At 40.9% G+C, this 57671-nt stretch carries 57 protein-coding genes (1 of these 57 cut by a window edge); 39 read left to right on the top strand and 18 right to left on the bottom strand.

Features of this window, described 5'->3' with window-relative positions; all coding sequences use genetic code 11:
• Positions 1–73: 73 nt before the first annotated feature.
• Entirely contained in the window at positions 74–1984 is a 1911-nt protein-coding gene (locus tag ACQV1I_RS18390; protein WP_116333459.1) for a hypothetical protein, read from the top strand.
• 75 nt (positions 1985–2059) lie between these two features.
• Here ACQV1I_RS18390 and ACQV1I_RS18385 read toward each other — a convergent pair whose 3' ends face one another.
• Both ACQV1I_RS18385 and ACQV1I_RS18380 read right to left on the bottom strand, forming a co-directional pair.
• Entirely contained in the window at positions 2060–2575 is a 516-nt protein-coding gene (locus ACQV1I_RS18385) for a hypothetical protein (protein WP_018673368.1), read from the bottom strand.
• A 159-nt stretch (positions 2576–2734) separates the two neighbouring features.
• On the bottom strand, positions 2735–4207 hold the full coding sequence (locus ACQV1I_RS18380) for an aminotransferase class I/II-fold pyridoxal phosphate-dependent enzyme (RefSeq protein WP_094699569.1): 1473 nt from the start codon (positions 4205–4207) through the stop codon (positions 2735–2737).
• 167 nt (positions 4208–4374) lie between these two features.
• Between ACQV1I_RS18380 and ACQV1I_RS18375 the strand changes: the two genes are divergently transcribed.
• Positions 4375–5358: an NAD(P)H-dependent flavin oxidoreductase gene (locus tag ACQV1I_RS18375; protein WP_116333458.1), complete on the top strand. Its 984-nt coding sequence runs from the start codon at positions 4375–4377 to the stop codon at positions 5356–5358.
• 104 nt (positions 5359–5462) lie between these two features.
• Here the strand turns inward: ACQV1I_RS18375 and ACQV1I_RS18370 are convergent, their stop codons facing one another.
• The gene (locus ACQV1I_RS18370; RefSeq protein ID WP_018673365.1) at positions 5463–6095 is read right to left on the bottom strand and encodes a YktB family protein; all 633 of its coding nucleotides are present in this window, start codon (positions 6093–6095) and stop codon (positions 5463–5465) included.
• A gap of 406 nt (positions 6096–6501) precedes the next feature.
• Here ACQV1I_RS18370 and ACQV1I_RS18365 point away from each other — a divergent pair, with 406 nt between their 5' ends.
• The 4 genes from ACQV1I_RS18365 to speD all read left to right on the top strand — a co-directional run bounded on the left by ACQV1I_RS18365 (position 6502) and on the right by speD (position 9495).
• The gene (locus ACQV1I_RS18365) at positions 6502–7104 is read left to right on the top strand and encodes a hypothetical protein (RefSeq protein WP_094699566.1); all 603 of its coding nucleotides are present in this window, start codon (positions 6502–6504) and stop codon (positions 7102–7104) included.
• 218 nt (positions 7105–7322) lie between these two features.
• Positions 7323–7829 carry a DUF4446 family protein gene (locus ACQV1I_RS18360; protein ID WP_116333457.1) on the top strand — a complete coding sequence of 169 codons (507 nt, stop codon included), beginning with the start codon at positions 7323–7325 and terminating at the stop codon, positions 7827–7829.
• A gap of 340 nt (positions 7830–8169) precedes the next feature.
• Entirely contained in the window at positions 8170–8766 is a 597-nt protein-coding gene (locus tag ACQV1I_RS18355; protein WP_018673362.1) for a hypothetical protein, read from the top strand.
• Between the two features lie 324 nt (positions 8767–9090).
• Positions 9091–9495 carry an adenosylmethionine decarboxylase gene (gene speD, locus ACQV1I_RS18350; protein WP_003336632.1) on the top strand — a complete coding sequence of 135 codons (405 nt, stop codon included), beginning with the start codon at positions 9091–9093 and terminating at the stop codon, positions 9493–9495.
• Between the two features lie 112 nt (positions 9496–9607).
• Here the strand turns inward: speD and ACQV1I_RS18345 are convergent, their stop codons facing one another.
• The 3 genes from ACQV1I_RS18345 to ACQV1I_RS18335 all read right to left on the bottom strand — a co-directional run bounded on the left by ACQV1I_RS18345 (position 9608) and on the right by ACQV1I_RS18335 (position 13042).
• Entirely contained in the window at positions 9608–10384 is a 777-nt protein-coding gene (locus tag ACQV1I_RS18345) for a YhcN/YlaJ family sporulation lipoprotein (protein ID WP_094699564.1), read from the bottom strand.
• 51 nt (positions 10385–10435) lie between these two features.
• On the bottom strand, positions 10436–11626 hold the full coding sequence (locus tag ACQV1I_RS18340; RefSeq protein ID WP_116333456.1) for a hypothetical protein: 1191 nt from the start codon (positions 11624–11626) through the stop codon (positions 10436–10438).
• 102 nt (positions 11627–11728) lie between these two features.
• Positions 11729–13042 (bottom strand): hypothetical protein, encoded by a 1314-nt coding sequence (locus ACQV1I_RS18335; RefSeq protein ID WP_116333455.1) that lies wholly within the window; start codon positions 13040–13042, stop codon positions 11729–11731.
• A gap of 194 nt (positions 13043–13236) precedes the next feature.
• Here ACQV1I_RS18335 and typA point away from each other — a divergent pair, with 194 nt between their 5' ends.
• The 5 genes from typA (at position 13237) to ACQV1I_RS18310 (ending at position 18356) form a co-directional block, all read left to right on the top strand.
• Complete coding sequence (gene typA / locus ACQV1I_RS18330) at positions 13237–15063, top strand: translational GTPase TypA (RefSeq protein ID WP_018673358.1); 1827 nt, start codon at positions 13237–13239, stop codon at positions 15061–15063.
• 159 nt (positions 15064–15222) lie between these two features.
• Positions 15223–16053 carry a deoxyribonuclease IV gene (locus tag ACQV1I_RS18325; protein WP_018673357.1) on the top strand — a complete coding sequence of 277 codons (831 nt, stop codon included), beginning with the start codon at positions 15223–15225 and terminating at the stop codon, positions 16051–16053.
• A 20-nt stretch (positions 16054–16073) separates the two neighbouring features.
• Entirely contained in the window at positions 16074–16412 is a 339-nt protein-coding gene (locus ACQV1I_RS18320) for a YlaH-like family protein (protein ID WP_116333454.1), read from the top strand.
• Positions 16409–16681 carry a hypothetical protein gene (locus ACQV1I_RS18315; RefSeq protein WP_018673355.1) on the top strand — a complete coding sequence of 91 codons (273 nt, stop codon included), beginning with the start codon at positions 16409–16411 and terminating at the stop codon, positions 16679–16681. The genes ACQV1I_RS18320 and ACQV1I_RS18315 overlap by 4 nt, the downstream gene beginning before the upstream one ends.
• A gap of 220 nt (positions 16682–16901) precedes the next feature.
• Complete coding sequence (locus tag ACQV1I_RS18310; RefSeq protein ID WP_116333453.1) at positions 16902–18356, top strand: hypothetical protein; 1455 nt, start codon at positions 16902–16904, stop codon at positions 18354–18356.
• Between the two features lie 102 nt (positions 18357–18458).
• Here ACQV1I_RS18310 and ACQV1I_RS18305 read toward each other — a convergent pair whose 3' ends face one another.
• Positions 18459–18797, bottom strand: coding sequence for a DUF5665 domain-containing protein (locus ACQV1I_RS18305; RefSeq protein WP_094699559.1), 339 nt, complete (start codon positions 18795–18797; stop codon positions 18459–18461).
• Between the two features lie 119 nt (positions 18798–18916).
• Here ACQV1I_RS18305 and ACQV1I_RS18300 point away from each other — a divergent pair, with 119 nt between their 5' ends.
• Positions 18917–19369, top strand: coding sequence for a pyridoxamine 5'-phosphate oxidase family protein (locus ACQV1I_RS18300; RefSeq protein WP_094699558.1), 453 nt, complete (start codon positions 18917–18919; stop codon positions 19367–19369).
• 212 nt (positions 19370–19581) lie between these two features.
• Here ACQV1I_RS18300 and ACQV1I_RS18295 read toward each other — a convergent pair whose 3' ends face one another.
• The 4 genes from ACQV1I_RS18295 to ACQV1I_RS18280 form a co-directional block, all read right to left on the bottom strand.
• The gene (locus tag ACQV1I_RS18295; protein ID WP_094699557.1) at positions 19582–20850 is read right to left on the bottom strand and encodes a helix-turn-helix domain-containing protein; all 1269 of its coding nucleotides are present in this window, start codon (positions 20848–20850) and stop codon (positions 19582–19584) included.
• Positions 20851–21105: 255 nt separating this feature from the next.
• Positions 21106–22362, bottom strand: a complete 1257-nt coding sequence (locus ACQV1I_RS18290; RefSeq protein ID WP_094699556.1) for a tetratricopeptide repeat protein — start codon at positions 22360–22362, stop codon at positions 21106–21108.
• A 299-nt stretch (positions 22363–22661) separates the two neighbouring features.
• Positions 22662–23705: an aldo/keto reductase gene (locus ACQV1I_RS18285; protein ID WP_018673348.1), complete on the bottom strand. Its 1044-nt coding sequence runs from the start codon at positions 23703–23705 to the stop codon at positions 22662–22664.
• Positions 23706–23912: 207 nt separating this feature from the next.
• Positions 23913–24584, bottom strand: a complete 672-nt coding sequence (locus ACQV1I_RS18280) for a YhcN/YlaJ family sporulation lipoprotein (RefSeq protein WP_018673347.1) — start codon at positions 24582–24584, stop codon at positions 23913–23915.
• Positions 24585–24846: 262 nt separating this feature from the next.
• Between ACQV1I_RS18280 and ACQV1I_RS18275 the strand changes: the two genes are divergently transcribed.
• The 3 genes from ACQV1I_RS18275 (at position 24847) to ACQV1I_RS18265 (ending at position 27741) form a co-directional block, all read left to right on the top strand.
• Complete coding sequence (locus ACQV1I_RS18275) at positions 24847–26181, top strand: PhoH family protein (protein ID WP_018673346.1); 1335 nt, start codon at positions 24847–24849, stop codon at positions 26179–26181.
• Between the two features lie 419 nt (positions 26182–26600).
• Positions 26601–27038 (top strand): hypothetical protein, encoded by a 438-nt coding sequence (locus tag ACQV1I_RS18270; RefSeq protein WP_018673345.1) that lies wholly within the window; start codon positions 26601–26603, stop codon positions 27036–27038.
• Positions 27039–27156: 118 nt separating this feature from the next.
• The gene (locus tag ACQV1I_RS18265; protein WP_116333452.1) at positions 27157–27741 is read left to right on the top strand and encodes a hypothetical protein; all 585 of its coding nucleotides are present in this window, start codon (positions 27157–27159) and stop codon (positions 27739–27741) included.
• Between the two features lie 92 nt (positions 27742–27833).
• Here ACQV1I_RS18265 and ACQV1I_RS18260 read toward each other — a convergent pair whose 3' ends face one another.
• On the bottom strand, positions 27834–28337 hold the full coding sequence (locus ACQV1I_RS18260) for a hypothetical protein (protein ID WP_094699553.1): 504 nt from the start codon (positions 28335–28337) through the stop codon (positions 27834–27836).
• Positions 28338–28431: 94 nt separating this feature from the next.
• Here ACQV1I_RS18260 and ACQV1I_RS18255 point away from each other — a divergent pair, with 94 nt between their 5' ends.
• Positions 28432–29067 carry an MBL fold metallo-hydrolase gene (locus ACQV1I_RS18255; RefSeq protein ID WP_018673342.1) on the top strand — a complete coding sequence of 212 codons (636 nt, stop codon included), beginning with the start codon at positions 28432–28434 and terminating at the stop codon, positions 29065–29067.
• 82 nt (positions 29068–29149) lie between these two features.
• Here the strand turns inward: ACQV1I_RS18255 and ACQV1I_RS18250 are convergent, their stop codons facing one another.
• Positions 29150–30127: a hypothetical protein gene (locus ACQV1I_RS18250; RefSeq protein WP_236645712.1), complete on the bottom strand. Its 978-nt coding sequence runs from the start codon at positions 30125–30127 to the stop codon at positions 29150–29152.
• A gap of 97 nt (positions 30128–30224) precedes the next feature.
• Positions 30225–31328, bottom strand: coding sequence for a hypothetical protein (locus ACQV1I_RS18245; RefSeq protein ID WP_116333451.1), 1104 nt, complete (start codon positions 31326–31328; stop codon positions 30225–30227).
• Between the two features lie 126 nt (positions 31329–31454).
• Between ACQV1I_RS18245 and ACQV1I_RS18240 the strand changes: the two genes are divergently transcribed.
• Positions 31455–32642, top strand: coding sequence for a class I SAM-dependent methyltransferase (locus tag ACQV1I_RS18240; RefSeq protein ID WP_116333450.1), 1188 nt, complete (start codon positions 31455–31457; stop codon positions 32640–32642).
• A gap of 90 nt (positions 32643–32732) precedes the next feature.
• On the opposite strand, the gene ACQV1I_RS18235 is transcribed toward ACQV1I_RS18240, so the two are convergent.
• Together ACQV1I_RS18235 and ACQV1I_RS18230 are read right to left on the bottom strand one after the other, a co-directional pair.
• Positions 32733–33005, bottom strand: a complete 273-nt coding sequence (locus ACQV1I_RS18235; RefSeq protein ID WP_018673338.1) for a DUF2626 family protein — start codon at positions 33003–33005, stop codon at positions 32733–32735.
• A 94-nt stretch (positions 33006–33099) separates the two neighbouring features.
• Positions 33100–33807 (bottom strand): helix-turn-helix transcriptional regulator, encoded by a 708-nt coding sequence (locus ACQV1I_RS18230; RefSeq protein WP_104031811.1) that lies wholly within the window; start codon positions 33805–33807, stop codon positions 33100–33102.
• Between the two features lie 231 nt (positions 33808–34038).
• Between ACQV1I_RS18230 and ACQV1I_RS18225 the strand changes: the two genes are divergently transcribed.
• The 3 genes from ACQV1I_RS18225 (at position 34039) to ACQV1I_RS18215 (ending at position 36402) form a co-directional block, all read left to right on the top strand.
• Positions 34039–34419, top strand: coding sequence for a Spx/MgsR family RNA polymerase-binding regulatory protein (locus ACQV1I_RS18225; RefSeq protein WP_003336663.1), 381 nt, complete (start codon positions 34039–34041; stop codon positions 34417–34419).
• 318 nt (positions 34420–34737) lie between these two features.
• Positions 34738–35499 carry an enoyl-CoA hydratase/isomerase family protein gene (locus tag ACQV1I_RS18220; protein ID WP_236645711.1) on the top strand — a complete coding sequence of 254 codons (762 nt, stop codon included), beginning with the start codon at positions 34738–34740 and terminating at the stop codon, positions 35497–35499.
• Positions 35500–35640: 141 nt separating this feature from the next.
• On the top strand, positions 35641–36402 hold the full coding sequence (locus ACQV1I_RS18215) for an RsfA family transcriptional regulator (RefSeq protein WP_094699547.1): 762 nt from the start codon (positions 35641–35643) through the stop codon (positions 36400–36402).
• A 118-nt stretch (positions 36403–36520) separates the two neighbouring features.
• On the opposite strand, the gene ACQV1I_RS18210 is transcribed toward ACQV1I_RS18215, so the two are convergent.
• Entirely contained in the window at positions 36521–36988 is a 468-nt protein-coding gene (locus ACQV1I_RS18210; RefSeq protein WP_094699546.1) for an N-acetyltransferase, read from the bottom strand.
• Between the two features lie 203 nt (positions 36989–37191).
• On the opposite strand from ACQV1I_RS18210, the gene ACQV1I_RS18205 reads away from it, so the two are divergent.
• From ACQV1I_RS18205 to ACQV1I_RS18185, 5 genes are read left to right on the top strand one after another with little or no spacing between them, the layout of a single operon-like run.
• On the top strand, positions 37192–38538 hold the full coding sequence (locus ACQV1I_RS18205; protein ID WP_116333447.1) for an acetyl-CoA carboxylase biotin carboxylase subunit: 1347 nt from the start codon (positions 37192–37194) through the stop codon (positions 38536–38538).
• Between the two features lie 5 nt (positions 38539–38543).
• On the top strand, positions 38544–38756 hold the full coding sequence (locus ACQV1I_RS18200) for an acetyl-CoA carboxylase biotin carboxyl carrier protein subunit (protein WP_018673333.1): 213 nt from the start codon (positions 38544–38546) through the stop codon (positions 38754–38756).
• A 50-nt stretch (positions 38757–38806) separates the two neighbouring features.
• Complete coding sequence (locus ACQV1I_RS18195) at positions 38807–39691, top strand: hydroxymethylglutaryl-CoA lyase (RefSeq protein WP_116333446.1); 885 nt, start codon at positions 38807–38809, stop codon at positions 39689–39691.
• A 13-nt stretch (positions 39692–39704) separates the two neighbouring features.
• Entirely contained in the window at positions 39705–40478 is a 774-nt protein-coding gene (locus ACQV1I_RS18190; protein WP_094699543.1) for an enoyl-CoA hydratase-related protein, read from the top strand.
• Positions 40479–40494: 16 nt separating this feature from the next.
• Entirely contained in the window at positions 40495–42036 is a 1542-nt protein-coding gene (locus ACQV1I_RS18185) for an acyl-CoA carboxylase subunit beta (protein WP_094699542.1), read from the top strand.
• Positions 42037–42126: 90 nt separating this feature from the next.
• On the opposite strand, the gene ACQV1I_RS18180 is transcribed toward ACQV1I_RS18185, so the two are convergent.
• Positions 42127–42816, bottom strand: coding sequence for a TIGR00266 family protein (locus ACQV1I_RS18180; protein WP_094699541.1), 690 nt, complete (start codon positions 42814–42816; stop codon positions 42127–42129).
• Between the two features lie 149 nt (positions 42817–42965).
• Here ACQV1I_RS18180 and ACQV1I_RS18175 point away from each other — a divergent pair, with 149 nt between their 5' ends.
• The 14 genes from ACQV1I_RS18175 to mraY form a co-directional block, all read left to right on the top strand.
• Entirely contained in the window at positions 42966–43907 is a 942-nt protein-coding gene (locus tag ACQV1I_RS18175) for a ketopantoate reductase family protein (protein ID WP_094699540.1), read from the top strand.
• 5 nt (positions 43908–43912) lie between these two features.
• Positions 43913–44323, top strand: a complete 411-nt coding sequence (locus tag ACQV1I_RS18170; RefSeq protein ID WP_018673327.1) for a DUF3397 family protein — start codon at positions 43913–43915, stop codon at positions 44321–44323.
• Between the two features lie 18 nt (positions 44324–44341).
• A complete protein-coding gene (locus ACQV1I_RS18165) occupies positions 44342–44899 on the top strand; it encodes a helix-turn-helix domain-containing protein (RefSeq protein ID WP_094699539.1) in 558 nt (185 codons plus the stop codon).
• Between the two features lie 119 nt (positions 44900–45018).
• Positions 45019–46644: a bacillithiol biosynthesis cysteine-adding enzyme BshC gene (gene bshC, locus ACQV1I_RS18160; protein WP_116333445.1), complete on the top strand. Its 1626-nt coding sequence runs from the start codon at positions 45019–45021 to the stop codon at positions 46642–46644.
• 148 nt (positions 46645–46792) lie between these two features.
• On the top strand, positions 46793–47044 hold the full coding sequence (locus ACQV1I_RS18155) for a hypothetical protein (RefSeq protein ID WP_094699537.1): 252 nt from the start codon (positions 46793–46795) through the stop codon (positions 47042–47044).
• Positions 47045–47132: 88 nt separating this feature from the next.
• Positions 47133–48236: a YheC/YheD family endospore coat-associated protein gene (locus ACQV1I_RS18150; RefSeq protein WP_094699536.1), complete on the top strand. Its 1104-nt coding sequence runs from the start codon at positions 47133–47135 to the stop codon at positions 48234–48236.
• Between the two features lie 115 nt (positions 48237–48351).
• Positions 48352–49611, top strand: coding sequence for an adenosylhomocysteinase (locus tag ACQV1I_RS18145; RefSeq protein WP_018673322.1), 1260 nt, complete (start codon positions 48352–48354; stop codon positions 49609–49611).
• Positions 49612–49760: 149 nt separating this feature from the next.
• Positions 49761–50192 (top strand): division/cell wall cluster transcriptional repressor MraZ, encoded by a 432-nt coding sequence (gene mraZ, locus ACQV1I_RS18140; protein ID WP_116333444.1) that lies wholly within the window; start codon positions 49761–49763, stop codon positions 50190–50192.
• 19 nt (positions 50193–50211) lie between these two features.
• Positions 50212–51144, top strand: a complete 933-nt coding sequence (gene rsmH / locus ACQV1I_RS18135) for a 16S rRNA (cytosine(1402)-N(4))-methyltransferase RsmH (RefSeq protein ID WP_018671868.1) — start codon at positions 50212–50214, stop codon at positions 51142–51144.
• 62 nt (positions 51145–51206) lie between these two features.
• Positions 51207–51635 (top strand): cell division protein FtsL, encoded by a 429-nt coding sequence (gene ftsL / locus ACQV1I_RS18130; RefSeq protein WP_116333443.1) that lies wholly within the window; start codon positions 51207–51209, stop codon positions 51633–51635.
• A 63-nt stretch (positions 51636–51698) separates the two neighbouring features.
• On the top strand, positions 51699–53945 hold the full coding sequence (locus tag ACQV1I_RS18125) for a PASTA domain-containing penicillin-binding protein (RefSeq protein WP_116333442.1): 2247 nt from the start codon (positions 51699–51701) through the stop codon (positions 53943–53945).
• A gap of 71 nt (positions 53946–54016) precedes the next feature.
• Complete coding sequence (locus tag ACQV1I_RS18120) at positions 54017–55939, top strand: stage V sporulation protein D (RefSeq protein WP_094699531.1); 1923 nt, start codon at positions 54017–54019, stop codon at positions 55937–55939.
• Between the two features lie 117 nt (positions 55940–56056).
• On the top strand, positions 56057–57535 hold the full coding sequence (locus ACQV1I_RS18115; RefSeq protein WP_116333441.1) for a UDP-N-acetylmuramoyl-L-alanyl-D-glutamate--2,6-diaminopimelate ligase: 1479 nt from the start codon (positions 56057–56059) through the stop codon (positions 57533–57535).
• 47 nt (positions 57536–57582) lie between these two features.
• On the top strand, positions 57583–57671 hold the start of the coding sequence (gene mraY, locus ACQV1I_RS18110) for a phospho-N-acetylmuramoyl-pentapeptide-transferase (RefSeq protein WP_018671863.1). It continues 877 nt past the right edge of the window; the window shows 89 of its 966 coding nt (coding positions 1–89); its start codon is at positions 57583–57585; its stop codon lies beyond the right edge, outside the window.

Below are 57671 nucleotides of genomic sequence, written 5' to 3'. Positions count from 1 at the left end.
ACTTCTACATTTAAATGATAAATAATAAGAAGGATAAAGATATTGGAAATATTTTGTCGAGAGGAGTTACAAAATGAGGAAGAAAAGCTTTCAGCGATGGATAGCTGTTTTTGCCATGGCAACGACATTGGTTAGCAGTGTGAATCCAGCTTTCGCTTCTAATTATGATGAGGAAAAGCTTTCAGTGAATGGCGATACTGCAGCTGCTCCCTATGGTATGGATTTTGATGGAGATTATGCTGTATGGGTAGAAGAATCTGGGAAGAATTATTCCATCGTGGTTTATGATGTGGATGATGAAAGTATCAAAAAGAAAATTTCTAGCAATAGTTCTAAGAAGGTAGCTCCGCGTATTGATAGAAATACAATAGTGTGGGCTCAACAGGAAAAAAATGGATATGAACTATATGCGTACGATCTAAAAAAAGATAAAGAACGTGTTCTTACAAACCAAGATGCAAGAGTAACTGATCCAGAAGAAATAGTTTTTAAGGACAATGTTGTAGTTTGGAAAGACAAGCGTGATGGTGGAACAAATATTTATGCGATTGAAGTAGGAAGTGACAAAGAATATCGCATATCTACAGGTGGAAAAGCAAGCCATCCTTCCGTTTATGATGACCAAGTGGTTTGGCAAGATGAACGTAATGGAAGATCCGAACTGTATCAAAATCAATTGGGTTCTTCCAAAGAGAACCTAACGTACTGGGGAAAATCTAAACCAACAAATCCCGTCATTTCTGATGATGACATTGCTTTCTTAAACAAATCAACCGGAAATATTGAAAAAACGCAAGTAGAGAGCAGTAAAAGCAAAGTGTTAACTCATGAAAAAGGAACTGAAGAGCTGTTTGATTTTAACGGACGTTACCTGTTATATGGATCGGGCAGCACATTGTATTACCTAGATACAAACAAAGATGATTTGATTAAAGTCAATAATGATTTCAATCATAAAATGCCTCCTGTGATGAGCGGGCGTTATGTGCTATATGCTTCTGGTAAAACCAATAATTTGACATTGAAATTATTTGATACGAAAAAAGAGAAGAGCAAAACGCTGGGCAAGGGCGAAAATTTAAAAAATGTATCCTCTCCAGCAGCTAGCAAAAACTATGTGGCTTTTGTGAAGGAAGGCAAAAAAGAGTCTCGCGTAATGCTGTATGATGCAAAAAATCGCAAAACGATTACAATCTCCCCAGAAAAGCATGAAGCTGAGCATCCAGTGGTAAGTGATTCTTATGTGGTTTACTACGATAATGACGATAAGGTATTAGTGGCCTACGATATCGAAACAGGTGAATCAACGAAGATTACTACAAAGAAAACGGACATAGTAGAGGGCTTGTATGCAATTTATAAAGACCATTTTGTTTGGGTAAGTGGTGGAAAACGTTCGAATACTGTTAACCTGACAAACTTGAAAAAGAATAAAACTTCTGAACTGCATGACTCCAAAGGTGGCATTCGCAGTGTAGCTATCAATAATCAGGCTGTAGCTTTGATTGATGGAGACGACGATAAGTACCAAGATATTGTCATTTACGATTATGAAGATGGCGGCCGTATTATGAAGGAAGAAGTGGAAAATGCAAAAGGTATCGGTCTTGGTGACAGATTTGCAGCTTGGTCTGCTTACAATAGTGATACAAAAGACAAGGACATTTTCGTGTATTCCTTCAAGATGAATCGTACTGATCTTCTGTATGAAGAAGAAGGCGATCAAGAGAATCCAATCGTATCAAATAATATCATTTTCTATGAGACTGAAGTAGAAAAAGGTGGAGACGAAGTAGATAAATATGTCATGTATGACATGGATAGACAACGTTTCAGATCTCCATTTGTTAGTGAGGCTGATCCTTCTGAGATCGCAATTGGTGGCAATCGTTTAGTATGGGTGGATGACCGTGATGATGAAGGTCTATATACATCTGTACTTGGTTCAGATGACGACGATGACGATGATGACGATGAGGACTAATACTAAACAAAAAGGCTGGTAGGATGTAATATCCTATCAGCCTTTTTATCTAATCAGTGAACCGTTATTTATTAATTAAAACATTTTACCGAAAAAGTATAGAAAGAAAATGCCGAACCCATCTAACAGAGTTAGCCACAATAGAAGGGATAGTGGCGGAGAAAAATGCTGCGTTTTCATTTCGCCAATATAATGATTGGCCATTAAAATGTTGGAGAAGAGGACGAGTAAGATATTGGGAGTCACCATCAGTAAGCTTGGGAATTGTAATCCTCTTGCAATTAGGTTAACTAAAGAGGCAGCAAGTAGTACAGTAACACCGTATACGACAGTTTCCAAACTAATTTGGATCAGCCAACGTAGACTGATTTTCTTATAACCGATTAGATAAGTGGTTCCGAATAAAAGAATCCAGCTACAACTAGCGGATATAATGACCCAGTACGCACCGAGATCAAATGACCAATGATCAAAATGTAAGCTGAGACTAGCTCCATATAAGGCAGAGCCGCCAATAGCAAGGATAAGATACCCAATCCATAGAAGGTAGGAATAGGGATTCGTGGTGGTGGATGTGGTAGTAGTGTTCATGTCATTCTCCTTTTCTCAGGCGACGTAGGGCATATCTTATGTATGTTCTATCTATTTACTATACGTCATAGAGTCTAGAAAAGTTTCGAAGTTTATTAGAAGAGGGCCAAAAAAATCCCCTCCTTGTCCATAATGGCAAGGAGAGGACCTTTTTATGTGTTATTCATGTATTGCCGCTTGGCGTTTGACAACCTTGATGGTTTGAATGGTTTCATCTTCAGGACCCTGTACAGGCAGACCTACACGGAGGTTTTCTTTGATGTAATGAATGTTATCAGCTGTGATAACCTCGCCTGGGAATAAAATTGGAATCCCAGGAGGATACACCATGATAAATTCCGTAATAATCCGACCTTCTGCATGCTCCAGAGGGACAATTTCTGTTTCAGAATAAAAAGCATCACGTGGAGAAAGAGAGATCACTGGAATTTCAGGAAGTGAAATTTCAACTAAATCACTTGGTTGGGCATGAGCAAATTCAACAGCTAAATGCTGTAAGGCAGCTACTAGTGTACCAATGGTTTCTTCTGTATCTCCAGCTGTCACAAAGCAAAGAATGTTGTAGAGATCGCTCATCTCAACTTCAATATTATATTTTTCGCGTAACCAATTCTCGACTTCCCAGCCAGTAATACCGAGATTACGTACATGAATGAGCAATTTAGTTGGGTCCATTGCGTACTCAGCCGGCATTCCTAATATTTCTTTCCCTACACAACGTAGTCGAGGAATTTTGTTAATGGCATCTCTAGCGGCGCTAGCCATACGAATAGAACTTTCTATCATTTGTTTTCCGTGTATGGCTAAGTGTTGTCTAGCCATATCTAAAGAAGCCAGCAAAATGTAAGAAGTGGAGGTTGTTGTTAGCATGCTCAGAATGGTTTTCACTCTGTCGACGTCTACAAGCCCTTCTCTTACGTTTAAAATAGAGCTTTGGGTAAGAGAGCCTCCTAGCTTGTGAACGCTGGTAGCAGCCATGTCTGCGCCTGCCTGCATAGCGGATAATGGCATATCTTCATGAAAATGTATATGAACACCGTGAGCCTCATCTACTAGAACAGGGATATTATACTCATGGGCTATTTCTACGATTTGTTGTAAATCCCCTGCAATTCCAAAGTAAGTAGGATTTATTACCAATAAGGCAGCTGCATCAGGATGTGCAGTTAATGCTTTTCGGACTGCTTTTGGCGTAATGCCATGAGCAATCCCTAGCTGTTCATCCATGATTGGATGTATAAATACTGGAATGGCACCGGCAAAAATAATGGCAGCTGTCACAGACTTATGCACATTTCGAGGCAAAATAATCTTGTCTCCAGGGTTGCAAGTCGCCATGATCATTGCCATGATAGCTCCGCTTGTCCCTTGAACAGAGAAAAAGGTATGATCGGCACCAAAGGCTTCTGCTGCCAAATCCTGTGCCTCTTTAATCATTGCTTTTGGATGGTGTAAGTCATCTAGTGGGGCGATATTGATTAAATCAATCGATAACGCGTTCTCTCCAATGAATTCTCGGAACGTAGGATTCATTCCCGTTCCTTTTTTGTGGCCTGGAATATGAAATTGAATGGGATTCCTCTCTGCATGTGCCACCAATCCGCTAAACAAGGGGGTCTTATCCTGTTTCATTATCGTATCGCCTCACTTTATTTTATAATTGTTTGAAAAACAACAAAATTGAGTATAGCAAATTAGGGGGGGAAAGCAAGTATTTTTTTTGCATAAACCCTATGGTGGCAGGATTTATCCCTTTTTAAGCAGAAAGTTTAAGAATAAAGGAAAGGAGGGAATTAGGAATGGAGACCAGAATTACCTCGTTACTTACTATAACGTACCCCATCGTACAAGGAGGATTAGCACATCTGGCGTATGCCGAATTAGCAGCCGCAGTATCCGAGGCAGGTGGACTAGGACAGATAACAGCTATGTCACTCTCTTCGCCAGATGCTTTGCGGACTGAGATTCAAAAGGTGCGCACATTGACCACAAAGCCTGTTGGTGTTAATTTTGCTATTGGACAACATGACCGACCATATGAAGAAATGTTAGATGTGGCTATAGAAGAAGGTATTGGTGTTATCAGTATTACAGGAGGGAATCCAGAACCTCTAATTCGCCGAACGGATGGACATGGCATGAAACGTTTGGTGCTTGTATCAACAGTTAGACAAGCACAAAAAGCGGAAGCTGCTGGGGCTGATGCAGTGATGGCAGTTGGTCAGGAGGGTGGTGGTCATTTAGGGCGAGATGATATTGGAACCTTAGTACTCGTTCCTCGTGTTGTTGATTCGGTTAATATCCCTGTACTTGCAAGTGGAGGAATTGGTGATGGTCGAGGACTTTTGGCAGCGCTTGCATTAGGGGCAGAAGGTGTGGAAATGGGGACGAGGTTTATAGCTACGAAAGAGTGTATTCATGCACATGCTGCCTACAAGGAGGCGCTTATCCAGGCTACTGAGCATGATACCACTGTGATTAAACGCTCACTAGGCACTCCTGCGCGTGTAGTACGTACAAAAGGCTCTGAGTATATTTCCGAACTAGAGAAACAAGGTGTAGGATATGAAGGCTTGCGAGAATATATTAGTGGTTGGAACAATCGTCGGTTTATCTATGAGGGGGATGCAGAGCATGGATTTGGTTGGGCAGGACAAGTGGTTGGCCTAATCCATGATGTTCCTACTGTTCAGGAGTTGTTCGATCGAATGATGGGGGATGTCAATGCATTTCAAACAAATATGCAAAAAATGTTCCAAGGCAAGCAACGACACTGTTATTAATTTTTTATTAAAAAGAAGAACAGGTTCTTTACAATTACATGAAAAAGGACCTGTTCTTTTGCATATAGATAGTAGAAAGCATCTTTATTTACTAGTAATTACTTCTATTCATGGCGATTTAGCATGTACAAACGAGTAAGGACTTGGAATGTTTCCTCTAAGTGAGCAATAAGTGAATCACCGTTTCGTAGGATTGGATCATCCTTATCAATTGTGATTCCGCAAAGAATTTCTGCTTTTTTTACCGTTTGCAGACGCTGGATAAGATGCAATAGCCCTTCTTCACCCAGCTCATTTTGTGAAGTACTATGTGGTTGCATATGATCCGGTGACCAATGAAAGTGTCCTGGCACAAGTGACATGATTTTTTTCAAATGCTTTTCCATGTTATGCCCAATTTCTTGTTTAAACGGAGATTCATAAATAAGGGCATACCAAACAAACAGATGAGTGCCCCACAGTCCAATTTGGAAATGAGGATGTTTTTTGTAACCACGTTTATCATTTGCCCAAGCTACCCATGTATCTTTAGGTGGATTAACTGTACGACGTGCATGTTTTGCTACATGATAAAACATTTCATCTCCTAGTGCTAGTCCAAGCTGAGGAGCAAAATGTTCTCCCAGAAAGGTTAATTTGGGACGAATTTGATCTTTGATTCCTTCCATTCTCTCGTCTAATCCTTCAATGGAAAAAACCGCAAAATCCTCGGAGTGAAAGCCAGAAAAAGTGTTCATATGTAAACTCCTTTCAAATGAGTACACGATTTGTTCTATGGATTTGTAAATGCCTCTTTCCTTTCTCACAAAAGCAAAAAGGGCTCTAGAGCCGTGAAGAAAGCGAATCTCTCTCCATATGATATCATACCACACTAATAAGCAGACTATCGGGGATTTTCCCAGAATGTAACTAGTTTGGTTTCATGACCTAAAATCGGGGTAAGTAAGTAACAGAACAGCATCCCTATTCGTATCCAATAGACGTAGGAAACGCCATCTCTCACTGGTTTTACTTTAAAAAAACGCCAAAAAAACTTGAATGGGAGTGTCACAAAAATAGCTGAACAGTAATAGGATATACAACCCATTCCCAAGGGCTTATTTATAATCTGACTATTCAGTATATTTTTGGGGGATGAAGTGTATGAAAAAAACCTATAACGAGTTAGAGTACAGCAATATCATTGTTTGGTTTGACCGAACTACTTTCCTTTCTTTATTGGATACGCTTCATCAGAATGGATTAACCGTCAGAGTTAAAGAAGCAACTCATTCAATTCGAATGGATATTACAGCAGATAGCGGTGGGCATCAGTTAGTTTTAGCTAAAAACGGAGAACGATACAAGCTTGAGGAATATCACTACGCTGTTCGGGACATTAGGCTAGCGATGATATTGTATCAATTTATTGAACAGGCAAAAGGGCATGCAGTGGTCAAAATCATTAACGAACATCAAATCCTAGTAAAAAACATCAGATACGGGGAAGCCGTACGAATTGTTAAGATTAAAGGAGCTGAGAAAAAAGTGATCTATGAAAAAGCATGTAATGTGACCATGGACCAAGTGATTGCTGCCCTGAAAAGAAGGGATGCCGAAGAAAGAATTCCTGTATTACGACTAGAACTTGATTATGAATTAGCGACGCTATTCGATGCAATACAAAGCAAAAATAACGAGCAAGTGCAACGCTCAAAGGCACAATTAAGATTGCTGCGTAAGGAAATGTTATTACTGGAAGTATAGCTGAAATCATGATGGAATGGGCAGGGTGAGAATGAACCTTCAAGACACAGAGTTTATATGAAAAACGGCTTCTTCGATAGGAAGAGAGGCCGTTTTTCTTGTTACTCACAATAAAATGTGTAACTTTTTTACTGGAAACCGTTTCAAGTAATTGATCTCTTAATAGCTTGGCGGTAAAATGGATAAATATGAAGTTGGTCGAGAAAGGAAGTATTTCTATGCAGCAAGTTTTACTGGCGATTCAGTCACCGTATGTTCTTCTAGGATTATGCGGATTTATACTGCTGAGCCTCGTGTATATTATCGTCTTACATACTAAAATGAATCGGTTACGAAAAAGAATGGATCGTTTCTTTGTTCGAGGCGAGGGAGACAACCTAGAAGAAACAGTTAATCGCTTGCTCGTTGATATGGATGCATGGGAAGGAAAGCTTAGCGATCAGCAATTTGTAGTGAATCGCTTATCCCAAAAAATGGCGACACAAGCAGGGAGTGTTGCAGTGCATCGGTACAATGCCTTTGGAGAAATGGGAAGTGATTTAAGTTTTTCTTTGGCATTTTTAGATGAACAAAAAAACGGAGTAGTCATTACAAGCATTTATGGTCGAGAAGAATCACGGACGTATGCTAAGCCCCTTGAAAAAGGGACATCTGTTTACCATTTATCAGAAGAAGAGCTGATGGTGATTAAAAAAGCGATGACTTCTTCTGTATCCGTCCTATAAATTGTATAAATCTGCGAGATAGTGATAATATAGGAGGTTTTTCCATGTAATTGTCTATAAACTCTCTAAATCGCTATTTTCTTTGGAATCCTGTGATTATTAGGCAGGATTTTTATTTTTTTTTGTGTATAATAAAGAGTAGAGAAGTGTATAAAGATAAAAGTAGGTGATCCGCCTTCATTACCCATTTTGAGTTTAGACTCACGGGGCGGCAAGGTCAGGTTCTACAGCGATCTTTTGTGGATACTTAGCTCCCTTTTCCGTGTTACCAGTCAACCAACCAGATACACATACGTAGCCGATTGGTATTTTGGAAAAACAATGAATTGGGGAGATTTGTATGGCACAGCGTTTAGCTACAAATTACGCAAACGCCTTTTTTACCATGACAGAGCAGGAATTAAAGCAATTTGTTCAACTCTTTGCAAAGGAAAGAGTTCTCTTAATGGAACAGATATTTGAAAATGGGGATCGTGACATCGTCATTGTAGATGGTAGTTCCGAAATACATCTTGCCTTCCAAAAATTTGAAAAACATTTTATTTGCGACAGTTCCTATACAATCAAAGATATCAGTCTTGCCAACGTGATGCGAAAAGCAATGAAAGCTTTTAAGGGTCATGCTGTTGTGCACCGAATTTACGAAAACTTCACGATTATTTATCATTATGATGAAGGTTCAGTGACAAAGATTGAAGAAGTAAATGACACCGAGGAATCCGTCATTTTTGAGCAGGACGGCGCAAGCTACGCCAAGGAATTGCAACATTTATATGCACAAACGTCTAGTGAACAAGAAATTACACAGTTGCGCGAAGAGACGGATCGTCTTCTTGACCTACGCAATTGGGTAGGGATACACAAACCAGACACGGTATCAATAATTGATCAAAAGTTATCTGCCGTTTCACATCGTTTGTTTGTACTAGAAGCATAAAAGTAATCAAAAAATGGGCACTGCTGGTGCCCACTTTTTGTATAAAAATGATTAACTAACATTATCCAGAAAGCCTTGGTAGATCAAGAATTTTTGATATTTTTTTGGATTTATTTGTGGAAAAATTTGATATTTGCAGAATTTATTTTTAAAAAAGTATTGTATTTTTCCCAGAACCATGATAATTTAAATCTCGTTGGAAAAACTAGATAGGAACCAGGATTCACTTCAAAGGGTGGACCAAAGACCCGCCCCCGTTAGTGAATGACGCAGGTCCTAGCGATGTTTCATTATCACACATGCTAGGAAGGGGGAACCGGAAGAATGGAATATTCTACTTTCGGAAGACACGTTGCCATTGACACATGGGGAGTACAATTTGATTTACTAAATGATGCAGATTTCTTGAAGAAACAAATGGTAGAAGCAGCAGAAGCATGCGGTGCGACTGTTCTAAGTGTACAGTCTAAACAATTTGCACCTCAGGGAGCAACTGTATTGGTTCTTTTGTCGGAAAGTCATCTTTCCATCCACACCTACCCAGAGCGCGGATTTGCCGCTTTGGATTGCTACACATGCGGGGAGACAGTGGATCCGCAGGTTGCCATTGATTACATGGTTTCTGTATTAAAACCGGAGAAAGTCTTTGCTAAAAAACTAATTCGTGGTTTAGGTGAATTAGAAGTTGTGGAACCAGAAATGAAGCTTTCTGCAACGACTAACGCATAAGACAACCATTATTATCGAACAAACAAGCAGAGGCGTCCAGCTAGTAGCAGGCGCCTCATTTTTTATTATACAAAAACAGGGCAGACGGTTAACGTTGCCCTGTTTTTGTTATTTAACGAAATGGAGCAGTTATTGTACGTCCAAGATCAGTAACTAACGCACCAAAATCTGAACCGACGTTAGATAAATTGCCCGTTACGGTATTTGGACCGGTCGTCATGTTAGTGCTAGTGTTAGAAAAGTTCGAGCGATAGTTGCCATCGATGCTTTTTACACGCGATAACATCTTGGAGTCAGATGTGACATAAACGCGATGATGAGGTGCTGCTTTAACAACTACATCGTTTACCTCTCGTTCAATCGTACGGCGATGAGATGAATTTTTATGATCTTTCAACTCAATACCAACAACAGCTTCATTTCCATGGACGACGGTAGTCGCTGATTGGACGCCCTTAACCTTCTTAGCAGATGCTGTAATACGATCGGCAAGCTCACGATTATGAGCATGGTTTGCAGACATACCATGGTAACGTTGGCCATTGTTTGCGTAACCACGCATACGAGTGTCTGAGGATTGGTAAAAGCCCGTATAAGGGTAAGTTCCTCCATAGCCATTGTAATTACCAGTACCAAATGTTCCATAACCATGGTAGTTACCAGTACCAAATGTTCCATAGCCATTGTAGTTACCAGTACCTAATGTTCCATAGCCGTTGTAGTTACCAGTACCAAATGTTCCATAACCATTGTAGTTACCGGTACCTAATGTTCCATAGCCATTTGTTCTGTAAGATTGGGTTTGAGTACCTTGCTTTGGAGCAGTTCCGCAAGCAGTAACCGCTGTTAACAGTAAAAGACATGAAGCTGTATACAGGATTTTTTTCATGTTTGTTGGCCACCTCCATTAGGTAGTGTTAACAGAAGGCGACCGAATTACTTAGGAAGTGAACACCAAGGAAAGAGCAGGAAAGGCCAGTCCAGGAGCATCCCAAAGGGCTTTATAAACGGAAATTAGATTTTTGGATGAAAATAGTGTAGAACACGAAACGGGAAAGAGCAGAGTAGTTTGCAGGACCGGTTTACCATAACGAAAAAGAGTGGCTTGCGGACAAAAAAGTTGCTCGGTCTGTAATGGATGATAATCATTAGGTATGTCTACTTTAGGGATAAACAACACTTCTGGCTGATTCAGTAACCAAGAACGAAAGTATACCCGTTTCTTTGCTTGTGCTACTAAACCAAGTGCTATCTCATGCTCTGGCAAGTCAGGGAGCAGATGAAGGGAGTTTGGTTCATCTAGGGAAAAGCGAAAGAGGGGACTACCTTTGCGATCAAAACGATGGGTACCTACGCCAGACTGACGACTCGGATCATACCAAGCCTTTAGTCTGGGCGAAGGAGCTGATTTCTTCTTATACTCTATTTTAAAATCTTGTGATAAAAAACAAGGAAGTAACAAACGTTGTAAGGCACTTGGACTTAGTAAACAAATGGTACGCTTTGTTGGAGTATAAAATGACATATGCGAAAGGCTAAAGGTATGAAACCAGTGTGCTTCCGTTTGCATATATTCCCAAGCGGCCTTGGTAGGTAGTCTTCGGAATTCGTAGGAAAAAGGGTTGCCCAATGAAGGCTGGAAGTATAAACGGGTTTCTTGCTCGGAAATTTGGACATGCCTTGAATCAGCATAGGTACGTTTATACATAGAGATAGTTGCTGTAAAGCCCTTTGGTGGATCGGGTAATGAATTGTTTATTACATGTTCTGCCAAAGAGTGGTCATATATAATAGGGGATTCATAAATCATATCGCGAGCAATCAGGTATCGATTGTCAGACCGAAAAACACGGTAAGGAGCCCATTTTGTTATCGGCAACTCTGGCTGCTGTAATAAAGTTGGAGTGATAGCATGTATGGAAGTGCTTCCATCTTGCCAAATCAAGCGAAGCTCTCCCTGATATTGTAACTGTTTGTGAACGAAAGGGGAAAGTAAGTGTTCTTCTTCCAAATAAAAGTGGAAAGCAGCTAAGTCTCTGGAATAAGCGGCTAAAGCAGCTAGTAGTTTAGTTTGGAAATCACTCAATACATCTGTAGCAGTTTCATCATGCGGGAATGTGCAGTTGTTCAAGAAAAGCCCTCCTTTACTGAATCTTTAAACAAATGTAACGGAAAATCCACTTCATTCACGATCAAAAAAATGTAAGATGGAGTAGGTAAAAAATGTGCATTTTTATCCTAGCTCAAGTAACAGATAAGAGGGAGCCGTAACACAAAATTGTGTGGAATGTGGCTCGGTAACTGTACGATTCGCACCCCATCCACAAATAATGGAAGAAAAAATCTTGTTAATTCGACCATGAATCCATCCAGTTGGCATCTGTTGTAAACTGGGAAGCTTATAGCAGTCTTGTACTAATAAAAAATAACTGTCCATCGGTTTGCTGTGATATAGATGGTGATAACCGCTCAATATAAGGGAAGGAACTTTTTCATCAATGTGAAGAAGTGGGGAAGGGAAATCATCCCCGGATAGCAACGTTGGTAAGGAATAAAGGAGATGAGCTCCTGTTAAGTCCTCTGGTTCGTTCATATCAATAACAGATTCTCCTAGTAATGTGACAGAGGGATACAAGGTGCCAATGTAGTGAAAGGGTTGATAACAACTATGACCTTCTAAATGAGTAAGTCGCAATCGTGATGTTGCTGGTAACCATTGTCGTCTATAAGAAGGCTGTTGCAAATAAAGTCGCAAAAGACCTGCAAAGATCTCGGTATCAACCCAGAATGGACTAGAGACTTCCATTGAGGATGGGGTTACAATTTGCTGATGATGTCCATGATTTTCACGGGACGTGGAGAGTCGATTGGCCATTTGTTTATACAAATTTGTTATGAGTTCGTTCATAGCGGGACGCCAATGTTCAAAAAAGGTAGCGCCATCTTGATATTGGATCAACCTAGTGTGAGGGTTAAACTGAGATGTAGTTTCTAGTGTTACTCTCCAAAATTGGGATTGATAAAAGCTACCGTCACTACGGCAGAGCCATTGTTTCTCTTGTTGTATTTTGATTTGAGAACGCAATTTATATGGTATTTTTTCTTGAAAAAACCGTTTGTGCTCCAAGCCCATTTTACTGATAAGGAAATGCCAATCACGAAATTCACCCAATTGCTCCAGAGTGGATGGTGGTGGAAGCTGTTTTTCGTGTTGGCAAAACTGTTGAAAGACTCTCCACCTATTGTCATGTAAGGTAAGGTTTTTACGCGCTTGATGAAAGGCAGTAATCGCAGCAGATTCGGTTAGGTGTAAGGTGATGGCTTGTCCCATCTCTTTTTTTGTTGACCAGAGGGTGATGTGTAAAACGCTATGCATGCAAGATTGCCCAGAATCAGCAAGTCCGTTGCTCCAAGAGAAGGTCTGGGACTGGCATTCCGTGATGTGAATGATCAGCAGTAGACCAAATTGATCGGCAAGCCGTAATAAACTTGAACAAATGGATGATAAGGTAGGCGTTATGACAAATGGATCAGTGATGTGGGGCATATCATTGCCTCCTTCCGTGCATTGGTGTCATTTATTCCAGTCTAACATGTGAGTGCAGTCAAGAATTGGCAAAGCATGGCGGAGGAAATAGCGAAAGTTCTCGACAGGAATCGGGTATTTCTCCACATTTTATAGATTGTGAATGAACCTATTACCTGTTATTATGGAGTGTATGCAAAGACGAGGAGGAACTTATGAAACGCCTTGATATTCGTAATATCGCAATTATTGCCCACGTTGACCACGGGAAAACGACACTGGTTGACAAACTTCTAATTCAGTCCGGTACATTCCGTAGCAACCAACATGTGGCTGAGCGTATGATGGATTCCAACGATCTGGAACGTGAGCGTGGAATTACAATCTTAGCGAAAACCACATCTGTAAAATATATGGATTACACCATTAACATTCTGGATACGCCTGGTCACGCCGATTTCGGTGGCGAAGTAGAACGTATCATGAGCATGGTAGATGGTGTTTTGTTGATTGTTGATGCTTTTGAAGGTTGCATGCCGCAAACTCGTTTCGTTTTACGCAAAGCATTAGAAGCAAATGTAACGCCGATCGTTGTTGTGAACAAGATCGACCGTGATAATGCTCGTCCACAAGAAGTAATCAATGAGGTTTATGACCTATTTATTGATTTAGATGCAACAGAAGAGCAATTGGACTTCCCAATCGTATATGCTTCTGGAATTCAAGGAATTGCTGGTAAGGAGCCGGATAACTTATCAGAAGACTTAAAACCATTATTTGATACAATTATTGAAGGCATTCCAGCTCCAGAAGCAAATGAAGAGGAGCCGTTACAATTCCAAGTAACGATGCTTGATTATAACGACTTCCTAGGTCGAATTGGTATTGGTCGCGTTTATCGTGGTGTTATCAATCTAAATGACCAAGTATCCGTTGTAAAACGTGATGGTAGCATTAAGAGAATGCGTGTGCAAAAGCTATTTGGTTTCCAAGGCTTGAACCGCGTTGAACAAAAAACAGCCCGTGCCGGTGATATTATTGCTGTAGCCGGTCTAGAAGATATTAACGTAGGGGAAACGGTTTGCAACGTTGATAAACCAGATCCATTGCCACTCTTGAAAATTGATGAACCTACACTACAAATGACTTTCTTGGTTAACAATAGTCCATTTGCTGGTAAAGAAGGAAAGCACGTTACTTCTCGTAAACTACGGGATCGCTTAATGGCCGAGCTAGAAACAGACGTATCGTTACGTGTTGATGAATCTGATTCAGCAGACGCATTCGTTGTTTCTGGACGTGGTGAGTTGCACTTGTCTATTTTGGTTGAAAACATGCGTCGTGAAGGCTACGAGCTAGGTGTTTCTAAACCAGAAGTAATCATTCGTGAAATTGATGGTGTGAAAATGGAGCCAGCTGAGCGTCTTATCATCGACGTTCCAGAAGAGCACACGGGTCCTGTTATGGAAACATTGGGAGCACGTAAAGCTGAAATGGTGAACATGATTAACAATGGGTTTGGACAAGTTCGTTTAGAATTCCTAATTCCTTCTCGCGGATTGATTGGTTATCGTACAGAATTCATGACCATTACACGTGGATACGGTATCCTGAATCACTCCTTTGATAGCTATCGCCCGGTTGTACCTGGTATCGTAGGTGGACGCCGTGCAGGTGTATTGATCTCAAATGATACAGGTACCTCTAGCACATATGGTTTGATGTCAGTAGAAGATCGTGGAACTATGTTTATCCATCCTGGTACTGATGTGTATGAGGGTATGATTGTTGGAGAGCATAGCCGTGATAACGACCTGACTGTTAATGTAATCAAAGAAAAGCATGCTACCAACGTTCGCTCTGCTAACAAGGATGAGACAGTTAAAATGAAAACTCCTCGTATCCTAACGTTGGAAGAAGCACTTGAGTACTTGAACGATGATGAATTATGTGAAGTAACACCTCATTCCGTTCGACTACGTAAGAAATACTTGAACAAGTCAGATCGTGAGCGTTATAACAAAACGAGACGTTTTGAGTAGTAAAGTATATTTTTGTTATCTCACAAATGAATGAGGAAAGAACAGCCGTTTTGGAAGCACTCCAAGGCGGCTTTTCTTTTGACTAGGCAAGCAAAGATTGCTACAGTAGACATGTTAGACATAAAGCAGATAGACAAGAAAACCACGAGGTGAAATAGATTGAAAATTGGATGTCATATTAGTGTAGCAAAAGGATTAGAAAAAGCTGCTATGCAAGCTGTTCATTTGGGGGCACAATCCTTTCAAGTGTTTACAAAGAACCCACGGGGGCTCAAACCTAAAAAGATTGATCACAAAGATGCAGATAAAGGCGTAGAAATTATGACCAAGCATGATATTACGCTAGTTTGCCATACACCTTATATTACGAATCTCTCAACACCTAAAGAGGATTTGCAGGAAGTGACAATTCGGTCCATCGTTGAGGATTTACACATTGCGGAAGCGTATGGCGCTGTTGGCGCTGTTGTACATTGTGGGAAGCATGTAGGGGAAGGCGAAGAATATGGCACCAAGCGTATGGTGGAAACGCTTGACTTGATTCTAGAGCAGTACAATGGTCCAGTGAAGCTATTGCTTGAAAATACGGCTGGACAAGGTACCGAGCTAGGCCTAACCATTCGTGCGTTAGTGGAGATTCGCAAAGCAAGTAAATATCCAGAGAAGATTGGATATTGCTTTGATACATGCCATGCATTTGCTGCGGGACAATGGGATGAAGAAACCTTTGATAAATTATTGGAGGACATGGAGCAGACCGGATATTTAGATAATCTAATTTGCATCCATTTCAATGACAGTAAAGTTCCTTATGGAAGTCGAAAAGACCGACACGAAAAGATTGGTAAAGGTGAAATTGGTAGTGATGCATTAGCAAAATTCTTACGCTCTGAGAAATTGCAGCATTTACCTGTTGTTCTTGAAACGCCAGTTGATGATGAACAGGAATACGCTGAGGAAATGGTTTACGTACGTAACCTACAAGGATAAGAATAAAGGAGAGGTAGAGAATGGAGTTGTTAGAGCTAGCGTCCATCTATGACCCTGCAAATCCCCAAGCATTAACATGGTACGATCATTTTTTTATGTGGGCTGATTTACAACGTTATTGGATCATTTTTGTGTATCTATTACTTGTTTATTATCTGGGATTTGCAGAAAGGACACGCATGCCAATACTAAAAACAGCTTTATTAATTATCCTGCTCTTGCTCGGTTCTGTTATTTTTGCCATCCTAGATACACAACTACCGGTGCGTGGTGGATTATTTGTAGCAATTATCATTCTGACCATTGTTAAATTGCGTACGAGACCTAATCGTACTCGTGACACAGAGGCAAAATCATGAGACTAGCGGATGCCTTGTTTAATTGGTTGCAAATTCGAGTTGTCATGGATTTGCGAAAAAACGATCGTTCTGCAAGCGATACAGAGGCTTTTTTTCAGCAGATTTTACGTGAGGATCATAAGATCGATCAACTTCAAGTTCAAATTGAAGAAGGTAGATATCTTGTTACGTATACAATTGATAATGAGCAACATGAAATGACTTTTGATCGTGAAGCTGTTGACGTTTTGTTGACTGCAATTCAGAATGAACCTAAATATGCTGATTAAGGTAAGGTATCCCGATGATTTCCTAGAAAGCTAGAAGGACAAGTCAAAGTAATGATGATAGATAAAAGCTCTGCCAGCTAAACAGCGGCAGAGCTTTTTACTTGTTGGATGATTCCGATGTATGATTAATCCACTCACTATAATTTTTAGCTAACTTTTCGCAACTTTTTCCTATCAAGAATCGTCTAGGGAACAGATAATTTGAAAAGGGGCAAGTTCCATGAATAAAAAAATAACGTTTTTATCGGTAGGCGTAGCTTCTGCTGGTGTACTTTTTGCTGTCGTCCCGTTGATGGCCAACGCTGACTATGAGATCAAGGCATCTAACACTGCTCTTACACCTACCTCTGTGAAAACAGCAACGGCTTCGACAGATGGTATATCTAGCTATGCAAAAAATATGATGCCGGCAGGCCAAGTACGAGAGAATTATTTATATAACATAGAGAATTTAGAAAAGGAAAATAAGCTGTTTTTACAAATGCTCCTACAAGATTATAAAGATCGGGTTTATGTTGTTGTAAAAGACCCAAATATGAACTTCGAGAAAAAGCTCAAGGATGTTATTGAAGAATATGGAGATGAGTGGCAAAGTATTTTCAAAGAAGATTTTGATCATATTTACCTGTCTGTACGAGCGTTAGAGAAGGGATTTGACTCCTATTCGGAAGAAACAACAGGTGGTGTGACAACAGTTGCTGGTAAGGTTCAACCAGGTATAACAAGGGTGGCTATTACTACTGAAAAAGGAAATAAAGTAGAAGTGCTACAATTCACTTCAAAGCAAACTTTTCGTGTAAGTATGCCGCAAACATCCGCAGGAGAGATGCTAACGCTACAAGCATACCAGCAAAATAAATTAGTTGAAAGTGCGAAATTGCGGATTAAAGACGCTCCTGTACTTACGGAGAATGCACTTATTTACTCCTTGGCAAAATATAACTCACATCAGAATGAGGTTTTATTCCAAGGGAAAGTAAAGAGCTCCGCTGACCAAGTCAAAATTACGTATAACGGAATAACCAAAGAAATACCAGTCAAACAATTCTGGAGCTATGTAGGTTCCTTCTCATGGCAGATGCCTGTAACCGGTGCTACAATTCCCTCCTCTGCTAGTGTGGAAGTCTTTTCGAAGGGTAAGCTGATTGATCGTCAAACCATTCAGGTAGTAAATATCTGGAAGGATGTAGATGGAGCCTGGGAAATGTTTAAACAGTGGCAGGGGGATGCCTACTTCGATGGGAAAGACAAAATGCTTCGTTTAAAGGGTAAATGGGATAATCTAAGGGAAAAGCTGGAGAAATTACCGAAACAGGCCTTAGATCCAATGAAGGTAGTGGTAACATTCCCAGATGGCAAGAAGCATGAACAAAAGATAGAAGCTATTATTGAGCAAGGGCATCGGGATGAGTATGTGTTAAAATTTCCGTTCAAGGGTTCAAATCATAATGTTACAGCTGTACATGTTGCTTTTTATAATGGGGATACGGTATTGTATGAGAAAGATTTAGAGGTTAAAAACTATGCCAAGTTAAAGTCAACCGATAACCCGCAATATGATAAAGAACAGCAAAAAGAACAAAAGAAGAAAGAGAAAGAGCAAGAGAAAGAACAAAAGAAGAAAGAGAAAGAACAAAAACATAAAGAGAAAGAGCAAGAAAAACGCGAGGCTTGATAGAGAATTGGGAGAGATATTGGCGAGATTAACAAAACAGACCAAACAGATAGCAAAAGCCAGGACAGTACTGTGTCCTGGCTTTTGCTGGTAGCTAAACACTTACGGACGATAGGATTGTACATACGCAATAATTTCTTTTATGTAATCGCCAATGATAGGAATGGACAAGAATTTTGATAAAAGAGAGCCTAGTAACGCTAGAACAATGGCAGTACCAATGGTTAAGCCTAATCCTCTAGCTAAGCCTGCAACAAAATTGGTCCAAATTAATCGGCGAGGGGTAGTATAATTCAGCACGATATCAGCAAATCGAATATCTTCCAAATACAGACCTATTTTGTGTAGAGTGGCATTTAATTGGCGAACCTGTTGCAATTCTTCTACGGCTTTTTCTAATTCCTGTATGAGGCGATCGGGTGAAGCGGGTGGAGTGCTCAAAAAATTTCTCCTCCTTATGTTTGATGAAAGAATGGTATCTTTTTCATATGGCATCATTGCTAGAGCGCCTAAGCCCATGTACAATAAACAATATGTAATGAAAAGAGGAGGATGATGATATGGCAGAAACAGTAGCACAATCATTATCTGAAGAATTGTTTGAATATCTACAACATGAACGCTATGTAACGTTAGGAAGTATTGACCACGAGACAAAGGCCCCTGTTTTAAGTGCAATTTCCTGGATAGTGGCAATGGATAATCATACGATTCGAATTGCTCTGGATAGTCGTTCGCGGATTCTTACAAATGTAAGTCAGGAACCAAAAGTAGTGCTTAACTTAATCGGCTGTGGTTCTACTTATGCGATTAACGGAATAGCTACGGTTATAGTAGACAAAATGGAAGGCGTACCGCTTAAATTAAGCATGCTAGAAGTAAAAATTGAAAGCGTTAGGGATATTATGTTTTATGGCTCTCGTATCAGTGTAGAACCTCAGTATGAAAAGACTTATGATCTAAAAGCAGCAACCAAGTTAGATCTACAGGTAATGACAGCACTTCGAACATAAGCTATTACTTAGCATAAGCGAAAAGAATCGGGCTCATGCAAGCTTTTGAAAAAAGCGGCAATATTGGTTACAAAAAAAGAAAGGTGGTTTATTCCATCTTTCTTTTTTTACATATATGAAAAAATGATAAAAGCAAATGAAAAAGGCTAACTATGCATAAAGAACGGATAGTTAGCCCTGTGGATATCAAGTAAGACTTTTAGTAAAAAGAATTAAGCTTCAGCTGTAAAAGTAATAGAACGCTCGTACATTTTAGCTGCTTGCTCAAAACGCTGATTTTTTAAATGAATGTGACCCAATAATTGGTATGTTTTAATTAAAAACGCTTGCATATTTTTGATTGTAAAATAACCTCTAGCATTTTCTAGATGGATGAGAGCTTCATCATCTTCTCCTTGCATTAACATCACTTCGGCTAAGATAAATTGTGCCTCAGCCAACATTTTTTCGTTATCAGAAGAAATAACAGATTGGCAAAGGGTTTTCGCTTCATCTAAACGCTTTTGCAACCGATAGACATCAGCTAAAGCTATACGTGTAAAATTAAGAAGCTCGTCTTCAGTTTGATTAGATAAGAATTTCTGAGCTTGTTTCAGACAGGCTTCTGCTTTTTCGTAAACCATTGTCTCTTTGTACATAAGCCCTAGATTTAATTGCACTTCTGCCAAACGAACGGGATTGTTGGCGATCTCAAAAATAGATAAAGCTTGTCTATAGAAGGATTCTGCTTCTTGATATTGTTGAATTTGATGATAACAATTTCCTAGCGATAGATAAAGATCGCCGCTCTTATATAAGATTCCGTAATTTTTGTTTAATTCTTTTGCTTGTTGTAAATGTTCAATAGCTGAATAAAATTCACCTAATTTACTATGCATGCTACCTACATGCAACAAAACAGAGATACGCAATAAGCCACTAATTTCATACCGATTTAATAATTGAAGAGCTTCATTCAAAAGATGAACGGCTTTTTCTGGTTGATCGTGCTCACAATAGAAGTGACCGAGGGAATCTAGGGCGCGAATCAAGACAGTTGGGTTATCCGAATCTTGGGTGAGAACAATACTATTGCTATAGTGATCCTCTGCTTGTTCCAAGCGACCGTCCACTTCAGCTATTTTTCCTTTTGCCCAGAGATAAACACCTTCTTCAGATTGTGGAATAACAGCACCTTGTAGCTTTAACAGCCACTTACGAGCAATTTCCCATTCTTGTTCATCAATACGATTAATAATGTGGCGTAAGGAATTTTGAATTTCGACAAGCGTGAAAGAAGGGTTTTCAGTTTCAGTCCATAGTTCTTTAATTTCAGTATGTAGTCGTTTTGCCAATTGTTCCAAAATTTCAGGCGATGGGATAACCTGACCTTTTTCAATTTGGCTGACATAGCTACGATTACAAATGCCTTCTGCCAAATCTCCTTGTGTCATCTTTAGCCTTTTGCGGAATTCGCGCAGTCTTTTTCCTACTTGCGTCATATAGCAAACACCCTTGTTATTAATTTTGATTGTTTCGTGAATAATATTATTATACAACTTATTATACAAAATGTAACAATTAAATTTGGGTTGTGAAAGAAATATACAGTATCAAAATTAAAGTTTTAGTCTAATTAATAGGTCTTTACTCATTATCAAATATAAACAAACACGAAAAAGAGGCGATATAAAGCCTCTTTTTTGTGTTTGTTAAAAATATATTGATATAATAAATTCGTTATAGTTCTCAACAATTTATTTGTGTAGTAAAGATAAACGAGCAATTTTTTCGGGTTGTTGAGAATGTGTACTGATTCTAAGAAGCACTTCATAGGAACGTACGACATACTGAGTAGATCGTTCTGCCGTAAAATATTGCATAGCTTGTTCTAAATGATAGAGTGCTTGCTCATAATGCTCACAATCGGTCAAAATATTAGCATAATTCAGGTTGATCTCAGCTAGCAAATGGGGGTTGTTGCAATTGTGAATGATGCTTTCGCAGAGCTCCTTTGCTCGCTGATAGTAACCCATATCCCGATAAAGATGAGCTAGCTCGTTTGTAGCGTTATTAAACCAATGCTTTTGATCTAATTTTTGCAAAATATCAATTGCTTTTAACAAGTATTCCTCGGATTTATCGTAGCATTTCGTTACGCGATACAAAATACCCAAGTTATTATACGTATTAGCAATGAGCTTTTCATCTGGTACGAGCTTTAGCACATCAAGGGCGAGAAGGTTATATTTCTCAGCCTGCTCATGTTGGTGCAGATGCAGATGACAAATAGCCAAGCCCATGTAGATAGAAGTACTCTTGTACATGGTCCCATATGAATCATTCAATTGAACTGCTTGGTTTAGTAGCTCTATGGCCGAATAGTATTCTTCTAAACTTCCATGCATTTTAGCAGACGTATATAGAAGGGAAATTCGTAATAAACCGCCAATCTCAAAACGATTCACCAATTGTAGTGCTTCGGTTAAGAACGGTATTGCTTTTTTCGCCTGACGAGTCATTCCATAGTAATCTCCTAGGGATTGAAGACTGCGCACTAAGGAAACAGGATCATCTACATCACGAGCAAGAGAGATGCTTTGGAGCAATAGTTCCTCTACTTCCTCAAAGCGCTGATCATGTAAGGCTAGTTCAGCTTTCGCCCATAAATAAATGCATTGATCTTCCGTGCGTAACTGCTGACCTTTTAATTTAAATAACCACTTACGCGAAATCTCAATATCATTTGCTTCTAAGCGATTAACAATGTGCCGCAATGCGTTTTGAATTTCTACTTCAGAAAATCCAATCGGTGATTCCGATTCGGTCCATAATTCTTTTAAATCGGTTTGTAAACGCTTAGCCAATTGATCAAGAATTTCGGGTGATGGTATAACATTTCCCTTTTCGATTTGACTAACATAACTACGGTTGCAAATACCAACAGACAATTCTTCTTGAGTCATACGTAGATTTTTACGGAAGTAACGTAAACGCTTACCAACATGTGTCACAAATATATCCACCTTTTCCCGTTTTTATTTTTTATTATACATAGAAATTACTAAATTGACATATTTTTCTTACTATTATAAGATATATTTGTAAGCAAAATTGCAAAAGGTCAATGGGGGTGCGTTTTTATGAAGAAGTTCGGATCCGACGCTTGGGGCTAATTGCTTATTTATTATTAATTTTACCGCCATTTTAATGATCCTCTCGACCTACTAAAAAGTTCCTCACAACTAGTGAGGAACTTTTTTTCAGTCTGTGTGAAGCATACTGTTTTCGAGTCAACTACCCAATCAGCCAATTATGCTTCATGTAAAACGGGTGTTGGTTTCGTTTGAGTATTAGACATATGCTGTTTCAGACGCTCGTTGTACCCATTTACCCAGAGTGCATCAATCATTTCAAATTGTTCTTTTGTAAGTGGAGCTACTTCAGACGCTAGTGCAAATTCTTTTAACGTCGCATCGCTAGTTATGTTAGGAAGAACGCTTACTACACTTGGTCTGAATAAAGAGAACTGGATTGCTAATTGACCAATCGTTCTATCTTTGCCATCAAATAATCCTTGTTGCTTCATTTCCTGAACAACCTCAACACCAGCTTGCATCCAATCTGTAGGGCGATGACTACGGTGATCGCTCTTATCAAAGTGTTTATCAGGATCATAGCTACCATCCAATAAACCAGAAGCGTGAGGGACACGAACGATCAAAGCACGTTTTTCTTGTTCAGCAATTGGGAATAGATTACGCGCAGGATCCTGTTCTACAATGTTGTTGATAATTTGAATAGCAGCATAGCCTGGACGCTTCAAAGCTGCAATGGATTCATCTTCCCAACCGATGTCAGGACCCATAGCTGCTCCGTAATGACGAATTTTTCCTTCTTCTTTTAAACGCTCCAATGTTTCATGAATCTCGTCACTTAGTACGGATTCCATACGTGGATTGTGTAATTGATAGAAGTCAATATAATCAGTACCTAGTCGTTTTAAGCTTTGCTCACAAGCATAACGGATATTTTCTTTGGACCAGTTTTGTGGCAATTCAGAATGCCCTTTTCGTTCGCCAGGAATATTATAAATGTCGTAGCCAAATTTCGTAGCAATGACAACCTTGTCGCGAATATCACCAAGTGCATCTTTTAGGATGGTTTCTCCTAATCCGCTTCCATACACATCGCCTGTATCAAAAAAAGTTACCCCATATTCATCATAAGAAGAGCGAAGCAAGCGTTTTCCCATTTCTACATCAGAAACGCCCCACCATTTAGTAGCTACAGACCATACGCCGAAACCTACTTCAGAGACAGAAAGATCTGTGCCGGGAAGAGTTCTGTATTTCATAGATAATCTCTCCTTCTTAATAATAAGAATAATAATCAACTATGCCTTATCTTACCATGATTGTTTTACGCTTTGAAAGTTCTTATATACATACATGTGACTGAATGGTGTCAAGTACTGTCAATCTGACAAAAAGCAGGAAGCAACAAAACAACCTATCCAAAGCCAACTGGTGTGAGGCAGGGATAGGTTGTAGGCAGGGTATGCTTACTGATTCATATAGGGTTGAGCTGGCTTTTGCTGAGGTTCTTTTTCGGGTCGCTTCATTTGCTTGGCCCCGGGTTTCTGTGATCTGGTACCTGGCTGCTGACGATTCTGAGAAGGTTGTTGTACCTTCTGACGTACATCACTTGGGAATTGAGGGATAAGACGTCCAGTGATATCCGCCAGTTCTTCCATAATACCAGCTACCGGTCTGCCATTCTGCATATCAGCTTGTACCTCTACTAAACGCTGACGTAAATCTGCATCTGCAGTCACTAAAGCTGTAGCACCTTGTGGATCTTCCTTGAGTGCCTCAGCTACAGAGTATTTAACAACACCGACCTCGGGCCGATCTAACTTTTCATCTACGTCAATGGCTACAATGGCATACTTGCCTAAGACAACGGCTGTGGATTTTTTAACGTTTTTTACTCGATTAGCCAGTTTAACCAGACGATCAGCTGTAGCTTGCGGAGATTGATCATAGGTAGGGGCAGGCTGTGTTTGTTCAACTCGTTGTGTTTTTGGTGCATTTGGATGACTGCCTTGTTGGGAACCTGCTACATTCTGAACAGTTTTAGGAGTTCCTGCTCCCTGTGTCCCAGTTTTTGGGTTATTGGTTTGACAAGCTGTAAGTAATAAGCAACAAGCTAGCGTAGAGATAAGTCGTCTCATATTTGATCAATCCTTTCCACGGAACTCACTCCGATATTATGCCCCTAGTGTTTGCTCTCCATTGCTTTTTATACGAACGGACAAGGAGTTCGTCTATCTTTTATGCTTGTTACATAGATATGGACTATCAGTAAACTTTTACACACTCTTCCTGTAGGTCAGGTTCCCCTAAAAAAAGCCAAGAAAGAGAAGAAAACCAACAAACAAGAATAAAAAATATGCATAAAATATGGAAGATGGGTAAGGGGAGGCGAATCATGATTTGAAAAAAATCTATGTAATTGATACCAACGTACTCCTGCAAGATCCAATGGCGATCTACTCCTTTCACAACAACGATATCGTCATTCCGGCAGTCGTATTAGAAGAAGTGGATTCAAAAAAGCGATACATGGATGAAATTGGCCGTAATTCTAGGCATGTATCCCGGCTCTTGGACCGATTGCGACTCAATGGCCATTTGCATCAGGGCATACAGTTGGAAACAGGAGCTACTCTGCGGGTGGAATTGAATCATTCTGCGATGGGAAATATGCAGAAACAATTTCATGAGATGACCAATGATAATCGAATCCTAGCAGTAGCACTTAATCTACAAGAAGAAGAAAATACCACTGGACAAGGGCGTCCAGTAATTTTGGTTAGCAAGGATGCTTTAATGAGAGTCAAAGCAGATGCATTAGGGTTAACCGCAGAGGACTTTTTATCGGATCGAGTGGTTCGGGAGTATTCAAGCATTTATCTTGGCTATGAAAAACGAACAGTTCCCTCAGAGGTAATAAAGCTGTTTTACAACACCCGCCGTCTATTTCTAGAGACAGTCTTTCCTCATGAAGAATTTTACCCACATCAATTCCTGATATTAAAGGATGAATGTAATCCATCAATTTCTGCAATTGGTAAAATTGATGAAGAAGCGAGATATTATGAACCTCTCGTCTCCGATGATGATCATATTTGGGGTGTGAAAGCTCGCAACGCTCAACAAAAAATGGCCATTGAACTACTATTGCGAGATGATATTCCGTTAGTCACCATGACAGGGAAAGCAGGGACGGGCAAAACCCTGATTGCGCTTGCCGCAGGATTATTACAAATTGAGGATTTACGGAAGTATAAAAAACTGCTGGTTGCAAGACCGATCGTACCGATGGGAAAAGATATTGGTTATCTTCCTGGTGAAAAAGAAGAAAAGCTCCGCCCTTGGATGCAGCCAATCTACGATAATTTAGAGTATTTATTTAACACAAAGAAATCTGGTGACCTAGAAAAAATTCTAGATGGAATGGGGAGTATTCAGGTGGAGGCTCTGACCTACATTAGGGGGAGATCTATTCCGGGTCAGTATATTATCATTGATGAAGCGCAGAATTTAACAAAACATGAGGTCAAAACCATCTTAACTCGGGTAGGAGAGGGCTCTAAAATTGTATTAATGGGCGATCCAGAGCAAATAGATCACCCATATTTGGATGAAAGCAATAATGGACTTACCTATGTGGTTGAAATGTTTAAAGAACAAAAGCTAGCGGGTCATATCAAGCTAGAAAAAGGGGAGCGTAGTGTGTTAGCTCAATTGGCTGCAGATATTCTATAAGATGTTTTGCCATTGCGAAAAAATGTATAAAAACATCTTGTCCTACGTAAGATATAGCTGTCGAGGTTGTTGGTAACGAACGTTTGGGACCACTCCAGAAGAATAAGGCGTCATTTCACTAGACAATGCTAGTGGAGTGCCTATTTTAATCAGGAGGCGAATGGTCGCACGCGAGAATCGTTACTACCCCAAATGAAATGGCTAATCAATTTTTCTTTAGAATTCGCTTTTTCAAAAGGTAGATGTACTAAAGAAGAGTGATGGATTGCCTACCCATTTAAAATAACCCGACCAGAAGCCGTCTCTTTAAAGAGGCGGCTTTTGTCATATTAATAATTAAAATAGATTTACATATAAAAATATTGTTTACATGCCCGTCTCTCTTGGGACATACATATGTACCAAGGAGGGACGTTACCATGGTGACATTAGATTCAACCATTTCCTTTTTGATTTATATAACGGCTGTTTCCAGCGCAGCTGCTGGGGTAACAGAGATAGCTAAAAGCGCTATTCCTTTTTTAACGTATGATTATGTACCAGATAATGATAGCTATGAAGCACATTGTAAGGCTGGGAAAAAACAACATCTTAAGAAGTTATTTAATCTCGTATTCTCTGTTTTAGCAGCAGGCTGTATCTTCGCCGAATTAGGATTAGATCCCGCACAAATTCTGATGGGAACAAATACAGCTTACGTAGCAGATGCATGGGGGGCGCGGATTTGGACATGGGGAATTGTGGCTGTGTTCGGATCGCCTTTATTTCATTCCATTTTAAAAATCTTACAAGGATACCAACAGACGGTTAGTAGCCATTTACCGCCTAAACCAAAGCAGAAAATCGATGGGAAATAAGCTGGAATGAAATTGGGTAAAAACTTGCGAACTTTATTACCCCTAGGGTAAGATATCGATATTGCTGTGATTGTACTTTACAACATATGAATGAATACCAAGGTAGGGGAACATAGATATGATAAATTGGAAAGTGATTGTGGGAAGTGCTGTACTTGCGTCTGTTGTAGCGTTAACAGGTTGTCAGCCTACGGGGACCACATCCCCAGCTCCTACAGAAAACACGAATCTCGCTCCCACATTTGATCCTGAAAATGCCAAGGAGTTTGGAATCCGTGGAGCCCATGTTGGAGAAGGCATTAAAGAAGCCATGGCTGCCTTAAAACCGGAAAAATATGAATTTATGGATATGATTAGTCGTGAATCGCTAACGGTTGAACAGTTAGCAAAAGGGGAAGGAAATATTACTACTGGCATTTTATTTGCAGACCAGGCGCAGGTTCTGGTAACGGTCCAAAAAGGAGTAGTAACCAGCATCATGGTAGGTGGTATTCCGCAGGAGCAAGGTGATAAATTTAAAACCAACAGAGGATTGTCTATGTATGAAAGTATAGATAAGGTTAAGCAGCTTTATGGGGATGCAGCTGGGGATAAAGAGCTTACGTATAAAGAGCTTACGTATAAAGGAAGTAAGTATCAAGTAACATTTAGCTTAAATAACAACAAGGTCATTGGTTATCGTTTTGATGTGTTGGCTAAGTAGCGGCTAATCTTACAAGTAAAAGAGCATCTCTTACTGGATGAGGCAGTAGGAGATGCTTTTTGTTTTATGTGTATGTTAGAGGCAAATGGAATTTATTTGAAAGGAATGCCAGGATGCCAGTCCAGCACAACTTTGTAACGGCTAGCCAATTGGTCAAGTAACTCCTTGTGAGTAGTGTCTACAATATAGATGGTTTGATCCTTTGCAGTAAACGAAATCAGGATATACTGCTCCATCTGCTCATATGCTTCCTGATGATCAAGAGTAAGAGGATTGTTAGAAAAGCGAAAGAAGCTTACGAGATTAGCGTATACGTATTGACGGTCATTTAGACTGATGAAGCCATAATCATTCAGCTTCGGGTTTGCCACGCCCTCTGGAAGCAACCACAAGGAGAAGCATTCCGTTTCCGCTTGATATCTGGCTGCAATCTGCAATAATTGCTGTTGGTCGTCTTCCGTGGAAACGATCATTAATTTTTTATCCCGATCGATTACTTTTACTTGTTCACCAATCTTATGTACGATTTGCGCATAAAATCCGGGGAGTTTTCCTTTGGGCATTTCTAATTTAACACCATATAAAAGAGGTACCATTGTTTTGCCTCCTATCTCTCTGATACTATAATACTGTAGCAATTATTGCCATTGTATGTAAAGACAACGGCTAAGGCAAGGGAAGGAGTTTTTTATGAACATAGAAGTACGCTCTGTTGAATTGGGACCGTTTGAGACAAATGCTTATATGATTAAAAATGTGGAGACTGGGGAGACGATTGTGGTTGACCCAGGTATGAATCCTGGCCCTTTATTGCAAGCAATGAAGTCAGAGAAGGTAGTGGCTATTCTACTAACTCACGCTCATTTAGATCATATTGGTGGACTGACAGAGCTTCGTGAACAGACTAAAGCGCCAGTCTATATCCATTCGATCGAGCAAAGCTGGCTGACCGACCCTGAATTAAATGGCTCACAACGCTTTGGATTCGCACCCATTATCTGTGAACCTGCTGAATACATGGTAGAAGAAGGGCAAGAGCTCCAACTAGCTGGTTTGTCAATTCAAGTGTTACACACACCAGGTCATTCTCCGGGAAGTGCGACATACGTAATCGGTCAGCATTGTTTTAGTGGTGATGTTTTGTTTGCTAACTCGATTGGACGCTCTGATTTAAGAGGTGGAGATCATCATACATTGATTCAAAGTATTCATGAGAAGCTATTTGAACTACCTGACGAGACAATTGTCTATCCTGGGCATGGACCACTGACTACGATTGATCGGGAAAAAACGTTTAATCCGTATGTTTCTGGTTCATTCGGATAACTGTTCTTTTTGATAAGTAAAAAGCTAGCACAGGTATTTATCCTGTGCTAGCTTTTTTTACTTGTATGGAAAGGAATCTCCACTACAAAATATTGAATTTCACTTTGATTTGTAGCTTGTGTTCATCCAAAGTGGCTTCCTGCACTTGAATGTTTGGGTTGATTAGCGCAGGATAAAAACTGAGGTCATATTCTTTTGACATTTCCTCTGCTGTGCTTTCTGGGAGTTCATAACCATCAAACATTAGTTTATTAATATGAAACCTTAATTCTGTGGGGGAGACCACTTCGTAAGAACCTATAATTTTCAAATTCACCTGATTGTAGTTACCTACTACTTCCAGTTGGTTATGGTCAAACGCGAAGTATGCGTGTTGGAAGATCGGATCTTTTGAAAGCAAGAACTTATTAAATTCCTCTTCTGTAATCGTTAGCTTGTGAGTAAATAAGCCTTCGGACTGAATGTGATCTGGAGTAATTAGCTGAGGGAGATCTTGCATCACTCTAGCCAACACGCCAAAAAAGTCTTGGAACACGGGTAAGCCGCGCGAACGCCAATCCTCAATTAGATCTTCCATTAACGCTTCCACAGAAGAAGAATCAGGCAATTTTTGCAGATTCTCCTCCTTCAGCAGTTTAATGGCAATCATATCAGCGAGACGTTTTTCATACATCTGCCGTAATTCTCTAATCTTTTTCAGCTGACTTTGTTTTTGTAAAGACAAGTCATTGGCGCGAGCTAGCTCTATTTGAAAACTCTCCAATTTTTTCATGTCACTGGTAAAAATGGTTTCCAATAGCCGTGCACTTGTCAGCACCTGATTAAAATCGTCTGCACTAAACAGCAGGGTTAACAAGTCATTACGTTTCCCCATGTAATAGGCTCTAGCTACTTTTCCAGCATGTTTGCGTTTAGATGAGATCGTAAGTTCTTGCTTCTTTGCCTCTAGTTCAAGCTCTGCCAAATCCCTATTGAGTTTACTCTCATCGAGCTTTAAAAGCTGTAGATTACGTTCTAACTCCAACTGGGTTAGATGCTGTTGTAAAATTGTTTTTTCCAAAGGGAGAGCTTCCTCCGCTGTAGCTAAAGACGGAGGAAGAGCCAACAAGAAGCAAAGGAAAAATAGGATTCTTTTAGACATAGGCTTCTGTCAGTAATTAAAAGGAGCCTTGTTGCAGTTGAGATAGTGTAATAACTTCGTCAGTCTTAGGAAGTGTAAGTTCCCATTTAGGAGCTACATTATAATTAGATGTTTTTTGTTCAAAGGTAAACGAGATACCGATAGAACCTTGATCAGGTTTTTCTTTATCGGAAACCTTTACATCCCAATCTACTAATTGGTATGGGATATTGTTGTCTTTATCAATTACTACATAAGAGTTTCCTTTTTGGATGTTAAAGTTTGATTTGATCAAATCTTTGTTTTTGTCGATTTCGGCAGAAACATCTTTCAAGCCTTTTTTCATTTCCTCAAGTTGAGTGGAATCTTGTGCTAAGATATCTTTATAAGCAGGTGTTTCAGACATAACTTTAACCACTTCAGGAATCACATTATCTACTGTTGTTTTTAAGAAAGGAATCAAATTGTCATTAGTCAATTTCATGTTGATAATACGATCAGCTTTTACTTCAGCAGGTAGATTAGCAATATCTTCTTTTTTAGCTTCTACAAAATAGTCAGGACCATAGTGTTTGAATAATGAATCGACAATTTTAACAGTTGCTTCTTTTTGTTTCTTCATTGTTTCTGGTGAAAAATCTGGTACAGCTGCTGGCTGGCCTTGAGCTTCAGCCATTTTTTTCATTTCATTATAGTCAAGTTCAATGTATTTACCTTCTAGTTTTTCCATACCAGGAATGAAGCTAACAGCAGGAACCTTAATCCACATTTTCTCTTGATTCATAATTATTGGAATTGAGAAAGTGGTGTTAACACCTTGCATATTTACTTTAGCATCAAGAATAAGTTCCGTTTGGAAAGGCTCGATAGATTGGTTTCCACGATAGGAAAGCTCGGAATTTTTTAATACCTCTAGAACCATTTTTGATTGCGGATCGTTTTGCAATTGCTCATCTGTTGCATCCACTTTGAACTTTAAGGAACCACTAAAACTGTAAGAGTTCAAGGAAATTTGTTTCTTAAAAGCTTCTTGTGCTACATCTTTTCCTGATTGTTGTTTAGCCCCACAGCCAACGAGAAGAAGGGCAAACATAGCAAAGATAGCAAGAAAGATTGGTAGCTTAGTCTTAAACGTTTTCATCATAAACCTCCTAAATTTTTGCATAATACCTCTACCATTATAGACGTTCTTGACTCGTTTGTGTGTAAAAAAAAACGTTGTCTCATTTTTAACGAATTTATTTGTAGTTGAAGGAGTTGCAAATCCATGACATCAGAACTAAGAAAATATCTATGCAAAGAAATGAAAAATCAGAAGAATAAAATGATTCGATTTGTTGAATTCATGGCTATTTGTTTATATCATCAAGAATTTGGCTATTACATGAAACGGAGAAACAAGGTAGGTAAAAAAGGGGACTTTTATACTAGTTCTCAGGTTGGTGACATCTTTGGTGAGACATTATCTGATACTATTCTCCTATTTTTAAAACAGAACGACTTTAGTAACCCCGTGTTGATGGAAGTGGGGGGAGGAACAGGGAGCTTAATGCAACAGATTTTGACCAGAATCAGAGAGGTAGATGCTCAATTATATGCGAGACTAAGAGTAATTATGGTAGAAATAAGTCCGTATCATGCTCACATACAAAAAGAGAGTCTACAATCTTTTTCGCTTCCAAAAATGTGGTACAAAACTGTAGAGGAGGCGGCCAGAAATGAACGATTTCAGGGTGTCATTTTCTCAAATGAATATTTTGATGCATTCCCTGTCCATTTAGTAGAAAAAGCACGTGGCGAATGGTATGAGATAGGCATTGGCTTCGAGCAGGAAATGGAAACAAAAATGAAAAAAAGTTATATCTCACCCGCATCGAATATCGTGCAGGTAGCAGATTCAGCTGAAGTTCAATCTGTTATTTTTCTTGAAGGATATATGCCCGAGGTATCGCCAGAAATAACTGCTATCATAAAAGGGCTTCCAAAAGGATTACCAGATGGGATGCGGATAGAAGTACAGGCAGGGGTAAGCGAGGTGATGGACGCCTTGAGTAGCATGCTAGAGCGTGGGCGAGTGATTAGTATTGACTACGGGGATTCAGCAGAGGATTTGTATCATCCTAGTCGCAAAAATGGAACACTTGCCTGCTACTATCAGCATCAGATGAATGAAGAGTATTTAGAGCGGGTAGGAGATCAGGATATAACCGCACATGTTAATTTTAGCAGATTGATGGAGTGCGGAGATCGTGTAGGACTTGTTACAAAATCGTTTACACGTCAAGATCAATTTTTACTTGCAAATGGTATCTTAGAAAAGGCTCAGGCTCATCAAGATACTGATCCTTTTACAAGTGTAGCAATGAAGCGAAATAGAGCCATCCAACAGTTAATTTTATCTAGCGGATTGGGGGGGGTATTTCGAGTGCTGATTCAGGAGAAGCTGGACAAATAGATAAAGAAAATGAACGCGGGAAAGGTAGTGGGACAAACAAAAAAGCGAATTCCATTAAGGGATTCGCTCTTTGCCGTTTCATAACTACTATTACATTAATAAGTGCAGGAAAGAATGTTCTCCTCCTGCAGATGCTGGTGGCATTCCGTAGAACGTGTAATACGTAAATCCCACAAATGAAACAAACATAAAACAGAAGAAAAGATTCAAATAGGTTCTTTCCGTGAGACGCATATAACCAAGGGCCAGGAAAATAGCAGTCAATCCGAAGAACAACAATGACATCGGGAATAATTGACCCCAGAAGGCCATAATAGCGATCATTAGTGTCCAGAAGCTAAGTACGCGAAACATACGATCCATATGTATCCCCCCTTTGGCAGAACTTTTTGAAAAGATTGTCGTTTTCATTATATAGGACATGTCAAGCAGTGTAAACGGTTGAGGTTTGACAGAATTATGTCAGGTGCTCTTTTAGATTAGCGATTACATAATTACATGACTCGCATCCACCAATCATCGACGTTTCAGGTATCAGTTCAATATCGCCAAAGTAGGCTTGGAAAATACCTTCTAGCATGGCGTGATGCATTTTGCAGATGTTTGCTGGATGTTTTTTGGCAATTTCTGAAAAAGTACAGTTAAATACGCGGAAACGTACTCGTTGATCATCTGTTACTTCAAACTGAGGACGCAAACCCTGTGCTAAAGCAATTCGATAGATACAATCCATTTTGTCTTCCAGTGTACGTGAAGGAGTCAGTTTGTTTTTGTCCTGAGCGCGTTTAGCCGCTTCTAGACCCAAGCGTTTTCCCATCGTAACTAAAGCTTCCTGTCCTGCTACCCCCAAGGAAAGGAGCGATTCAATAGCAATGTCTGCCAAAAGCTGATAGTCTCTTGGAGGAAATTGCAGGCTGACAACCTCTTCCGAAATCGAGTAAAGTCGACTAGGTCTTCCGCCCTTTCCACTTTTGTCCAGTTGAGATTGGAGTAATTGAACGTCTTCCAATTTAGTCAAATGCAGACGAGCTACGTTAGGGTGAATGGAGAACTGTTCCGCCACTTCATGAACTGTTACAGGTTTGCTTGAATCGGTTACATATTGATAGATAGAAAAACGTGTGGGGTCTGCGAGGGCGCTGGTTAATTTTTGCGCCTTTTCCATTAAAAATCCCCCCTTTCAAAAACATTCGTCTTATAGTGTAGCCCATTTCTAGTGAATTGTTAAGCTTCTGTTATATATCTTTGATTTGTAAATAATTTTTATTAAGATTTTATATTAAATACTATTGACATAGTGTTTAATGAAGGACTAGAATCTACTATAGAAAGTAAAGTGACTTTATCAATACATGTATATTACCCATTAGATCTTTATTATATGGAGGAATGCAATATGGCAACAGCTATGAAAGATGCAAATCTCGGTACGCTGACATTTTTTACATATCCGAGCTGCACATCCTGTCGTAAAGCAAAAGCGTGGTTGGCTGAAAACGGAGTGAATTACGAAGAACGTCACCTGTTCAAAAACCCACCAAGCGTGCGCGAACTTTTGGAAATAGCTAAGATGACGTCAAGCGGTTTGGATGAATTGTTATCGACTCGCAGTCAGAAATTCAAAGATTTGGACATGGATATTAATGACATGACCGTATCTGAACTTTTAGAAATGTTGAGTGAAGACCCTGCATTATTGAAGCGTCCTATCTTAACGGACGGTGAGCATCTAATTGTTGGCTACAACCAATCAGCTATGAAAGAATTTTTTCTATAAAAGGAATTGAGTAACTAATTGGATTTACCGCTATTTTATCATTTATCAAAAGAATGTCCACATTGTAATAGGCCTTGAACTGCTTTCCAGCACATTTGCAAGCAAGCCTGTACGCGTGGACGTTTTTTTGTTGTATATAAAATTTGTTGTATATCAAAAATAGAAAAGCCATGACGATCATGTTAGTACTTGCTAGTACTAACAACAAGTGAAAATGTTAAAAAAATCATTGATTCTACCTAAATATAAAGGGAAACGGGTTTTCGCGACAACCTTGTCCATACTACAATGGAAACAGTTGCGAAGGGAGTGTTTATCGTGTACCAAAACATCTTAGTACATAAGCAGAATGGTATTGCCGAGATTATCTGCAATCGCCCGCATGTACGTAATGCTTTAAGCCTAGAGATGATGGATGAATTGCAGGATGCTCTTACGAGTTGTGAAAAAGATGATTCCATAAAGGTGATCTTGTTTACCGGAGAAGGTAGCGCATTTGTATCTGGTGGTGATTTACATCAATTTGGTGCTGTTAAGGGAGCGGACTCCCTGCCTTTATTACAGAAAGCAGAGCAATTATTAACAAGAATCGATTCCTTTTGTAAACCAACCATTGCGATGGTAAATGGTCCAGCTATCGGTGGTGGAGCTGAATTTGCCTGCGCTTGTCATTTTCGCTTCATGAGTGATCAGGCTGTCTTTTGCTTTGTTCAAATTCATATGCATATTACCACGGGCTTTGGAGGTGGTAGTCGTCTTTTTGCGAAAATGCCAGAATCTATCGCATTGCGGTTACTGTTAACTGGAGAGAAGCTCGGACCTCAGGAAGCCCTACAGATAGGGTTAGTGGAAGGTGTGTATCAGGCGGACAAGCTTAGAGAGAAGACATTAGAATTCGCAGCAGCGATTGCTAAGCAGCCATTGAAGAGTATTTCAGCTTATATGAACATGCTAACTTGGAAGAAAAAAGGTGTATCCTTACAAGAATCGATTCAATTGGAGCTTGAACAATGTGCGACGTTATGGGGAAGCAAAGAACACCTTCAGTATATACAAACATTCTTTCGTAAAGGTAAGTAGCTAGGTTAAGTAGATTTACTCCCGTTTAAAGAACAGCCAGCTTGGGGATACTTTTTTCTAGTAATTGTTATTCTACAAGAGTAGGGAAAAGCATAGAATGAACTACATCGTTCTTATCAGTTAACGGGAGGGACTTTATATATGGTAGCTTCAAGACAAGATGCTTGGACAGAAGATGATGATCTGGTACTCGCAGAAGTAACGCTCCGCCATATACGCGAGGGTGGTACCCAGTTGGCAGCTTTTGAAGAAGTAGGACAGCGGCTGGGACGGACCTCCGCCGCCTGCGGGTTTCGTTGGAATAGTACTGTGCGCAAGCAGTATGATGCTGCGATTTCTATAGCTAAAGCGCAGCGTCAGCAAATGAAAAAGCTGGGACGAATCCAGCCCGAAATCCGTTTGGATAACAAGATATCAGCTGACCCCATAGAAGGTAGTGCACCAGAGTTACGTGAAAAGCAAAAGAGTGAAGCGATGTTGGATTCCATTATTTCTCAACAGCTTCATCTACACGAAAGCACTGCTCAGGTTCAGGAAATCAAGCCAGCTGTAGCCATGCCAATACCTACGTTCACACAGGCTATAGAGACGTCCAGAGTGATGGGCGAGGAACAGCAGGTGGAATCCGCTATCAGACTGTTACAGGGGTATAAAGATATTGTTCGCCGATCTAAGCAGTTAGAACGGGAATTGGAACAACGTGAGCGAGAAATAAAAGATTTAAAAGAGCATAATCTACAGCTAAGAAAAAATTTAGAGGACCATATTGGGGTAAACAACGACTATAAAGCTTTGTTGCAAATTATGGATCGTGCAAGACGATTGGCATTTTTAAAAGAAGAGGAATCATCCAAGCCGGTCTTTAAAATGGATTCAAATGGCAACCTAGAGCGGATTGAATAATCGATAAAAGTATGTGGATGAGCGGTCCTGAGAAGGGGATCGCTCTTTTTGTACATACAAAAAAAGCTGACACTAGAATGCGCCAGCTTACTCACAGGTATTTCATAAATAAGAAAAGTTAATCTTGCAAACCTACCGGGGTAGGTAACCAGACGTAGGGATTTTCTCCTCTATCGCGAACCGGATTATATTTTACAGGGAAGAATCCCATTTTTGTCCAGAATTGATCTGCTCTACAACGCGAGCTGGTTTTAATTGGTAAACCAAAGCTCTTGGCATGGTTGACTAGTGCGGTTCCGTAATCATTGTTTCGATATTCTGGTAATACTTCTAATTTCCATAGTTCAAAATAATCTTGTTGGGGTTGAAAATAACGATCGTATTTTGCGTCAATTTTGTATAGACTCATGCGGGCAACTAGACGATTTTCATGATAAATCCCGTAGAAGGGAGATTCAGAGTCGTTTTCGATAATATTGGCTTGCAAATCTTCTTTCATGGACAGCTCTTCAAGACCAAACTCACGGAATTTTTGGAACTCTTCCAATGTTTTATAATTAATATGCAAGCGAACTACTTCATACATTTATATGGCCCCCTTTCAAAAATAACGTCTGCTTTTTTATTATACACTTGATTACTCAAAAATGCTTAATATGAATACTGATAAGTGTGCTTTGATGAAATATTTGGTTTTATGAAAAAATTTTAGCTGACATCTAGAACAATTGACGAATTAGTGGCAAAATAAAGAAGAGACTAATTTTTTGCAAAAAGGAGGGTGAGGTCGTGAAAAAAGTTTGTATCGCCAATCGGGGAGAAATTGCAAGACGAATCATACGTACTTGCAAGCAGATGGGGATAGCAACTGTAGCTGTATATTCCGATGCTGACCAAGATGCTTTATTTGTCAAAGAAGCAGATGAAGCGATTCGAATTGGACCACCACCGGTACCACAAAGCTATTTAAATATGGAGGCGGTTCTGAAAGCCGCTAGGGAAGCAGGTGCGGATGCTATCCACCCTGGATATGGACTACTCTCTGAAAATAGTGAGTTTGCAAAGCGATGTGATCAAGAAGGCTTGCTCTTTATTGGTCCATCTGCATCTGTTATCGAGCAAATGGGAGATAAGGTAAAAGCTAGACAACTTATGCGTAGTGCAGGAGTACCTGTTGTTCCAGGTATTGAAGACCATCTGGAAACAGCAGAGGATGCTGTACGATTAGCGGCATCAATTGGATATCCGCTCATGCTTAAAGCAAGTGCAGGGGGCGGAGGCATAGGTATGCAGGTATGCCACAGTGATGATGAGATGCGTCAAGCTTTCCTTTCCGCTAAAGGACGCGCAAAAGCTTATTTCGGAAATGATACGATGTTTTTGGAACGTTACATTGAACAGCCGCATCACATTGAAGTGCAAATAGTAGCAGATCAAAAAGGAACAACGCTACACTTGTTAGAACGTGAATGTTCTATTCAACGTCGACATCAGAAGGTTGTTGAAGAAAGTCCGTCACCGTTTTTAGATGAAAAGACGCGGGCTAGTGTGTGTGCCATGGCCATAACAGCAGCTGAGGCGGTTGGATATACTGGTGCCGGAACTGTTGAATTTATCATGGATGGGGATCGCAATTTTTACTTTCTTGAAATGAACACTCGTTTGCAAGTGGAGCATCCTGTAACAGAAGAAATGATCGGGATTGATTTAGTTGAATGGCAACTCCGGATTGTACGTGGTGAAGCGTTATCTTTTACTCAGGAGGAGGTCAAAGCAAAACGACATGCAATAGAATTGAGAATTTATGCGGAAGACCCTGTTACCTTTTTTCCATCCCCGGGTACGATTACCGTCTATGACGTACCACAGATGGAAAGCGTTCGTATTGATGATGCAGTGGAGGCTGGTACGATTGTGACTCCGTTTTATGATCCCATGATCGCTAAGCTGATCGTATCAGGTGAGACACGCGAACAAGCGGTTTTTCTAGCACAGCAAGCGGTGGAGAACTATAAAATTGAAGGTTTAAAGACCAATCTTCCGTTTTTACAGGATGTTTTAGCACAACCAGCCTTTCGAAAGGGCTGCTACAACACCCATTTTATCCAACAAATGAGAGAACCTAAAGGAGTGTAAATGAGATGAAACAAGTAACAGCAAGTATGGCGGGGACCGTTATTCAATTATTGGCACAAGCAGGAGCTGAGGTAAGTGCGGGAGCAGACGTTGTTATGTTGGAATCCATGAAAATGGAAGTGCCGATTCAAGCGGAATCTTCTGGTAAAGTAGCGACTGTTAAAGTCAATGTAGGAGATTTTGTTAATGAGGGCGACGTACTTCTAGAGCTAGAATAATTTTTTTGAAAACAAACTGAGCGATCGTTCGGTTAGGGAGTTGAGTTCATATGCAGATTACAGTGTATGAAGTAGGACCGAGAGATGGGTTACAAAATGAAGAAGCGGTCATCAGTACTGCACATAAAATCGAGCTGATTAAGAAGCTGACTCAAGCGGGAATTCGCCATATTGAAGCTACCTCGCTTGTGCATCCCAAATGGATTCCACAATTGTCCGATGCCACAGAGGTGCTTGCTGGTGTACCCCGACTAGATGGTGTGCAATATAGTGTGCTGACTCCCAATCTGAGGGGTCTACAACGAATCACTGCGAATCAGGTGGATGAGGTAGCGATCTTCATGTCGGCAAGTGAAACCCACAATCTCAAGAACATTAATAAAACACGAGAAGATACCTATCCTGTATTAGCAGAAGTGGCGAAAGAGGCACAGCGGATGGGACTACGTGTCCGAGGCTATATCTCAACTGTGTTTGGATGTCCTTATGAGGGCGAGGTTTCTTTGTCAGAAAGTATGAGAGTCGTGGAGAGGCTTCTCGCTATGGGTGTATATCAGCTATCCATCGGGGACACCATTGGAGTCGCAACACCGCGTCAGGTACACGAGGTATTTGCAGCTTTTGAAAAAGAGTGGGGAGCTACTCGGTTCGCTGGTCACTTTCATGATACAAGGGGAACGGGTCTCGCTAATGTGGTAGCGGCCCTACAGCATGGAATTACTACGTTTGATAGCTCGATTGGTGGTTTGGGTGGATGTCCTTATGCTCCCGGAGCCGCAGGCAACATTTCCACGGAAGATGTTGTGTACTTATTGCATGGAATGGGTTATGAGACCGGAATTCAATTAGATAAGCTGGTAGAAGCTGGTCAATTTATTCAGAGAATATTGGGCAGAGAATTACCATCTAAAGTATTAAAGTCCACAGCAGGATGATAAGGAGGGGCGTATGAGTATTCAACTTGAAAGACAAGGTCAGGTGGGTATCCTTACCATTCAGCGTCCAGAGGTACACAATTGCTTAAATTTTGTGACGTTAGAGCGTTTGCAGCGTCTACTGCTAGAAGTAGCAACGGATCACAAGGTCCGTGTTGTAGTCATTACGGGTGCTGGTGATAAAGCCTTTTGCTCAGGAGCAGATCTAAAAGAGCGAAAAACGATGCCACAGTCACAAGTTCAGCAGTATATTCGCACGATTCGTGATGTATTTACCCAAATTGAGCGTTTATCCGTACCTGTCATTGCTGCGATAAACGGAATTGCTTTTGGTGGCGGGTTAGAGCTTGCTCTGGCTTGTGATTTACGGGTTATGAGTGAGACAGCACAAACGGGCTTAACCGAGACATCACTTGGCATTATTCCGGGTGCTGGAGGGACACAGAGACTGCCCAGGTTGATTGGTAAAGGGAAAGCGAAGGAATTGATTTTGACAGCACGACGCATTGGAGCCAAAGAAGCACTAGAAATTGGCTTGGTTAATCAGATCGTTCCAGCAGATCAGGTGCTAGATGCTTCCCTGTCTCTTGCTCAACAGATCGCGTTGAATGCACCGATGGCCCTTGCTCAAGCTAAATGGGCGATTGATTATGGTATGGAGGTGGATATGGCAACAGGATTAGCGATCGAGAGCAGTGCTTACCAAATCCTAGTGCCTACCAAAGACCGGCTAGAAGGACTTGCAGCTTTTGCAGAAAAACGAAAGCCCGTATATCGTGGTGAATAAGCTGGGGGGATAAAAGATGAGTCAATCAATAGAAGAGCTATTGCGGCAACGGATGGAGCAAGTAAAGCAAGGCGGGGATCAGAAATACCATGAGAAGCAAAAGGAACAGGGTAAGCTGTTTGTGCGCGACCGTCTGAATTTATTGTTCGATGAAGGAGAGTACACGCTTGAGGATGGATTGTTTGCGAACTATAAAGCAGGTAATCTCCCGGCCGATGGAGTAGTTACCGCTATCGGCAAAGTAAATGGACAAACTGTATGCGTTATGGCCAACGATTCTACAGTGAAGGCGGGATCATGGGGCTTTAGAACGGTAGAAAAGATTATTCGTATTCAAGAGACAGCAGAAAAGCTATGTGTGCCTTTGCTATATCTGGTGGATTCCGCAGGAGCACGAATTACAGACCAGTTGGAAATGTTCCCAGGTCGTCGTGGAGCAGGGCGCATCTTCTATAATCAGGTAAAATTATCGGGTAAAATCCCGCAAATTTGCGTTCTGTTTGGTCCTTCTGCCGCAGGTGGGGCCTATATTCCAGCCTTTTGTGATATCGTGATCATGGTGGAAAATAATGCAAGTATGTACTTAGGGTCTCCGCGGATGGCTGAGATGGTTATCGGCCAAAAAGTATCCCTGGAAGAACTAGGCGGAGCTCGAATGCATTGTAGCGTAAGCGGTTGTGGAGATGTTCTGGCTGCTAACGAACAAGAAGCTATTGCGTCAGCTCGTCGTTACCTTAGCTTTTTCCCGTCACACTATCAACAGCTACCACCGGTGGTAAAAGAAAAACCTCCAGTGGACACAGCACAAGATATTAATGCACTTATTCCAGAAAACCAGAATGCACCTTTTAACATGTATGATTTGATTGAAACATTGGTAGATGAGGGATCATTTTTTGAAATAAAGAAGCTATTTGCTCAAGAATTAATCACCGGTTTAGCTCATATAAACGGAAAACCAGTAGGTATTATAGCGAATCAACCGCGTGTCAAAGGTGGCGTATTATTTGTTGATTCAGCAGATAAAGCTGCTCGCTTTGTAACCTTGTGCGATGCGTTCCATATCCCTCTCCTGTTCCTCGCTGATGTACCAGGATTTATGATCGGAACAGCGGTAGAGCGGGCTGGCATTATTCGTCACGGAGCTAAAATGATTTCGGCAATGGCTGAAGCTACGGTACCAAAAATTTCTGTTATCGTAAGAAAAGCATATGGGGCAGGTCTATATGCAATGGCTAGCTCTGCGTTTGAACCAGATGCCACCCTCGCATTGCCTCATGCTCAAATTGCTGTGATGGGACCCGAGGCAGCTGTAAATGCTGTATATAGTAATAAGATTCAAGCGATTGAGGACTCACAGGAGCGACAGGCATTTATTATGGAAAAACGTCAGGAATATCAAGAGGATATTGACATTTATCTACTCGCTTCAGAAATGATTGTGGATGCCATTGTTGAGCCGTCTAATCTAAGAAATGAATTAATCTGTCGCTTTGATGCTTACCAAAGCAAACAGCAAATCTTTACCAATCGTAAGCATCCGGTTTATCCAGTGTAAAAAAGGGGACTCCGTGGTTAGGAGTCCCTTTCTAGCGTTCCTTATCTAACGACGGGAGTTAATATTTACATAAGTCTCCAATTCCGTTAATCACCCGCCGTTACCGGACTTTCTCATGCTAGCTGCAATTTTACCTGCCAATCCGGCGATAGTCATAGTTTGTAGCCAAATCTTACCTGGGCCACGCAAGGTTGTTAAAAATAATCCTTCTCCGCCAAAAATAACATTTTTAATGCCTTTTACACGTTCGATGCTCATATCTACAGAGGATTCATAGGCTGCAACATGGGCTGTGTCTACCTTTATGACCTCGCCGTGCTGCAAATCCATCTCAGCGACTTCGCCGTCCAGCTCTAAAAAGACCATTCCGCGACCGCTTAAACGCTGCATGATGAAGCCTTCACCGCCAAAAAAGCCCGTGCCTAGTTTCTTTTGAAAATGAATGGAGACATCAATGTTTTCTGTACCTACTAAAAAGGCATGTTTTTGGGCGATAATTTCGTTTCCTGGGTGAATGGTAATCGGAATTATTTTACCAGGAGCTGCAGGTGCAAAGGCAATCATTCCTGGCGTACGTTGAGCTTCAAAAAATGTGAATGTTAACGATTCTCCAGTAAAGGCTCGTCCAAGAGATTTAAGCATGCCTCCTTTAAAACTAGTGTCCATTTTCATATTTTCACTCATCCAAATCATAGAACCCGATTCAGTAAACAGTCGCTCACCGGGTTGCAAGTTAAATTGGAGAGCCTGCATGGTAGAACCCATAATATGATATTCCATAAGATACCCACCTTTAGTTGATTTCAACGGGATTATAAGTTAGTTTTCAGAAACATTCCACAAAAATTTTTATGGAAGGCATTTTCCGCCTCGCGATTATTTGTTATGCTGATTATGTCTAACTTCTTTGATAAAGGTTGGGAGGATTTATGAATATCGCAATCATTGGTGGCGGGTCTGTAGGATTATTGTTGGCTGCCAGATTGTGTCTAGCAGGTTCAAAGGTGCAGGTAATCACACGTACGCGACAGCAGGCGGATGAACTAACGAAGCATGGTCTACTATTGCACTCTTTACAAGGCGAACAGAAACGAATTCACATACAAGCCGTCTCGATGGAGGGTGACCTTCCGAAAGCTGATCTCTATGTGTTAGCGGTCAAACAGACAAGTCTTACTGAAGTATTGCCTGTTTTACGTAAAATTGATCCGAGTGCACGCGTCCTTGCGGTGCAAAACGGTATGGGTCACGACGATCATCTGAAGGAGGTGCTTGCTCTTAATCAAATTTATTTTGGTGTTCATGCGGAAGGTGCTCGCCGCCACTCTTACACGGAAGTGGAGCATACAGGTAGGGGAATTTGGCAAGTAGGTTCGATTATAGGACAAGCACAGGAGTCACTTCCCTTAGACCCAGTAATCGAAGCGTTCCTTTCTGTAGGGGAGGTAGCTGGGCTTACTATCAAGTATGTTTTCGACATTCATGGAGTGATGTGGCGAAAGTTAATGGCGAATGCTGTTATTAATCCACTTACAACTCTATTTGAAATTCCGAATGGCGCATTGCTTGAGTCTTCAGATACAGTAACTCTTATGAAAAGGCTATTTGTAGAGGCTAAAGAAGTCGCATCCCTACACGGGCAAAAAATTGACGAGTCTACTTGGCAGGAAATTGTACAAATTTGCCGAAATACATCCAGAAATTATTCTTCGATGCTACAGGACCTGCTGAATTGTCGTCCATTGGAGATTGAAGCGATCAATGGCTATATTGTAAAGCAAGGAAGAGAGCGTAATATAGCAACACCACATCAGGAGGCAGTCTACAAAGCTACTCTCCTCAAAGCAGGCTTGATGGCCCAAAGGGGATAAGTCCATTGCTCTTTCTCTTTAAAAATTTTTGGGGTGTATTAACAATTTTTCCTTTCGCAGCTTTCATAATCACGTTCTTTACAGTATTTTTTTGGAAAAAACAGCAAAAAAAAGCTATTATGTGGTCTGTGAATATTACGAATATTTTTTTAGTTATCTCCGTCACTCAGATCTATAAAGGGTTATGGCCTGAAGCGGTTTCTGCTTGGATACTAATTCTATTGTTTCTTCTTGGCTTGGCAGGAATGCTGTTCTATCTACAAATGAAGGTGCGTGGAAGGGTTTCGTGGAAAAAAATAGGTTTTGCTACCTGGCGAATTTCCTTTATTTTGTTCGTATTTACCTATTTTTGTCTTTTTTCAACCGGCATCTATAAAACGATGCAGGCCGCGCATGTTGGTTTGTCTATCATGTAACGAAGGTTGGTGCATAGGATGACGTTACCCATAGAGCTAATTGGAAACAAAATTAGGGCCGTTCGTAAGGAAAAAGGATATACCTTGGAAGTTATGGCCTCAAAAACCGGTTTAAGTAAAGGCTTATTAAGCCAAGTAGAAAGAGGAATCTCTCAGCCATCTTTGGAATCTTTATGGCGCATTACGAGAGCTTTGGAAGCACCGTTGATTCACTTTTTTGAGGATGTAGAGCAAAGTCATATTCATGTGGTGCGTAAAGACAAGCGTAGACTTATGGTGTTTCCAGATTCTACTGGTACGTATTCGTTATTATCAGGCGGCGGTGCTTCTAAGCTAGCAGTCATGGAAGTGCGACTACAGCCTGGAGAACAGGCGAAGGATGTCTTTGTCTCTCATGAGGGAGAAGAGTGTCTAGTTGTAGTAGAAGGTCAGTTACAGGTCAAATTGACAGAGGATGAGTATCAATTAGAAGCGGGTGACAGCATCTATTTTGACAAGGCTCAGTTGCATACGGTTGCCAACGTGAGTGATGCACTAACCGTTGCCATTTGGTCCGTCTCTTCACCTCGGTTTTAAAAAATGGATGACAAAAAATAAACTTGCAGGACACTTCACGGGAGGGGTCCTGTTTTTCGTGCTTGCTCGCCGTGCTATAATTTAAAATAACAATTTGAAAGGGCGAAAGTAGGAGACGAATGAAAACGATAAAATGTTATGTACCAACAGCAAATTCATTTCAGAATGATTTTCAAAAGGAAAGCCCCAAAGCTCTCTCCTTTTTTACATATGCTCCCTATGACCCTAAATCGTATGTTACTCGCATGCATTACGTGTCTAAGCAACGCTATCCGCATCGCAATCTCTTGGCAGATGCTCTAGTTTCCTATAACCAAGAAATCAGAAATCATGAAGCGGCTTTTCATATGATAGAGAAACTTCGTGAATCTGATTCCTTAGTCGTGGTAGCAGGGCAACAAGCGGGACTGTTTACTGGTCCTCTTTATACTATTTATAAAGCAATTGATGTGATTCAATTAGCCAAGCAGACCTCTGCACAATTAGGGGTATCAGTAATCCCGATGTTCTGGATTGCTGGGGAAGATCACGATTGGGAAGAGATTAATCATTTTTACCAACTGACGCGAACGAAGGAGATTCGCAAAGTAAAAGTAAAAGCAAAACATGTCAAGAAACACTCCGCTACAGATATGACAGTAGAACAAGCAGATATGTTACGAGTCATTGAAGACTTCTTTGCTGAAGAGACTGAGACAGACTATAGCGAGACAATCCGATGTTGTTTAGAAGAGACTGCTCAACGATCACACACACTAGTGGATTGGTTTGCACAATTGATGGCACGTCTGTTTGGAGCACATGGGTTGGTATTCATTGAATCCTCACTACCCACTGTCCGTCAGCTTGAACGGCCTGTTTTTGAACAAATCATCCGTGAAAATAAGGAAATGAATGAGGAATTATTACAAGCACAGGCGGACCTGAGAGAGTACGGTTATCCTGAACAACTGGACATTCAACCACAACAAGCGAACTTCTTTTTCTATGAACAAAAGGAACGCTTATTAATGGAGCGGGTTGAAGGTGGTTTTCAAAGCAAAGATGGAGGCAAGATTTATACACAGACAGAATTGTTATCTATTCTACAAGAAGCTCCAGAACGCTTTAGCGCCAATGTAGTGACACGCCCCTTGATGCAGGAGCATTTATTGCCGACCTTGGCTTTTGTGGGTGGTCCAGGGGAAGTGGCTTATTGGGCTTACTTTAAAAAGTACTTTGCTTCATTTGGCTATGAGCTACCGATTGTCTTGAAGCGAACTTCGATCACGTTGATGGAGGGCGCTCTACACAAAATCAAAGAGCAAAAGGGAATCAGCTATGAGACGCTACTTAGTGGATTTTCTGATTGGAAAGAGAAGTGGCTACAATCACTGGACGATCATGGGTTTGCGCAGCGCTTTGAACAGAAGAAACGTGAACTTGAAATGCAGTATCAGGACCTGTTACAAGATGTAACAGCATACGATAAAGGTTTAGCACAATTGGCTCAAAAAAATGTAGAGCGTCTGGTACAGGATGTTGATTTTATGCAAAAACGTACGGAAGAAGCCGTTCTTCGAAAACATCAAGTGGAAGTGGAGCGCGTTCAGCGGCTGGAACAATCCGTAGTACCTCAGGGCAACTGGCAGGAGCGAGTATACCCTATTTTTACGTACCTGAATCGCTTTGGCCCTGATTTAGTGGATCGATTGGTGGGGATTGACTTCGAACGCGATGGATCCCATCAAATTGTCTATTTATAATTTTATCTATGGAATTGAGGTAACAGCGCTCTAGCGATTGGAGCGCTGTTTTTGTTATAGAGATGGATATTCCTATTCTTCGCTTGCAAATAAGGTAGGCTCTGTTGTAGAATCACCCCAAATCTATCGCTTGTTCGGGAGGTACTGTATGAAGATAGTATTACATCAAATTTCAAATAAAGTGGGATTACGTGAAACGCAATTAGCAGACGCGATACAAAATGGGGATGTCACAGGAGAAGTTCCTGACCAAAACCCATATTCAAAACTTGCCTGGGTCGATCTTTTATCTTTACAGAATTATATGGAGTGGTTATACGAACAAGGTAAGATAACGGAACAAAAATTTTTAAAAGGCATTCGCCATATTGAATTAATGAAGCAGAAGTTAATGAAGTGAATCAAAAATAATGGATAGGCTAGGCGAACCTATCAGTTATTACATCATAAACTGCCATTAAAAACCTGCAAAAGAGGTGGAACTGGCAGTGCAGAAGAGACGAATCGGTATTTTAACGTATAGAAACGGCAAACGCTTTGGTGAACCTCTATTCTTTCGTCATTTGCTTGCAGAGGGAGAAAAGCTTGGGGCGACTGTGTTCCTGTTTTCACCAAAGGATGTTTTTGAATCAAAGCGTCAGATAAGAGGATTCGTTCCTGGCCCTGATAAGTCATGGAAAAGTAAAATGTTTGATTGGCCTGATATCGTGATAGACCGCTATCGGTACTATCCGAAGCCACAGCATCAGGCCTATCTTGCTTTCCGTAAACGTCCGTTGTTTACCTATGCTAATAGTCGGTTCAGTTCGAAATGGAACGTGCATCAGGTGTTAAATCAACAGTCCTCTATGCAACCATGGCTACCAGAGACGTTTGCCTATGATAAGGATGTACTCAGCAACATGCTACAAAAATATCCACTGATTTATGTAAAGCCTGCTCAGGGAACAGCGGGCCGAAGTATCTTGCGCATCAAACAGACCTCTTCGGGTTATGATCTATTAGGGAGAGAGTTGCATTTAAATAAGGTGAGTCACAAGATAAATACTCGTACCGAACTTCATCGTTATGTAAAGGAATGGGTAAAAACTCAGAGAATGGGTGAAGAGATTTTCCTTGTTCAACAAGGGCTACAGCTTGATTTGATATCAGGACGAACCGTAGATACTCGCATTCTTATTCAAAAGACGGAATGGGGAGAGTGGGATGTGACAGGTCTTGGTATGCGCATAGGAGGGGTAAAAAGCTCTACCTCAAATCTACATGGGGGTGGGCTAGCAAAAGATGCACAAAAATTGCTTGTAGAGCGTTTTGGTGAACCTAAGGCAACCAAGATCTTACACAATTGTTACGCGCTAGCACATCAAACAGCTGAAGCGGTGGAATCTAACTATGGGCGCATGATTGAGCTGGGGCTTGATGTAGGAATTGATGTATCAGGACGGCCTTATTTAATTGAAATTAATCCGAAGCCTGGACGTGACATTTTTAGAAAATTAAAACGTAAAAAGGTCTATCAGAAAGCGGTAATTCGTCCTATTCAATATGCGCTGTATTTGTTAAAAGAACAACAGATTACTCCACCTAGATGATAGAGTATGGTGAACTGCACAAAAATTCAATATAAAAAGGTGATGTAATTCCTACCTATGTGGTATGATATAAAAGAAGACGGGTTCACATTTACAGAAGGAGGGTTTTTAGCAAATGACTATAGTTCAAGAGAGCATCGTAAAAGACATGGCCCTAGCGCCTAACGGCCATTTAAAGATTGATTGGGTAAAAGAACACATGCCGGTGTTAAACCGAATTCGGGAACGCTTTGAACAAGAGAAACCATTCGCGGGTAAAAAGGTAGCAATCTCACTTCATTTAGAAGCAAAAACAGCTTATCTGGCAAAAGTGATACAAGCAGGTGGTGCTGAAGTTACTATTACCGGATCTAATCCTTTGTCAACACAAGATGATGTATGCGCTGCTTTGGTGGAAGATGGTATTCGCGTTTTTGCTAAATATAATCCGTCCGAAGAAGAGTATAAAGAACTTCTCATTAAAACGCTGGAAACTCGTCCGGATTTTCTAATTGACGACGGTGGGGACCTTGTGACTCTATTACATGGGGAACGCCGTGATTTGTTAGAAAATGTAAAAGGTGGAGCGGAAGAAACCACAACAGGTATTCTACGCTTACGTGCTCTTGAAAAAGAAGGGAAGCTTGAATTCCCGATGGTAGCAGTTAACGATGCGTATTGCAAGTATCTATTTGACAATCGTTATGGTACAGGTCAATCCGTATTTGATGGTATCAATCGTACAACAAACCTAGTTGTGGCTGGGAAAACTGTAGTTGTAGCAGGCTATGGTTGGTGCGGTAAGGGCGTAGCAATGCGCGCAAAAGGTTTGGGTGCGAAGGTAATCGTGACAGAAATTGATGCGATAAAAGCCGTAGAAGCATACATGGATGGATTTGAAGTTATGTCTATGGATGAGGCAGCTAAGCTAGGTGATTACTTCGTTACAGTGACTGGTAATCGCGATATTATTCGTAAAGCTCACTTTGAAAGCATGAAGGATGGGGCTATTTTATCTAATGCCGGCCACTTCGATGTCGAAGTAAATAAGGTAGAACTACATGATATATCGACAAGCAAACGTGTTGTTCGTAAAGATATTGAAGAATTTGTCTTGCAGGATGGTCGTAAAATCTATCTGTTAGCAGAAGGTCGCCTCGTGAACCTAGCTGCAGGTGATGGACATCCTGCTGAAATAATGGATATGACCTTTGCTTTACAGGCTGTAGGTCTTGAATATGTTAGCAAGAACTACGAGGCAATTGGTAAGAAGGTATTAAACGTACCATATGAGCTAGATGAAACAGTGGCTCGTTATAAATTGGAAGCGCTTGGGAAAAATATCGACAAATTGACGCCAGAGCAAAAAGATTACCTAGAAAGCTGGGTCGAATAGGTAAGAATCTCGCTGGGAAATGGCATCAAAAAATGAAGAAAAAAACCTGCTGACAAACGGCAGGTTTTTTTTCTATAATAAGAAGAGGCAAGAAGTGGAGAAAAGTGGGGGAGAGTGGTGTCTCTCGGAAGGAAAGTGGGGATGATGGAATGTTCATGGGTGAGTATCAACATAACATCGATGATAAGAACCGTCTGACAATCCCAGTTAAATTCCGTGACATGCTTGGCTCGTCCTTCGTTGTAACCCGCGGCCTTGATCGTTGTTTATTCGTCTACCCGATGGAAGAGTGGAAGGCGTTAACAGAAAAACTAAAATCTTTGCCATTTACCAAAACTGATGCTCGGGCATTTACCCGCTTTTTCTTTTCTGGTGCTACTGAATGTGAGTGGGACAAGCAGGGAAGGGTAAACATACCACCTCATTTGCGAGAACACGGCCATTTAGTGAAAGAATGTGTTATTATTGGCGTGCAGAGTCGCATGGAAATTTGGGGTAAGACAGAATGGGATGCGTATTCTTTGGAACAAGAGCATTCTTTTGGCGAGATTGCTGAAAAGCTCGTTGATTTTAATTTGTAGACTCGGGAGTGACGTCATTTTGTTTCACCATGTTACCGTTTTATTACAGGAAGCCGTAGAAGGATTACATATTCGTCCTGATGGAATATATGTGGATTGCACTTTAGGTGGGGCAGGTCATAGTGCTTTAATTGCCTCAAAACTAGGTGATCAGGGGAGATTAATTGCTATTGATCAAGATGATGTAGCACTTGCAAATGCTAAGGAAAAACTACAGGCATATAAAGATAAAGTGACTTTGGTTAAGAGTAACTTCCGCTATCTAAAGGATGTCGTACAGGATTTAGGTCTTGATGGTGTTGATGGGGTATTGTTTGATCTCGGTGTATCTTCTCCTCAGTTGGATGTGGAAGAGCGTGGATTTAGCTACAATGGAGATGCCCCGCTGGATATGCGTATGGATCAACAAGCCGACCTATCTGCTTATGACATTGTAAATGAGTGGGAGGAAGCTGAGATATCCAAGATTATCTTTGAGTATGGTGAAGAGAAGTTTGCCCGGAAGATTGCCCGGCAAATCATCCTTCATCGTGAGAAAGCGCCGATTGAAACAACAGGACAGCTTGTAGAAATTATTAAGGAAGCCATTCCAGCTCCGGCTCGTCGTACAGGACCTCACCCGGCGAAGAGAACCTTTCAAGCCATTCGTATTGCTGTGAACGATGAATTAAATGTGTTCAAGACGGCGGTTTCAGACGCCATTGATATTTTGCGTCCGGGTGGCAGGGTGAGTGTCATTACTTTCCATTCGTTAGAAGACCGTATTTGTAAGCATGCTTACTTAGAAAAAGCGCAGGGCTGTACATGCCCACCTGGGTTCCCGCAATGTGTATGCGGTAATGAACCGATTGTTAAGATTATCACAAGAAAGCCAATGCTACCGTCTGAAGAGGAACTTACGGATAACCCACGTGCCAGATCGGCTAAATTACGTATTGCTGAGAAGAAATAACACACTAGGATAAATCTACACCGAAGAAGGAAGCCAGTTATACTTAGCAGGGGGGGACTAAGTTGAGTTATTATTCCCGTGGGAATTTGGCATATGAAGTAAACAGACGTTCTCCATCTCCAAAAAAGATGAAACGTACTGTTAAGATCAGACCCGGGGTACCCACAAGTGAAAAGTTGATGTACTTGTTGCTCATCTTTGCTTTGGTCATTGCCACAAGCATTATAGGCTTCCGTTATAATCAAATTTCGCAAAATAACTATCAGATTCAGGTATTGACTAGAGAGATTGCCGAAATCAAGGACGAGAATGAAGCGATGCGGTTAAAGGTGGATGAAATGAGCAGTCCCAAGCGTATTGGAATTGAAGCGGAAAAAATGGGAATGGTCCTTGATATGAAATCTGTTCGCAATATGGGTGGCATTTCTATAGAAGACAGTAAGAATAAGACAAAAGACGAAAAAACCAAACAAACCAAAAAAGTCCAATAATGTTACTCGCGCAAGAAGGAGTAGCATTTTCTTTTTTTGTCAGAGAGGAAGAGGGAGAGGTCCGTGACAACAAAAAAGCGAATGAACATGCGTATTTTACTTGTGGGAATGGGAATTTTGCTCGGTTTTATACTTTTGGTATTACGCTTGTGGTGGGTACAGGTGGTAGATGCTAGCTGGATTAGGGGAGAAGGTGAGGCTCAGTGGAATCGAAATACGACCTTATTGCCTAAACGAGGGAGCATTCTGGATCGAAATGGGGAGGTACTTGCTTTTGAGGGACGGGCCTATCTAGTGGAAGCACAGGTACGTCCAAAGATATTGGCAAATGGAAAAAATGACACGGATGATTATGTGAAAGACCCCGTGATGACAGCGATGAAACTATCTACAGTGATCAATGAGCCGCAGTCCAAAATTCTTGAACGTCTCACTAAGAATCCGAATGCAATCTGGGTTAATTTAGGTCCTGAAGCCGCAAAAATAACCTTGGAACAAAAGGATAAAATCTTAGCTATGCAATACCCACTCGATGAAAAAGGGGTTAAATCCAAACAAAATCAATTACCTGGGATCAAAATCTCAGAAACAACCAACCGCTTCTACCCAAAAGGAAAATTCGCCGCTCATGTATTAGGTTTTCTCAATGCTGAAGGAACACCTGTGATGGGGATTGAACGGCAATTTAAGGTTGAATTGAAGGGTGAAGAAGGCACTCTAAAGATGGTGAAGGATGCGCTAGGCTATCAGTTACCAGACGGGAAAACAGAGTTTAAAGCTGCAAAAGATGGTCAAAATATAAAGCTTACCCTTGACGATCAGATACAAACATACGTAGAAGAGGCATTAGATAAAACAGATGCGGCATTTCATCCAAAAGCGATGTCAGTAATTGTATCTGATCCCACTACGGGCGAAATCCTCGCGATGGCTAATCGTCCGCAGCATGACCCTAACAATTACCGTACTATCGTCAATTATATGAATTTTGGCGTGAGTTATACGTTTGAGCCAGGTTCAACATTTAAAATTGTTACACTAGCGGCTTCTATTCAAGAAGGTGTGTTTAATTCTAATTGGACCTTTAAATCAGGACATTATAAAGCATGGAAGACTGGGGCGCCTATCAAAGATCATAATGGTGTTGGATGGGGCACTATTGATTATATAACTGGTGTACAGCGTTCTAGTAACGTATTATTTGCTATGCTAGGTAACGAAAAGCTCGGACAAGTAAAGCTTGAGCATTATTTTAAAGCTTTTGGCTTTGGAAACCAGACGAAGATTCAACTGCCCGGTGAAGAACAAGGGAACTTAACGAACGTTGAAAAGATAAATAAATTTTCACCGCGTGACTTGGCTGTTACTCCGATTGGACAAGGGGTAACGGTAACACCTATTCAGCAGGTCATGGCTGTGGCTGCTATTGCAAACGGTGGTAAATTGATGCAACCACTTATTGTAAAAGAGCGTATCGATCCACGGACAGGTCAGGTGATAGAGCGGTATCAGCCTAAAGAGGTTGGGCGTCCGATCTCAGAAGCAACGGCACGTGAAACCCGTAAGATTTTGCAAACCGTCGTTGATGGTGATGTGAATTCAGGAGCGACTGGCCGTAACTTTAAATTGCAGAATTTTAGTGTAGCTGGGAAAACTGGTACGGCGCAGAAGTATAATGAAAGAGGAAAAATCATTGATAATAAATATATTTATTCCTTTATTGGATTTGCTCCTGTAGAAAATCCGAGATTGGTGGTTTATGTTGTAGTCGATGATCCGGGTGGCGGAGCGTCCTATTCAACTGCTAGTAGGGATGTAGTTGCACCAATGTTCCAAGCGATTATGGAAAAAAGCTTGCAATATTTGCAGGAGAAGCCTGATCGAAGTGCCTTGGCTGCTCAAGCTACTGTGGTAGAAGAAAAGCAATTACAGGAGTCCACTGTACCACAGCTTACAGGTATCCCTTTAAAGGAAGCAAAGGAACGGGCAAAGCAGGCTGGCTTTAGGGAAGTAGATGTGGTTGGTGAGGGAACCAATGTGATTAATCAAATTCCTGCTCCTTATGAAAAAGTAGGCAGCACCACGACCATACTACTTGCCTCAGATGGCAAAGCCTCAATGAAAATGCCGAATTTTAAAGGGAAATCATTGCGGGAAGTACTGGAGTATGGCAATTTGCTAAATATTGCAGTAAGTGCCACAGGTAGCGGTTACGTCGTGGAACAAAATGTAGAAGCAGGTACAATACTGACTGGCAAAGAGACGATCCAAGTGAAGCTGTCTCCTACATATGTGTCTGTAGACAAGTAGTTCTAACACTCCTCTTTGGCGAATAGGGTAGGAAAAGACAAACCTTATTGGCAGGGAGGAGTGTTTGCTGTATGCGGGTTTCCAATGTTACCGTGCGTCGGCGCATATTCATCGCACTCGTGGTGGGAATATTCTTGTTTATGGCTATGGTTTCTCGGCTGGGCTATATCCAGTTAGTTCAAGGACAATGGTTGCAGGATGAAGCCAATGACCTATGGAGCCGCAATGTAAAATTCGAAGCAAAACGCGGTAACATCAAAGACCGACATGGTGAGGATTTGGTGAAAAATACAACGGTTCCCTCCGTGATGGCCATACCGGCACAAATAAAAAATCCTGAAGAGACAGCTAAGAGGCTCGCAATTATTTTAGGGCAGTCAGAGCAAAAGATACTAACTGAAATTAGCAAACGTTCTCAAATGATTGTACGGGTTCCCGGAGGACGCAAGATTTCACAGGAAAAGGCTAAGGAAATACAAGCTCTTGCCCTGCCAGGAGTGAAAGTAGCAGATGACTCCAAGCGCTTCTATCCAAATGGTTCGTTCTTAGCACAGGTGCTCGGTTTTACTGGTATTGATAATCAAGGTCTAACTGGATTGGAAAAGATGTATGATAAAATATTGACGGGAACACCAGGCCATGTATCTTTTCCTGCTGATGCTGGTGGGCGAGCTATGCCTGGACACGCGGAGAAGTACGTGTCTCCAGTAAACGGCATGGATATGTACCTAACCATTGATAAACAGATTCAGACCTTTATGGAGCGTGAGCTTGATCAGGCGATGGTTGCGTATCAGCCAGATGATATTCTGTCAATAGCGATGAATCCGAAAACGGGCGAGATTTTAGGAATGGCGAGTAGACCTACCTATAATCCAGATCGCTACCTAGAGTTTGCACCAGATATTTATAATCGTAATTTGCCGATTTGGAAAACGTACGAACCGGGTTCTACATTTAAAATTGTTACATTAGCAGCTTCCCTAAATGAAAAAGTTGTTGATTTAAAAGAAAGCTTTTTTGATCCGGGTCATATTAATGTAGCTGGGACATTCTTACGTTGCTGGAAGCGGCAAGGACATGGTTCCGAAACGATGTTAGAAGTAGTAGAGAACTCCTGTAACCCTGGGTTTGTGGCAATGGGACAACGTCTTGGAAAAGAAAGGTTGTTTGAATATATCAAAAATTTTGGGTTCGGTCAAAAAACTGGCGTTGATTTAATCGGGGAATCGAATGGCATCCTGTTTAAATTAAATCGTGTTGGACCCGTCGAATTAGGCACGACTTCATTTGGGCAGGGGGTATCGGTAACACCGATTCAACAGATGGCAGCAGTCTCGGCCACAATCAATGGTGGTAAGCTAATGAAGCCTTACATTGCCAAAGAGTGGAGGGATAGTGTTACACACGACATTATCGCTCGCACAGTGCCCACTCAGGTGCGTCAGGTTATTTCCGAGGAAACGTCTAAGCAGGTGCGCAGTGCATTGGAAAGCGTTGTCTCCCGCGGAACAGGGCATAATGCATATATTGAAGGCTATCGGGTTGGGGGAAAAACGGGTACTGCCCAAAAATCCGTCAATGGACGTTATGCAGCCAATGAATACATCGTATCATTTATTGGATTTGCTCCGGCAGATGACCCACAGATTCTCGTGTATGTAGCTGTTGATAATCCAAAAGCACAGGCATTTGGAGGTACGATCGCAGCTCCTGTTGTCAAAAATGTGTTAGAATCCAGTCTGCCTTACCTTAATATAGAGAAACGCCCTAGCGATATTGAGCGTGAGATTGCATACGGTGATAAAAAGTATGTGGAGGTACCTAATTTAATAGGAATGGCCATAAAAGAAATTGCAAATTCATACTATACGATGCCTTTAGAGGTTTCCGGTAAGGGAACTCATGTGATAAAACAGTCTCCAAAACCGGGGATAAAGGTGGAAGAAGGCTCAAAAATTCGCGTCTACCTTGGTGACAAAACGGCCAATTAGCTATACAATAGATGTTCGTAGAGGGAGATAGCTTTTTATCTCCCCTTCTTATCGCATTTCTACTTTTGAAAAGAAACATCTTTTGTCTATACTAGTTGGAGATTGGGGTGCCATTGTATGTTGTTAAGGGAGTTACTTGCTCCTTTGCTAGTCAGTCATATAAAAGGTGATGACCAAGTAGTTATCACTGGAATAACGGCTGACTCGCGTAATGTTAAGCCCGGGGACTTATTCATCTGTCTGTCTGGTTTTACTGTAGACGGTCATGAATTTGCGGCCCAAGCGGTGGAAAAGGGAGCAATCGCCATTATTGCTGAGCATGAAATCGAGGTGGACAAAACAGTTGTCATCGTACCAGATTCAAGGCGGGCAATGGCATTCTTAGCTGATCGGTTTTTCGGCTCTCCATCACAGAAGCTAAAGCTGATTGGAGTTACAGGAACCAATGGAAAGACGACGACGACACATTTGATTGATAAAATCCTAACAGACCAACAGAAAAAGACGGGTTTGATTGGAACGATTCACATGCGTATTGGGGATCAGATTGAGAAGGTGAAAAATACGACACCAGATATTATTGATCTACAATCTAGTTTCCGCCGAATGTTGGATATTCATACGGATTATGGAATTATGGAAGTTTCCTCACACGCTCTTGATATGGGACGTGTACATGGCTGTGACTATCATACAGCGATTTTTACGAACATGACGCAAGATCATTTAGATTATCATAAGACATTTGAAAACTATCGTCAGGCAAAATCTCTGTTGTTTGCCCAATTAGGAAATAGCTATGATCAACAATCGTTGAAAACAGCGATCCTGAATGCAGATGATGAGGTGTCGAAGTATTTTGCTCATGTAACACCAGCACGTGTGCTTACATATGGAATAGATCAACCAGCGGATGTGAGGGCTGTTTCTATTCGTGTTACATTTGCTGGAACTAGCTTTACCGTGCAGAGTTTTGCCGGAGTGGCAACAGTAAATATGAAATTAATGGGCAAGTTTAATGTATATAATGCATTAGCAGCTATTGCAGCTACCCTTGTTGAAGGAGTTCCACTGGCGGCTATTATCAAAAGCTTAGAAGAAATTCCAGGGGTAGACGGACGTTTTGAACCAGTGTCGCTTGGACAGGATTATGCTGTAATTGTAGACTATTCCCATACGCCGGACAGCTTAGAAAATGCACTGATTACAGCAAAAGAATTTGTAACAGGGCAACTGATCTGTGTGGCAGGCTGTGGTGGAAATCGCGATCGTACGAAACGCCCAATTATGGCTCAGATCGCAACGAAATACGCTGATTATAGCGTCTTAACTTCAGATAATCCTCGTTTTGAGGAGCCAGAAGCCATCTTGGCTGATATGGTAGGTGGATTACAGGACGTCGATCAAAAACGCTTCACTACAATTGTGAATCGACGCGAAGCCATTTTGCATGCTATTTCGCAAGCAAAACCTGGGGACTGTGTTCTAATAGCAGGGAAAGGGCACGAAACCTATCAAGAAAGTAAAGGTGAGATCTTTCCGTTTGATGATCGGGAAGTAGCAAAGGAAGCTATCCATGAACAGAAAAGAAAGTAACAACTATGACTACTCATTAGCTACTATGCAAGAAAGGAGGTAGGGGCATGCCATTTGATAATGTCTTATTTATAACAATCATTGCAGCCTTTCTCATTGCTGTTTTAATTGGTCCGCTGTTTATTCCTATGCTTCG

The sequence above is a fragment of the Brevibacillus sp. JB24b genome (assembly GCF_051713385.1).
Classification (GTDB): Bacteria; Bacillota; Bacilli; order Brevibacillales; family Brevibacillaceae; genus Brevibacillus_B; species Brevibacillus_B laterosporus.
The sequence above is the reverse complement of the archived record's forward strand: the minus strand, read 5'-3'. Positions and strand labels throughout refer to the sequence as shown.

Bases quoted from the DNA above. Each gene is read 5' to 3' on its own strand.
- ACQV1I_RS18390 (WP_116333459.1), top strand. From the start codon at position 74: ATGAGGAAGAAAAGCTTTCAGCGATGGATAGCTGTTTTTGCCATGGCA.
- ACQV1I_RS18385 (WP_018673368.1), bottom strand. From the start codon at position 2,575: ATGAACACTACTACCACATCCACCACCACGAATCCCTATTCCTACCTT.
- ACQV1I_RS18380 (WP_094699569.1), bottom strand. From the start codon at position 4,207: ATGAAACAGGATAAGACCCCCTTGTTTAGCGGATTGGTGGCACATGCA.
- ACQV1I_RS18375 (WP_116333458.1), top strand. From the start codon at position 4,375: ATGGAGACCAGAATTACCTCGTTACTTACTATAACGTACCCCATCGTA.
- ACQV1I_RS18370 (WP_018673365.1), bottom strand. From the start codon at position 6,095: ATGAACACTTTTTCTGGCTTTCACTCCGAGGATTTTGCGGTTTTTTCC.
- ACQV1I_RS18365 (WP_094699566.1), top strand. From the start codon at position 6,502: ATGAAAAAAACCTATAACGAGTTAGAGTACAGCAATATCATTGTTTGG.
- ACQV1I_RS18360 (WP_116333457.1), top strand. From the start codon at position 7,323: ATGCAGCAAGTTTTACTGGCGATTCAGTCACCGTATGTTCTTCTAGGA.
- ACQV1I_RS18355 (WP_018673362.1), top strand. From the start codon at position 8,170: ATGGCACAGCGTTTAGCTACAAATTACGCAAACGCCTTTTTTACCATG.
- speD (WP_003336632.1), top strand. From the start codon at position 9,091: ATGGAATATTCTACTTTCGGAAGACACGTTGCCATTGACACATGGGGA.
- ACQV1I_RS18345 (WP_094699564.1), bottom strand. From the start codon at position 10,384: ATGAAAAAAATCCTGTATACAGCTTCATGTCTTTTACTGTTAACAGCG.
- ACQV1I_RS18335 (WP_116333455.1), bottom strand. From the start codon at position 13,042: ATGCCCCACATCACTGATCCATTTGTCATAACGCCTACCTTATCATCC.
- typA (WP_018673358.1), top strand. From the start codon at position 13,237: ATGAAACGCCTTGATATTCGTAATATCGCAATTATTGCCCACGTTGAC.
- ACQV1I_RS18320 (WP_116333454.1), top strand. From the start codon at position 16,074: ATGGAGTTGTTAGAGCTAGCGTCCATCTATGACCCTGCAAATCCCCAA.
- ACQV1I_RS18315 (WP_018673355.1), top strand. From the start codon at position 16,409: ATGAGACTAGCGGATGCCTTGTTTAATTGGTTGCAAATTCGAGTTGTC.
- ACQV1I_RS18310 (WP_116333453.1), top strand. From the start codon at position 16,902: ATGAATAAAAAAATAACGTTTTTATCGGTAGGCGTAGCTTCTGCTGGT.
- ACQV1I_RS18300 (WP_094699558.1), top strand. From the start codon at position 18,917: ATGGCAGAAACAGTAGCACAATCATTATCTGAAGAATTGTTTGAATAT.
- ACQV1I_RS18295 (WP_094699557.1), bottom strand. From the start codon at position 20,850: ATGACGCAAGTAGGAAAAAGACTGCGCGAATTCCGCAAAAGGCTAAAG.
- ACQV1I_RS18285 (WP_018673348.1), bottom strand. From the start codon at position 23,705: ATGAAATACAGAACTCTTCCCGGCACAGATCTTTCTGTCTCTGAAGTA.
- ACQV1I_RS18280 (WP_018673347.1), bottom strand. From the start codon at position 24,584: ATGAGACGACTTATCTCTACGCTAGCTTGTTGCTTATTACTTACAGCT.
- ACQV1I_RS18270 (WP_018673345.1), top strand. From the start codon at position 26,601: ATGGTGACATTAGATTCAACCATTTCCTTTTTGATTTATATAACGGCT.
- ACQV1I_RS18265 (WP_116333452.1), top strand. From the start codon at position 27,157: ATGATAAATTGGAAAGTGATTGTGGGAAGTGCTGTACTTGCGTCTGTT.
- ACQV1I_RS18260 (WP_094699553.1), bottom strand. From the start codon at position 28,337: ATGGTACCTCTTTTATATGGTGTTAAATTAGAAATGCCCAAAGGAAAA.
- ACQV1I_RS18255 (WP_018673342.1), top strand. From the start codon at position 28,432: ATGAACATAGAAGTACGCTCTGTTGAATTGGGACCGTTTGAGACAAAT.
- ACQV1I_RS18245 (WP_116333451.1), bottom strand. From the start codon at position 31,328: ATGAAAACGTTTAAGACTAAGCTACCAATCTTTCTTGCTATCTTTGCT.
- ACQV1I_RS18240 (WP_116333450.1), top strand. From the start codon at position 31,455: ATGACATCAGAACTAAGAAAATATCTATGCAAAGAAATGAAAAATCAG.
- ACQV1I_RS18235 (WP_018673338.1), bottom strand. From the start codon at position 33,005: ATGGATCGTATGTTTCGCGTACTTAGCTTCTGGACACTAATGATCGCT.
- ACQV1I_RS18230 (WP_104031811.1), bottom strand. From the start codon at position 33,807: ATGGAAAAGGCGCAAAAATTAACCAGCGCCCTCGCAGACCCCACACGT.
- ACQV1I_RS18225 (WP_003336663.1), top strand. From the start codon at position 34,039: ATGGCAACAGCTATGAAAGATGCAAATCTCGGTACGCTGACATTTTTT.
- ACQV1I_RS18215 (WP_094699547.1), top strand. From the start codon at position 35,641: ATGGTAGCTTCAAGACAAGATGCTTGGACAGAAGATGATGATCTGGTA.
- ACQV1I_RS18210 (WP_094699546.1), bottom strand. From the start codon at position 36,988: ATGTATGAAGTAGTTCGCTTGCATATTAATTATAAAACATTGGAAGAG.
- ACQV1I_RS18200 (WP_018673333.1), top strand. From the start codon at position 38,544: ATGAAACAAGTAACAGCAAGTATGGCGGGGACCGTTATTCAATTATTG.
- ACQV1I_RS18195 (WP_116333446.1), top strand. From the start codon at position 38,807: ATGCAGATTACAGTGTATGAAGTAGGACCGAGAGATGGGTTACAAAAT.
- ACQV1I_RS18190 (WP_094699543.1), top strand. From the start codon at position 39,705: ATGAGTATTCAACTTGAAAGACAAGGTCAGGTGGGTATCCTTACCATT.
- ACQV1I_RS18185 (WP_094699542.1), top strand. From the start codon at position 40,495: ATGAGTCAATCAATAGAAGAGCTATTGCGGCAACGGATGGAGCAAGTA.
- ACQV1I_RS18180 (WP_094699541.1), bottom strand. From the start codon at position 42,816: ATGGAATATCATATTATGGGTTCTACCATGCAGGCTCTCCAATTTAAC.
- ACQV1I_RS18175 (WP_094699540.1), top strand. From the start codon at position 42,966: ATGAATATCGCAATCATTGGTGGCGGGTCTGTAGGATTATTGTTGGCT.
- ACQV1I_RS18165 (WP_094699539.1), top strand. From the start codon at position 44,342: ATGACGTTACCCATAGAGCTAATTGGAAACAAAATTAGGGCCGTTCGT.
- bshC (WP_116333445.1), top strand. From the start codon at position 45,019: ATGAAAACGATAAAATGTTATGTACCAACAGCAAATTCATTTCAGAAT.
- ACQV1I_RS18155 (WP_094699537.1), top strand. From the start codon at position 46,793: ATGAAGATAGTATTACATCAAATTTCAAATAAAGTGGGATTACGTGAA.
- ACQV1I_RS18145 (WP_018673322.1), top strand. From the start codon at position 48,352: ATGACTATAGTTCAAGAGAGCATCGTAAAAGACATGGCCCTAGCGCCT.
- mraZ (WP_116333444.1), top strand. From the start codon at position 49,761: ATGTTCATGGGTGAGTATCAACATAACATCGATGATAAGAACCGTCTG.
- ACQV1I_RS18120 (WP_094699531.1), top strand. From the start codon at position 54,017: ATGCGGGTTTCCAATGTTACCGTGCGTCGGCGCATATTCATCGCACTC.
- ACQV1I_RS18115 (WP_116333441.1), top strand. From the start codon at position 56,057: ATGTTGTTAAGGGAGTTACTTGCTCCTTTGCTAGTCAGTCATATAAAA.